This window comes from Bradyrhizobium sp. 192 (genome assembly GCF_023100965.1).
Lineage (GTDB): Bacteria > Pseudomonadota > Alphaproteobacteria > Rhizobiales > Xanthobacteraceae > Bradyrhizobium > Bradyrhizobium symbiodeficiens.
Genome location: NZ_CP064690.1, coordinates 7,052,536 through 7,110,206 on the forward strand (window position 1 = coordinate 7,052,536; position 57,671 = coordinate 7,110,206).

The window sequence follows — 57,671 nt, forward strand, 5'->3', positions numbered from 1 at the left end:
GGGATGCCGATGGGCTGATCGAGCTCTGCGATGCGCTGCTGTCGGGCCGCGGCGAGGCATCGGGCATTGCCATCGCGCGTGATGTGCTCGACATTTACCAGGGACTGGATGCGGCAGGGCGCCGCGCCTTTTTCGAAGGCCTCGTGCGCGATTTCGGGCCGGACCGGGAACGCCTGTCAAAGGCGATCGAGAAGTGGCGCGACAAGCCGAGCGACGAGGACGCAAGCTCGCTGCATTTCGCCTCGGAGCCGCGGCGGCAGGAACTGATCCGCCGGCTCAACCGCGCGCCCGGCGGCACCGGCGATCTCGTCGCCATGCGCGCCGACCTGCTCGGCATGATGAAAGGCCACACCGATTTCGCCGCGCTCGATCGGGACGTCTCGCATCTGCTGTCTTCGTGGTTCAACAGGGGGTTTCTCGTGCTGCGCCGGATTGACTGGTCGACCCCGGCCAACATCCTCGAAAAGATCATCCGCTACGAAGCGGTTCATGAGATCAGCGACTGGGACGATTTGCGCCGCCGCCTCGATCCGGTCGATCGCCGCTGCTATGCCTTCTTCCATCCCGCCATGGTCGACGAGCCCCTGATCTTCGTCGAGGTGGCGCTGACCGAGACGATCCCCGGCGCGATTCAACCGCTGCTCGCGGTCGATCGCCAGCACCTGCCGATCGAGCGCGCCCGCACCGCGGTGTTCTATTCGATCTCCAACACCCAGCGCGGGCTCGGCGGCATCTCGTTCGGCAGCTTCCTGATCAAGCAGGTGGTCGAGGAGTTGCGCCGTGAACTGGCGAAGCTTGACACCTTCGTGACGCTGTCGCCGGTGCCGGGCTTCATGCAGTGGGTGAAGCAGGACAAAGACCTGCCGCTGACGGACGAGGATCGCGAGGTTCTGAAGCGCCTCGACGATCCCAAATGGTTCGAGAACCCCGAGACGACCACGTTGCTGCGCGCTGTGATCGAGCCGCTTGCGGCGCATTACTTCCTGAAGGCGCGCACGCCGAAGGGCAAACTGATCGATTCCGTCGCCCGCTTCCATCTCGGCAACGGCGCCCGGCTTGAACGCATCAACTGGCTCGGTGACCTCTCGCCGAAGGGCGTGCGCGAGTCGGCCGGCGTCATGGTCAACTATCTCTACCGCCTCGACGACATCGAGAAGAACCACGAGGCCTACGCCAACGACGGCGAGGTCGTGGCGTCGAGCGCAGTAAAAAAGCTGCTAAAGAGCGAAGGGCGACGGTTGCTGGATATGCGGTTGTCGTAAGCCTCATACTCAGTCGTCGTCCCGGATCGGCGCGCGCTTAAGGCGCGCTTGTCCGCGACAACAGCGAGTGCGGAGCGGCCGTCCGCCCCTTACTCCGCCAGCGCCTTCATTTCCTTGTAGAGATCGGACTTGCCTTCGAAGCCGATGCCGGGGAGATCAGGCATGATGATGTGGCCGCTCTCGACGCGCACGCCGTCGGGGAAGCCGCCGTAGGGCTGGAACAAATCGGGATAGCTCTCGTTGCCGCCGAGCCCCAGGCCGGCGGCGATGTTGAGCGACATCTGGTGGCCGCCGTGGGGGATGCAGCGGCTGGGAGACCAGCCGTGGGTCTTCAGCACTTCCAGCGTGCGCTGGTATTCGCACAGGCCATAGGACAGCGCGCAGTCGAATTGCAGCCAGTCGCGGTCGGGGCGCATGCCGCCGTAGCGGATCAGATTGCGGGTATCCTGGTGGCTGAACAGGTTTTCGCCTGTGGCCATCGGGCCCGGATAGAATTCGGCGAGCGCGGCCTGCAGCGCGTAGTCGAGGGGATCGCCGACCTCCTCGTACCAGAACAAAGGATAGTCGCGCAGCATCTTGGCGTAGGCGATGCCGGTCTCGAGATTGAAGCGGCCGTTGGCGTCGACCGCGAGCTGCGCGTCGTTGCCGATCTCCTTCAGCACCGCCTCGATGCGGGCGCGATCGTCTTCGATCGACGCGCCGCCGATCTTCATCTTGACGACGTTGTAGCCGCGATCGAGATAGCCGCGCATCTCGGCGCGCAGCATCGAGAGATCCTTGCCGGGATAGTAATAGCCGCCGGCGGCGTAGACGAACACGCGCGGATTGGCTTTGACGCCGTGACGTTCGGCGAGCAAACGAAACAGCGGCTTGCCCGCGATCTTCGCCACGGCGTCCCACACCGCCATGTCGATGGTGCCGACCGCAACCGAGCGCTCGCCGTGGCCGCCCGGCTTCTCGTTGGTCATCATCGCGCCCCAGACCTTGTCGGGGTCGAGATTGTCGCCGGCGGCATTCAAGAGCGACTTCGGATTGGCGTCCGTGATGCGCGAAGCAAAGCGCTCGCGGATCAGGCCGCCCTGCCCGTAGCGGCCGTTGGAATTGAAGCCGTAGCCGACGACGCGCTTGCCGTCGCGCACGACGTCGGTGACGACCGCAACCAGGCTCGTCGTCATCTTGGTGAAGTCGATATAGGCGTTGCGGATCGGCGATGAGATCGGCTTGGTGATCTCGCGGACGTCGACGATGCGGACGGACATGTTCTCTCTTCCTGGCTAGCTCTCTCCGCTCGTCATGGCCGGGCTTGACGACTGACTACCGAGCGACGGGCAGGCTTACTTCTTGTCCCTGAAATACGGCTCCACGGGACCATGCACCTTGATGGTCAGCGGGTTGCCGTGGCGGTCCTTGGCGGTTCCTGCGGTGACGCGGACCCAGCCTTCGCTGATGCAGTACTCTTCGACATTGGTCTTCTCGACGCCCTTGAAGCGGATGCCGACGTCGCGCGCCAGAATGTCCGCGTTGTAAAAGGGGCTGTTCGGATCGACCGACAGGCGGTCCGGAAATTCGTCGCTCATGATTGTCTCGCTCATAACAGGGTCTCGATTTGATGGCGCAATCCTTCGGGCCGTGCGGTCGGTGCGTAGCGCGCGATCACCTTTCCGGCACGGTCCACCAGGAATTTGGTGAAATTCCATTTGATGGAGGCGCCCAGCAGGCCAGATTGCTGGCGTTTCAGGTACTCATACAGAGGGTGCGCATGGGCGCCGTTGACGTCGATCTTCTCGAACAGGGGAAAGGTGACGTCGTAATTGGTCGAGCAGAACGCCTGGATCTCGCTTGCCGGCCCAGGCTCCTGCGCGCCGAACTGGTTGCAGGGAAAACCGAGCACGGAGAAGCCCCGCGGCGAGAGATCGCGATGCAGATCCTCCAGACCACGATATTGCGGCGTGAAGCCGCATTTGCTCGCGGTGTTGACGATCAGCAGCACCTGCCCCTCGAAACGTTTCAGGGCGACCTCCTCGCCGGCCAGCGAGTTGGCCTTGAAGTCGTAGATGGCGGACATCGCTAGCCCACGGGATCGATCGGCGACGGCGGCACGCCGCCGGCCTCGATCGCTTCGCCCGCGAGCAGGCAGAGATCCTCGCGATAGCGGCCGGAGACGATATGCACCCCGACCGGCGCCTTGCCGACCAGACCGGTGGAGACCACGAGGCCCGGCAGACCCATGAAGGGAATCGCGATCTGCGGCAGCTGCGCTTCCCAGACCCGCTTGAAGGACTCGTCGTCCTTGCGGTCGAGATGATCGGGGAACGGCAGCTCGCCGGACACCGGCGTCAGCACGACGGCGTATTTTTCAAAGAACAGCATCCAGTCGCGGGTCAGCGTGGCTCTACGGGTCAGCGCCTTGGCGTAATTGGCCTGATCCATCGGCGTGACCCTGGCGCGGTTGCCGCGCAGGCACGCCAGCGCACCGGGATCGCCCTCGCGCTCGGCCATCTCCAGCTGGGCCTCATAGCCGTCGCCGAGCCAGAGCTTGATCTGCCACTCGACGGCTTCGCGCATCGACGGCGTGTTTTCGATCGTCTCGACCGTCCAGCCGGCACGCTCGAGCCGCTTGCCGGCATCGATCACCGCCGCCTTCACTTCGGGCGTGGTGGCAAGGCCGTCCGGATTGAGGCAGAGCGCGGCGCGCTTGTCCCGCGCGGGGCCTTCGAGCGGCACCGGTACGAACCAGGGGTCGCGGATGTCGCGGGCCGACATCGCGGCCAGCGAAATCCTGATGTCGTTGACGGTGCGCGCCAGCGGGCCCGAGACGGCCATGATCTGCGGTCCGATCGGACGCTCCGGCAGCGCCGGATTGAAGGCGGGGATGCGGCCGAGCGTCGGGCGAAGGCCGTGCACACCGCAGGCATAGGCGGGGTAGCGGATCGAGCCGGCAATGTCGGTGCCATGGGCGATATGGCCGATGCCGGCCGCGACCGCCGAACCGGCGCCGCCGGAGGAGCCACCCGGGGTCAGCGAAGCATCGCGCGGGTTCTTGGTGTCGCCATGGACCAGATTGGTCGTGAACCAGCGATAGGAGAAGGCGGGGCAATTGGTGCGCCCAAGGAGAATCGCACCAGCCTTGCGGAAATTGGCGACCACCGGATTGTCCTCGCGCGCGATCAGGTCGCGCTGGAGCTTCAGGCCGTTGGTGGTGGCAAAACCCTCCTGGTCGACATTGGCCTTGATGGTGACGGGCACGCCGGCGAGCACGCCGGGGTCCTCACCTCGCGCAATGGCGGCATCGACGGCGTCGGCCTGCTTGAGCACGTCCTCCGGCCGGTGGTCGATCACCGCGTTGAGCTTGGGATTGACGGCATCGAGCCGGGCGAGCCCGGCCTTGGCCGCCTCCATGGCGGACACTTTTTTGGACTTGACGAGGGTGGCGAGGTCGGCCGCCGACAGGCGCCAGAGATCTTGCATGGCTTGCTCCGTGTAACCGGCGTCTTTTAGCGCCGGGAACGCGGCAAAGCCATGCGGATTTCGCGGGGGCGAAGGAAGGGGTGGGCTCGAAATTGATTGCTGGATCGAGCAGCAAGCTCGGTAACCTCTCCCGCTTGCGGGAGAGGTCGCGCCGAAGGCGCGGGTGAGGGTTTTCTTCTCTTGGGGGTTCTCGCGTGCGGAGACACCCTCTCCCCAGCCCTCCCCCGCAAGCGGGGGAGGGAGCGCATCTCGCGCGCCTCTAATGCCGCGTCGCGGACTTGTCGGGGATGTCCAGCAGGGCCTCGGTGAAGGGGAACTCCAGCACGATCTCGCCTTCGCCGTCAGTCACCTCGATCACGGCGTCCAACAGGGCGCGCTGGGTGCCCTCGGACTTCACCACCTCCAGGATCATCTGGCGCGCGACCTCCCAGGCATGGTCGGGGTTGCGCAGTTCCTCGCCTTCGGGATCCACGATCAATTCGTCGTCGATACGGGTGTTGAAGAAATATCTGGGCATCATCGAGATCCAGTTGGGTCGCCTGTACCGGAATGAAAGCTGCACTGCACTCACAAGTGCTTTATCAGGACAGGGTTCGGGACCGAATGCGCCGGGCGCAAGGCAGTGCCTCAGAAGTGGTGTTCCCAAGGTCATATTTCGCAGCGCAACATGGTCTTCTCGGGAAAATTTCACTGGCGAACTTCTCAGCGCGCACTAACTTAACGGGTGGGCGGATACGTCCGAATTCGCGAAAATGGAGTGCCAAAAATGGCCTGGAAAGCCCCGAAGATCGTCGAAGTGCCCTGCGGCATGGAAATCAACATGTATGTGAGCGCCACCCGCAAGTAAGCGGTTGGTGAGTTTGCGTTCTGCGCAGGTGGATCTTTCGGCCCGAGTTCTTTCGTTAGGATTCTTTCGGTCACGATAGGTTTCCGGAAGACAAGGACTGTGTCGGCCTGAGATCCACCTGGCGACGTTGCTTCCAGGAGACGGGTCATGCTTCGCGTCGTCGTCCTGGGCGCCGCAGCCGGCGGCGGAGTGCCGCAATGGAATTGCGGCTGCGAGGGCTGCCGGGCGGCCCGTGCGAACGGTCACGAACTCCAGAGAACCCAGGCCTCGGTCGCCTTCAGCGGCGACGGCGAGCACTGGTTCCTGATCAACGCCTCCCCGGATCTGCGCCAGCAATTGAATGCCACGCCGCAATTGCACCCCAAGGCCGGGGCGCTGCGCCATACGCCCGTCGCGGGCGTGATCCTGACCAACAGCGAAGTGGATGCGGTGGCCGGCCTATTGTCGATGCGCGAGAGCTCGCCGTTCACGATCTACGCGCACGACAAGGTGCTGGCGATCCTTGCCAGCAACAGCATCTTCAACGTGCTGAACGAGAAGCACGTGCGGCGCCAGCCGATCGGCATCAATGAGCCGTTCGAGCCGCGCCTCTCCGACGGTGCGCGCTCCGGACTGGAAGTCCTGCCCTTCGCCGTCTCGGGCAAGTCGGCCTGGTATCTGGAAGGCAAGGCGCATCCCGGCGGCGAGACCGGCGACGGCGACACGCTGGGCCTGAAGATCACCGACAAGGCGACCGGCAAATGTTTCTACTTCATCGCCGCCTGCGCCGAGGTGACTGACGCGCTCAAGGCCGAGATCGACGGCGCTTCGCTAGTGTTCTTCGATGGCACGGTTTGGCAGGACGACGAGATGATCAAGGCCGGGTTAGGCCACAAGACCGGCAGGAGCATGGGACACGTCGCCATGTCCGGGCAGGACGGCGCCATCGCACGGCTGGCCGACCTTAGTATCGACAGGAAGGTATTTCTGCATATCAATAACTCGAACCCGGCGCTGCTGCCTGCCTCGTCCGAGCGCAAGGCCGCCGAGGCGGCGGGCTGGCAGATACCGGCGGATGGAACGGAGATCGTGCTGTGAATGCGGCCTCAATGACTGGAATGACTGCGCTCTCGATCGGCAAGGATATCAAGCTCAACTCGGCCGAGGAGCTCGAGGCGGCGCTGCGCCATATCGGCGCGACGCGCTATCACAGCCTGCACCCCTTCCATAAGCTGCTGCATGGCGGCAAGCTCAACAAGGGCCAGGTGCAGGCCTGGGCGCTGAACCGCTATTATTATCAGAGCACGATCCCGATCAAGGACGCGGTGGTGATCTCGCGCTTCCGCGACCGCGCCACGCGCCTCGAATGGCGCCACCGCATCGAGGACCATGACGGCGATGTCGGCAGCGAGGGCGGCATCGAGCGCTGGATCAAGCTGACCGACGGCCTCGGCCTCGACACGGCTTACGTGGAATCCACCGAAGGCATCCTGCCCGCAACGCGCTTCGCGGTCGAAGCCTATGTCCATTATTGCCGCGAGAAGTCGCCGCTGGAGGCGATCGCCTCGTCGCTGACCGAATTGTTCGCTCCGAACCTGCACGAAGAGCGCATCGCCGGCATGCTGGAGCATTACGACTTCGTCAACCCCGACATCATGAGCTACTTCAAGCGCCGCCTCACCCAGGCGCCACGCGACGCCAATTTCGCGCTCGACTATGTCCGGACACATGCACGGACGCCGGAAGAGCGCGCCTCGGTCTGCAACGCGCTGATCTTCAAGACCAACGTGCTGTGGGTGCAGTTGGATGCGCTCCAGCACGCCTATGTCGAGGGCAATATTCCGCCGGGCGCGTTCGTGCCCAAAGCGAACTAATAAGGCGGGCTGAAGAGGAACTGGAATGGCCGGGCCGCGGAACATCAGCGTCAGCGAGACGAGCCGCCCGGTGCTGCCGCGGCATGCCAAGCTCAAATATGACGAGACGCGGAAAGTCTGGGTGATCCTGGCGCCGGAACGCGTGCTGGCGCCGGACGAGATCGCGGTCGAGGTCTTGCAACTCTGCAACGGCGAGCGCAATGTCGGCGACATTGCCGATGAGCTGGCGGCAAAATACGCCGCGCCGCGCGAGGCGATCCTCGCCGATGTCGTCGTCATGCTGCAGGAACTCGCCGACAAGGGCTTTCTCACGGAAGCCCGGGAGAAGACGTCATGAGCGATGTTCTCGGCAATCCCGTGATCCCCACTGACGCCAGCGACAGCCTCGCGGTGCTGGAGAAGAGCCGCTCCACGGCGGAGACCTTCGGCATTCCGCTGGCCGTGCTGCTCGAGATCACCCACCGCTGCCCGCTGCAATGCCCCTATTGCTCCAATCCGGTCGAGCTCGATCGCTCCGGCAAGGAGCTGACCACCGATGAATGGAAGAAGGTGCTGAGCGAGCTCGCCGAGATCGGCGTGCTGCAGGTGCATTTCTCCGGCGGCGAGCCGACGGCGCGCAAGGACCTCGTCGACCTCGTCAGGCATGCCAGCGACGTCGGGCTCTACACCAACCTCATCACTTCGGCCGTGTTGCTGACGCGCGAGAAGCTGAGCGAACTCGCCGATGCCGGACTCTGCCATGTGCAGATCTCTTTCCAGGGCATCGAGGAAAGCCTCGCCGATCGCGTTGCCGGCTACAAGGGCGGCCACCGCAAGAAGCTCGAGGTCGCAAAATGGACGCGCGAGCTCGATCTGCCGCTCACCGTGAACGCGGTGATGCATCGCCAGAATTTGCATCAGCTGCCTGATATCATCCAGATGTCTGTCGATCTCGACGCCGACCGGCTCGAGGTGGCCAATGTCCAGTACTACGGCTGGGCGCTGAAGAATCGCGCCGCGCTGATGCCGACGGTGGCGCAACTCGACGAGTGCACTGAAATCGTCGAGGCCGCGCGCGAGCGACTGAAGGGCCGGCTGACGATCGACTACGTCGTCCCCGACTATTACGCGCTGCGGCCGAAGAAGTGCATGGGCGGCTGGGGTCGGCAGTTCTTCAACATCTCGCCGGCCGGCAAGGTGCTGCCCTGCCACGCCGCCGAGAGCATCACCGGGCTCGACTTCTTGTCGGTGCGCTCCAATCATTCGATCGCCTGGATCTGGCAGAACTCCGAGGCCTTCAACCGCTATCGCGGCACCGGCTGGATGAAGGAGCCGTGCAAGTCCTGCGAATTCCGCGAGATCGATTTCGGCGGCTGCCGCTGCCAGGCCTTCGCGCTGACGGGCGATGCCGCCAACACCGACCCCGCCTGCGCGCTGTCGCCGCTGCACGAGACCATCTTCAAGCAGGCGGAAGCCGAGGCCGAGGGCGAGACCAACCGCTTCCTCTATCGCAATTTCGCCGGCGGCACCCTGGAATCCGAGAATGGCGCCTGACGCCGACGCAGGCCCAGCGACCAGGCGTGCCGATCCCTTTGCGCCCCTGACCTCCGACATGCTCGACGTCGGCGACGGCCATGAGCTCTATGTCGAGAGCGTCGGCCGCAGCGACGGCCTTCCCGCGGTCTATCTGCATGGCGGGCCCGGCAGCGGCTGTCAGCCCGACCACCGCCGGCTGTTCGAGCCCGAGCGGATGCATGCGGTGCTGTTCGACCAGCGCGGCTGCGGCCGCAGCCGGCCGAAGGGATCGCGCGAGCACAACACCACGGCGCACCTGATCGCGGACATGGAAAAGATCCGCGAAAAGTTCGGCTTCGAACGCTGGATGGTGGTCGGCGGCTCCTGGGGCGCGACGCTGGCGCTGGCGTATGCGCAGGCGCATCCCGAGCGCGTCTCCGGCATTGCGCTCCGCGCGACCTTTCTGGGCACGCGGGCGGAGGTCGATACGGCCTTCACGGAGCGGCTGCCGCAATTCTATCCCGCGCTCTCCGAGGATTTTCTGAGCGTGCTGCCGCCCGAGGAACGCGCGCATCCAGTGGAAGCCTATTATCGCCGCATCCTCGATGCCGATCCGGCCGTTCACGGAGCGGCGGCCCGCGCCTGGCACGACATCGAGCGTGCCTTGTCGGAGCACAAGCCGGCGAAGACGCGGCTGGACCTGGCGTCGCTGAACGTCTGGCGCACGCTGCCGGCGACGCCGTTCATGGAGGCGCATTACTTCATCAACGACAGCTTCATGAGCGAAGGCCAGCTGCTGCGGAACGCGGACCGGCTCGCCGGCATTCCCGGCATTATCGTGCAGGGCCGCTACGACCTGTTGTGCCCTCCCGAGACGTCGCACGCGCTCGCTAAAGCGTGGCCGGGTTCCGAGATTCGGATCGTGGAAGAAGCCGGACATTCGCTCTATGATGCCGGCGTGCGAGACGCGGTGATGAAGTCGATCGCAGATCTCGCGTCGAAGGCCGCGCGTTAATGCGCGAAAGAAGGACAACAAGAAAATGCCGCTCGCCGGGAAAGGCATGCTGCTCACGTCGATGAACATCGACGCAGCCGATGAGGCCGATTTCAACCGCTGGTACGATCGCGAGCATCTGGAAGAGCGCGTCGCGATCGACGGCTTTCTCGAAGCGCGGCGCTATGTCGCGCATGCCGCCAACCCAAAATATCTCTCGCTGTACTCCACCGCGACGCTCGACGTGCTCGACAGTCCCGCTTACCGGGCGCGGCTCGCCAATCAGACCGAATGGTCGCGCCGGAGCATGGCGCATTTCAAGGACATGCTGCGCGTGGTCGCGCGCATCACCATCAGCAATGGCACCGGTCGCGGCGGTGCGCTCGGCGTGGTGCGCCTGCGCCCGACGCCCGACGATGCAGGCGCATGGCGTGATGCACTGCAAGAAAAGCTGGCGCCGGAGCAGGGCGACGGCATCATCTCCATGCATCTGCTGGAGAGCGAGCCCGAATTGTCCGGCGCGACCGCGGACATTCCAGCGGTGCGCAACGAAGGCGCGCGCGACTGGTTCGTGCTGATCGACGGCACACATGTCGGCGCGGTCTCGGCCGTGATCGCCGAACGCTTCACCGGCCCTGCTGCATCACCCTTCCCGCTGCCCGTCTCGGTCGGCACTTACAGCCTGATGTGGGACCTCGCGAAGAGCGACATCGCGCGCGGCTGACGCGCTCGCACGCATCGCAGCATATTGCACCGCACCCGCATCGCGCGCAGCCGTTAATGCTGTGCGCGCTTGGCTCCCATGAAAGCGGGAAGGCGCGAAACTTTGCCTTTGTACTTCGGAAAGGTTCTAATAAGCTAACCCAATGACGTCATTCACGAACCAGATCGAAGCGCGTTAAGCGCTCGCCTAGCTCAACAAAAGAGGCCGCCGGGTCCTTGAGCCTGCGCGGACAGGGTAGGAATGAAACCGACCGATATCGCGGCCCCCGACTACTTTCACAAAGTGGTCGATTGCCAATGGGCCTGTCCAGCGCACACTCCCGTTCCCGAATACATCCGACTGATCGCACAGGGCCGCTATAGCGATGCCTATATGATCAATTGGAAATCGAACGTGTTTCCCGGAATTCTGGGACGCACATGCGATCGTCCTTGCGAGCCGGCGTGCCGCCGCGGACGCGTGGAGGAAACGCCGGTCGCGATCTGCCGGCTCAAGCGCGTTGCCGCCGATTTCAAGGACGACATCACGCAGCGCCTGCCGCGCCCATCGGCGAAGAACGGCAAGCGCGTCGCCTTCGTTGGCGGCGGTCCCGCCTCGCTGACGGTGGCGCGCGATCTCGCCCCACTCGGCTATCACTGCACCGTGTTCGATGCCGATCCCCGGGCCGGCGGCATGATGCGCTCGCAGATCCCGAAATTCCGCCTGCCCGATTCGGTGATCGACGAGGAGACCGGCTACATCCTGGGTCTCGGCGTCGAGTTCAAAGGCGGGCACCGTATCGAGAGCATGAAGGGGCTGCTCGCGGAGAAATACGACGCGATCTTCGTCGGCACCGGCGCGCCGCGTGGCCGCGAGCTCGACATTCCCGGCCGGAAGGAGGCCGCTGCCAACATCCACATCGGCATCGACTGGCTGTCATCGGTCTCGTTCGGCCACACCGACAAGATCGGCAAGCGCGTCATCGTGCTCGGCGGCGGCAACACCGCGATGGATTGCTGCCGCACCGCCCGCCGGCTCGGCGGTGAAGATGTCAAGGTGATCGTGCGGTCCGGCTTCGAGGAGATGAAGGCCTCGCCTTGGGAGAAGGAAGACGCACTCCACGAGGACATTCCGATCCTCAACTTCCTCGTTCCCGTTGCCTTCGTTCACGACAATGGCAAGCTCACCGGCATCACCTTCCAGAAGGTGAAGGCCGAATACGACGCCAAGGGCCGCCGCAACCTCGTGCCATCCGGCGAGCCGGACCAGACCATCGCATGCGACGACGTGCTGGTCGCGGTCGGCCAGGAGAATGCCTTCCCCTGGATCGAGCAGGATTGCGGCATCGAGTTCGACAAATGGCATATGCCCAAGGTCGATCCGAAGACCTTCGTCTCGACCAACCCAAAAGTGTTCTTCGGCGGCGACGCCGCGTTCGGGCCGAAGAACATCATCTGGGCGGTCGCGCAGGGCCATGATGCCGCGCTGTCGATCCACAAGATGCTCTCTGGCGAGGACATCACCGAGCGACCGCTGCCGGAGGTGCATGTCTCGTCGCAGAAGATGGGCATCCACGAATGGAGCTATGACAACGACATCTCCAACGACAAGCGCTTCAAGGTGCCGCATCGCGACAAGGTGATCGCGCTGAAGGACATCCGCACCGAAGTCGAGCTCGGCTACGACGTCAAGCTCGCGCTCGGCGAAGCCGAGCGCTGCCTGAACTGCGACGTCCAGACCGTGTTCTCGACCTCGCTTTGCATCGAGTGCGACGCCTGCGTCGACATCTGCCCGATGGACTGCATCACCTTCACGGGCAACGGCGAGGAAGCCGATCTGCGCCAGCGGCTGAAGGCGCCCTCGCTGCATCCTGACCAGGACCTTTACGTCTCCAGCGACCTCAAGACCGGGCGCGTGATGGTGAAGGACGAGGATGTCTGCCTGCATTGCGGGCTGTGCGCCGAACGCTGTCCCACCGGAGCCTGGGACATGCAGAAATATCTCATCGAAATGACTCAAGCGGGATCATCATGTCCGACAAAAAGCCGCTCAGCAGCGTAAACGACTTCGTCGTTCGTTTCGCCAACGTCAACGGCTCGGGCTCGGCCAGCGCCAACGAGATGTTCGCGCGCGCGATCCTGCGCCATGGCGTGCCGGTCTCCCCCCGAAACATCTTCCCCTCCAACATCCAGGGCCTGCCGACCTGGTACGAGGTGCGCGTGACCGAAGACGGCCATCTCGGCGCCCGCGGCGGCGTCGACATGATGGTGGCGATGAATCCGCAGACCTGGGACAAGGACGTCGCCGGCATCGAGCCCGGCGGCTATCTGTTCTACGATTCCACCAAGCCGATGCCGTCGACCAAATTTCGCGACGACATCACCGTGATCGGCGTTCCGCTGACCGCGATCACCAACTCGACCTACACCGATCCGCGCCAGCGCCAGCTGTTCAAGAACATCATCTATCTCGGCGCGCTCTCCGCGCTGCTGGACATGGACCCGAAGCTGATCGAGCAGCTGATTGGCGAGCAGTACAAGGGCAAGGAGAAGCTGCTCTCCTCCAACGTCCACGCGCTGCATCTCGGCCGTGACTGGGCGCTGCAGAATCTAAAGTGCCCGATCGGCCTGCGCGTGAAGAAGTCCGACAAGGTCGGCGACCGCATCTTCATCGAAGGCAACAGCGCCGCCGCGCTTGGCGCCGTCTATGGCGGCGCGACCGTATGCGCCTGGTATCCGATCACACCATCCTCGTCGGTGGCGGAGGCTTTCACCGCGCATTGCAAGAAATTCCGGCACGATCCTGAGACCGGCAAGGCGAAATACGCGATCGTACAGGGCGAGGACGAGCTCGCTTCCATCGGTATCGTCATTGGCGCCTCCTGGAACGGCGCCCGCGCCTTCACCGCGACATCGGGCCCCGGCATCTCCCTGATGACCGAGTTCATCGGCCTCTCATATTTCGCCGAGATCCCGGCCGTGATCATGAACATCCAGCGCGCCGGCCCTTCCACGGGCATGCCGACCCGCACCCAGCAATGCGACATCATCGCCTGCGCCTATGCCTCGCACGGCGACACCAAGCATGTGCTGCTGTTCCCTGAAGATCCCGCTGAGGCCTTCGAGTTCGCAGCCGCCGCGTTCGATCTTGCCGAACGGCTGCAGACCACGATCTTCCTGATGCTCGACCTCGACATCGGCATGAACCACCGGCTCAGCCGCCCGCTGAAATGGGACGATGCCAAGCAGTATGACCGCGGCAAGGTGATGACCGCGGAGATGCTGGACGAGGGCCGGGACTTCGGCCGCTATCTCGACGTCGACGGCGACGGCATTCCCTACCGCACCTATCCCGGCACGCATCCGACCAAGGGCTCGTACTTCACGCGTGGCACCTCACGCGACCGCTATGCGCGCTACTCCGAGGAAGGCTCGGTCTACGCCGACAACATGCAGCGCCTGATGCGCAAGTTCGAGACCGCGCAGGACCTAGTGCCGCGGCCGCTGCAGGCCAATGCGGAACGGCCGACCAAATATGGCGTGATCTATTTCGGCTCGACCTCGCCTGCGATGGACGAGGCGGTCGCCCTTCTGGAAGCGCGCGGGCATCAGCTCGACCGCCTGCGCATCCGCGCCTTCCCGTTCCATTCGAGCGTCGCAAGCTTCCTCGCCGAGCACGATTTTGTCTACGTCGTCGAGCAGAACCGCGACAGCCAGCTCCGCCAGCTGATCGTCAACGAGAACGGCATCGATCCTGTCCGCCTCGTTCCGATCGTGCATTACGACGGCTCGCCGATCACCGCCCGCTTCATCGCAAAAGCCATTGGCGACCACCAGGATCACCTCAAGGTGACCCCGCTCCGCAAGGCCGTGTCATGATTTACACGTTGCTCTCTCCGTCGTCATGCCCGGACTTGATCCGGGCATCCACGCCTTTCTTTTTCTTGGCCAAGACCTGGATGGCCGGGTCAAGCCCGGCCATGACGGCCTTGGAATCGCAGGTGCTCTCATGACCTACATAGCAAAGCCGAAATTCCATCATCCCGGGCTGAAGAAGAACGATCTCGGCTACACTCACCGCGACTACGAGGGCAAGATCTCGACGCTGTGCGCGGGGTGCGGCCACGATTCAATCACGGCCTCGATCATCGAGGCCTGCTACGAACTCTCGATCGAGCCGCATCGGGTGGCGAAGATCTCCGGCATCGGCTGCTCGTCGAAGACGCCGGACTATTTCCTCGGCAATTCGCACGGGTTCAACTCCGTGCACGGCCGCATGCCCAGCGTGCTGACCGGCGCCAATCTCGCCAACCGCGATTTGATCTATCTCGGCGTCTCCGGCGATGGCGACAGCGCCTCGATCGGCTTCGGCCAGTTCGCGCATTCGATCCGGCGCGGTGTCAACATGACCTATATCGTCGAGAACAACGGGGTCTATGGCCTGACCAAGGGCCAGTTCTCGGCCACCGCCGACCGCGGCTCGAAATCCAAGAAGGGCGTCACCAACACCGACAACGCCATCGATCTCGTCGCCATCGCGTTGCAGCTGGGGGCCACCTTCGTGGCGCGCTCGTTCTCGGGCGACAAGACCCAGCTGGTACCGCTGATCGCGGCTGCGATCCGCCATAAGGGCGCGTCCTTCATCGACGTCATCAGCCCCTGCATCGCCTTCAACAACCACGCCGGCTCGACCAAGAGCTTCGACTATGTCCGCGAGCACAACGACGCCGTCAACCGGCTCGACGTGCTGGTGGGCCGCGATCCCATTGCGGTGGACTATGCGCCGGGCACGGTGCAAATGGTCGAGCAGCACGACGGCAGCAAGATCGCGCTGCGGAAGATCGACGCGGACTACGATCCGCATGACCGGTTAGGGGCCCAGACTTTCCTCGCGAAGCATGCCGCCAAGGGGCAGATCGTCACCGGCCTGCTCTATGTCGACCCCGATGCGGAAGATCTGCACGAGCATCTCAACACCGTCGAGACCCCGCTCAACACGCTGGAAGCTGACACGCTGTGTCCGGGTTCGGCGGCGCTGGACAAGTTCAACGCCAGCCTGCGGTGATCATTTGCCGCGCTGAAGCGGCGGCCTGACACGGATGGTGATCTTGTTCGACACGACAGGCGGCTCGAACGGATAATGCTTCGCGTCGCCCAGCACCAGTTGAAGGGTATGGGTCCCGGGCGGAAGCTCGAGAAATGTCTCGGTCTGCCCTGCCCCGAAATGCAGATGCGACTTGTCCTGCGGGATCGGCTCCTTCGGATCGATGGGATCGCTGACGTCGACCAACAAATGATGATGGCCGGCGTTCTGGTAGTCGTCGCCGGCATGCGTCACGCCCATGTTGCGCAAGCCGAACCGAACCAGAAATCCGCCGCGCAGTTTTTGCCCGTCATACGGGGTGATGAAGTAAAGTTTGGCATCCTTCGGAGCCGTCTTGCCCTGCGGATAGGCAATCCCCGGAAGCAGGACCAGAACCGCAGACAACGCGACAAAGCGAAAGATGTGCATCAAACTTACTCCTGCACTCAAGGACTGAGCGCGACACGGAACCCATGCGTGGGGTAACGAACGTTGGTATCGTAACCGTCGCGGTTGGATGGCCGCACGTATCTCGAATCGTTCTTCCAGGAGCCCGAGCGCAGGACGTGCGAACTGCAGTCCCCACCGCTCCATGCTGAACCGTCGACCGGCGCACCCTGGTAATTCTTGTGCCAGCAGTCCTCGACCCACTGGTCGACGCCGCCGCCCATGTCGTGGAGCCCGAATGGATTCGGCTTGAAGCTGCCGACCTTCGCCGGCTGCTCGGCCGCGAGCTCGCCGCAATCCTTGCATCCGGCCATGCCGGGCTGAAGCTTGTCGCCCCACCAATACTTCGTTTGCGTTCCGCCGCGAGCCGCGTATTCCCATTCGGCCTCGCTCGGCAGCCGGTATTGCTTCTTCGTCGTCTGCGACAGAAAGGCGGCATATTGCTGCGCGTCAGTCCAGCTCACGTTGCTGACCGGCGCATCGTCCTTGCCTGTCGCCATGAAACCACATGCGTTGGCCGCCGCGCATTCGTTCCACTCCCGCACCGTCACCGGATATTTTCCGATCGAGAACGGCTTGATCGTGACCTGGTGGACGGGACGCTCGGTCGGATCATCATTGCTTCCCATCGCGAAACTGCCGCCGCGAATGGCGATCATTTCGGGCTCGCGCACCGGCGTCGAGGACGGGCTTGGCGCCGGTGCGGGCGACGAAGGCGCCGAAGCCAATGAGGGAGAGGGCTGCGGCGCCTGCGTCGCGAGTTCGCGCGGCGGAGCTTGCGGGGCCGGGGATGGGGCCGGAGACGCGGCGGGCGTTGCGATCTGTTCGCCCACCCTGCCCTGATACTGTGCGAGCAAATACCAAAGCGCGCCGGCAGCAATGACGAGCAGCGTGATGGCCAAGAGAAAGATCAGCGCGTTCTCGCGCCGGCTTCTCGTCTTGCCGACGGCGTCTGCATCCGGCAGCACGCGATAGACGCGCACGGGATCGGTGATGTTCTTGACCTTCCGGTCTCCGAGCGATTCATAACCGCACACGACCTTGTGCTTGATCTGCTCGTAGATCGCGCCGGAGATGTAGACTTGGCCCGGTTCCGCGATGCCCTCGATACGCGTGGCGATGTTGACGCCGTCGCCATAGATGTCGTCCGGCTCCACGATGACATCACCGAGATTGACGCCAATCCGATATTCGAGCCGGGAATGCTTGGGAAGCGAGGCGTTGCGGCCGATGAGATTTTGCTGGATCACGATGCTGCATCGAACCGCCTCCACGGGACTGTCGAAGATGGCGATGAAGCCGTCGCCCGTCGTCTTCACCAGGTTTCCATGGTGTTCGATGATGCTGGGCTGGATGAGATCTCGCTCGATCCGCTTGACGCGAACATGCGTGCCTTCCTCGTCGGCCTGCATCAAGCGGCTGTAGGAAGCGATGTCACCGACAATGATTGCTGCCAGACGACGCGGCATCGCGCCGTGCGGAGGTGGCTCGTCCTGATTCCCGGATCTGAAGTTGCGAATTTCGCCCATTGCGCGGGGACTCCACAAACTTGCAAAGGCAGGCCCCAGCCTACGACTTCGAGAAGCAGTCGTCTGTGAAGGCTATCACATTGACAAACTGGAACAACGTCGAAGGAATAGTGATATCGAGTTCCTGTCAGCGAAGGCTTTGAACCCTTCTGGCCCGACCGGCGACTAAAGCACCGCTCGCGACCTCCATTCCATGTCGATCCTGTGATGACGATGTCGAAGAGGAGCGAACGTGAACGTGCCACGCTTGGCCCGCGACTAACGGCCAATCGGCCCTGATCGTCCCGTCGCGGGCCGTCAACGGCTCACGCGTTCGGTGCGACCATGAAGCTTGCCCTCATCCTGCCGCTCGTCCTTGCCGCATTCACCGGCGCCGCCTACGCCGATGAGGCCGACAAGGTCCGGGAGACCACCAAGGCCGAAGCTGAGGCCTTCACGGCGCGGGTCTATGCGGGGGCGCCGGGCGACAAGGCCTATGCCTGCTTCGTCCGCCGCTACGATTCCGAACATCTGGCGCGGCATCCCAAGCAGAAGGTCGCGTCGATGAAGCTGCTGATCTCGGCGGAGACCGACAATGAAGACAAGCTGCTGCACAATTCCTTCCGCCTTGGCTTCCGCTATCGCCATCGCAGCGGCGATTTCGACTCCAGCGGCTCGTGCGGCAGCCACGCGGTGCTGCTCAGCCAGGGCGACGAAGTCCGCATGGGCTGCGGCGTCGACTGCGAGGGTGGCGGCATCGAGGTGGCGCTGTCCAAGGACAACAAGTCCGCCATCATCAGGCTCGAACAGGTCCGGGTCTGGCAGAACAGCAAGCCGGATGACGAGGCCGAGCATGCGCTGGTCGCCGGCGCCGATGACAAGATCTTCCGGCTCGATCGCACCGATAACAGCGAGTGCGCCTCGCTCGTGACCGACCGCAAGGAACTCGCCGCGCTGCGCCACAAGTGATATGTCTCCGACGAAGTCAGTCGAGGGAGATCGCCATGAACCGCCGGAACATGTTGTGGAGCGCCGCCTCGGCTTTGGGCGCAGCGCTTGGCACCTGGAGCGCAAAGGCGGCAACCGAGGCCGCGCCGTCGGACAAGCTCAAGGTCGTCTACCATCTCAGCGATGCCGAGAAGGTCAACTTCGTGCTCGGCAACATCCAGAACCACATCGACGGCGTCGGCGGTCCCGACCACGTCACGATCGCGCTGGTGATTCATGGGCCGGCGCTTAAGGCGTTCCACGCGGCGCAGGCAAACCCCGATATCAGCAAGCGCGTCGGCGAATTCTCCAAGGACGGCGTCGAGCTCGCCGCCTGCGGCAACACCATGAAGGCGCAAAACGTGACGCTGAAGGAGTTGCTGCCGGGCTTCGTCAGCGCGGAAAAAGGCGGCGTGGTCCGGCTGGCAGAGCTGCAATCGCGGGGATATTTTTACTTGCGGCCGTAGGTCTTGAGGTCCCGCCACATCCTCCGTGCTTGACAGACCCATAACTCCACGGTTATGAGTTAATCCATAACTTTCCGGTTATGGATCCTCCATGTCCCCAGCCCCCGATCTCTTGTTCAAGACGCTCGCCGACCCGACGCGGCGGGCGATCTTCGAGCGGCTGTGCCGCGAGGGCGAGCAGACGGTCGGGGCGCTCACCCTGCGCTCCGGTGTGTCCCAGCCAGCGGTCTCGAAACATCTCGGCGCGTTGAAGCAGGCGGGCCTCGTGCGCGACCGCCATAAGGGACGGCAGACTCATTACAGCGCACAGCCCGGCGCGCTCAATCCGCTGATCGACTGGACCAGCCAGATGGCCGGGTTCTGGCAGAACCGGCTCGATGCGCTCGACGATCTCCTGAAGAGGATGGACCAATGACCGAGGCTTCGCGCGAAATGCGCTCCGTCGTGATAGAGCGCGAATTTGCCTTTCCGGCGGAGCGGCTCTGGCGTGCGCTGACGCAGCCGCATCTGATCGAGGAATGGCTGATGAAGAACGACTTCAAGCCTGATGTCGGTCATCGCTTCAATCTTCGCGGTGAATGGGGCGGCGTGCTGGATTGCGAGGTGCTCACCATCGAGCCGCAGAAGACCCTCGCCTACACCTGGAATTTCTCGCATGAAGACGCCGCCTTCGACCTCAAGAGCGTCGTCACTTTCACGCTGACGCCGACCGGCGCGGGCACGCATCTGCGCGTCGAGCAGGCGGGCTTCAGCCCGACGCAGAAGCAGGCTTACGGCGGCGCGCATGCCGGCTGGAAGCAGTTTTTGGCCAAGCTGGACGATCTGCTGGCGCGGCCTGAGTAAGCGCATCCATTCAACCATCGCAAGGAGGTCCGTTGAACATGTGGATTCGACAAACTCATCGCTGGCTATCCATCGCCTTTACCCTCGCGGTGATCGCCAACATCGTCGCCATGATAATGCAGCTCGATGCCGCCTGGATCGGTTTCCTGGCGCTTGTGCCGCTGATCCCGCTGCTCGCGACCGGGCTGTATCTGTTCGCGCTCCCGTATCTCGGCCGTCGTGGTACGCATGGTGAGGCGAGGTCATGAAGAAAGCGGAGGCGAAGAAGAACGCCGCGAAGGTGACGGACGGACCCTCACCCTCCAAGCTGATCGACGGCAGGATCAAGGAGCTCGGCGACTGGCGCGGCGAAATGCTGGCGCGCGTCCGCGGCCTGATCAAGCAGGCCGATCCTGAAGTCGTCGAAGAGTGGAAATGGCGCGGCGTCCCTGTATGGGAACACGACGGCATCATCTGCACCGGCGAGACCTACAAGGAAGTGGTGAAGATGACCTTTGCCAAGGGCGCGGCGCTGGATGATCCCGCCGGCCTGTTCAATTCCAGCCTCGACGGCAATGTCCGGCGCGCGATCGACATTCGCGAAGGCGAGACGATCAACGAGAAAGCGTTGAAGGCGCTGATCCGCACGGCTGTGGAGTTGAATGCGTCCAAGAAGAAGCCAGCCAGGAAGCGATCGAGTTAGAGTAGCGAAGCCGATGCACATTCACGGCGAACGTCAGTGCAAGCGCTCGTCCTTCGAGACGACCGCTTTGCGGTCTCCTCAGGATGAGGCTCGGCAGCATCTCCGCGTGCCAAATTGCGGCCCCATACGCCGTCCTCATCCTGAGGGCCAGCCAGAGGCGGGCGTCTCGAAGGATGGGCCCCGGGCGAAATCTCGCAGCGTCACGCGCCAACAGCCCGCCTCACGCCGCCGCGGTGATCGGGCGCGGGCTCACGACATATTCGCGCAGGACCTTGTCGTTGGCGTCGACCTCGATCAGCGACACGTCGTAGGTCCAGAGATCGGCGAGATGCTGCAGCACCCGCTTGGTATCGGTCTCGTTGAGCTGCGCACCCTTGATGACGTGGTGGTGCAGGATCAGCCGGCGGTCGCCGGAGAGATCGACGTCGACGACCTCGATATTGGCGTCGATGTAGCCGACATCGTGCTGCCGCGCCAACTCGCGCCGCACGCGGCGAAAGCCGCGCTCGTCGTGGATGGCATCGACCCTGATCCCGGCGCGCTCCTCGGGATCGTCGTGCAGATGGAACATGCGGAGCTGCCGCATCAACTTCGGGCTCAGGAACTGCGCGATGAAACTTTCGTCGCGGTAGTTGGCCCAGACGTCGCGCAGCACGCCCATCACGTCGTTCTTGCCGGCGATATCGGGGAACCATTCGCGGTCCTCGTCCGAGGGGCTGGTGACGATCCGTTCGATGTCCTGCATCATCGCGAAGCCCAGCGCATAGGGATTGAAGCCGGAGAAGCGCGGATCGTCGAACTCGGGCTGGAACACCACGTTGGTGTGTGATCCGAGGAATTCGAGGAAGTTGCCGTCGCTGATGCGGCCCTGCTGGTGCAGCTGCGTCATGATGCGATAGTGGACGTAGGTCGCCGTCCCCTCGTTCATCACCTTGGTCTGGCTCTGCGGATAGAAATATTGCGCGATGTGGCGGACGATGCGCAGCAACTCGCGTTGCCAGGGCGCCAGCCGCGGCGCGCTCTTCTCCAGGAAGTAGAGCAGGTTTTCCTGCGGCAGGCCGAGCAGCTTGCGGCGCCGTTCGAGCGAGATCGCGGACCGGGTCTTCGAGGCGCCCTTGGGCACGGTGCGCCAGAGGTCGTTGAAGACTTCCTCCTCGTGCTGACGGCGGCGCCCTGCCCGCTTCTCCTCCTCGCGCAGATCGAGTTTTTTCTTGCCAGGATAGCGATCGATGCCGTGCGACATCAGCGCATGCGCGGCATCCAGCGTGCGCTCGACCTCGATGCGGCCGTAACGCTCCTCGCATTGCATGACGTAGTTCTTGGCGAAATCCAGATAGTCCAGAATGCCGTCGGCATCGGTCCACTGCTTGAACAGATAGTTGTTCTTGAAGAAGTGGTTGTGGCCGAAGGCAGCATGCGCAATCACCAGCGTCTGCATCGTCGCCGTGTTCTCCTCCATCAGGTAGGAGATGCAGGGCGAGGAGTTGATTACGATCTCATAGGCGAGGCCCATCAGGCCCTTGCGGTAGGACGCTTCATGGTACGCGAACTGCTTGCCAAAGGACCAGTGCTTGTAGAACAGCGGCATGCCGACGGAGGAGTAGGCATCCAGCATCTGCTCGGCGGTGATGACCTCGATCTGGTTCGGATAGACGTCGAGCCCGAGATCCTTCATCGCCACCGTCTCGCAGGCGTCGGTGATGCGCTGCAAGGTGTGGAAATCCCAATCCGCGCCTTCGAACAATCGTTCCGTCATGGAGCGGCTTTCTCCTGGGCAGTGTCGCGGCGCTGGAACAGATCGTGGAACACCGGAAAAATCTCGCTGCGCTCGCTGACCTTGCGCATCGAGAGCGGTGCGCCGCTGTTGCGCAGGCGCTCATAGAGGGTCCAGAGCGAGGAGTCGGAGAGATCGAAGGCGCTGCCGCCTGATTCCCCGACCTCGAGATAGGCAAAGAACTGGCAGACCGGCAGGATCTTGTCGGTCAGCAGGAGCCCCGTGAGCTCGCCGTCGGAATAGGAATTGTCGCCGTCGGAGGCCTGCGCGGCATAGATGTTCCAGTCGGACGGATTGAAGCGCTCGCGCACGATCTCGTGCATCGCCTGCAGCGCACTGGAGACCAGCGTGCCGCCAGAAGCCGGGCCATAGAAGAACGTCTGCTCATCGACTTCCTCGGCGCGGTCGGTGTGGCGGATGAAGACGATGTCGACGTGCTTGTAGCGGCGCTTCAGGAACACGTAGAGCAGCATGTAGAAGCGTTTGGCGAGATCCTTCATGTGCTCGGACATCGAGCCTGAGACGTCCATCAGGCAGAACATCACGGCCTGCGCCACCGGCTTCGGCACCGTCTCGAAGCGGCGATAGCGGATGTCGAGCGGATCGATGAAGGGAATGCGCTTGGTCTTCGCCTTCAGCTTTTCGAGCTGGGCGAGAAGCACCACACGTTCGTCGTCGTCCGTGCAGGCGGCGATGGCGGCTTCCAGCTCTTCGATCTCCTCCTTGCTGGGACGCTTGAGCGCGATACGGCGCGCCAGCGCGCGCCGAACAGTCCGGCTCACCGAGATATTGGCGGGCGAACCCGACGTGGTGTATCCGGCACGCTGGATGCCCTCGCTCTCGGTCTGCGCAACCTTGCGCTTGGCAAGATCGGGCAGCTCGAGATCGTCGAGAAAGAGGTCGACAAATTCGTCGCGGGACAGGACAAAGCGGAAGGCGTCCTCGCCGTCGCCTTCGCCGGGGCCGGAATTCTTGGCGCTGCCCTGGCCGGAGCGCTGCAGATAGTCGCCCTCGATGAACTTCTTGTTGCCGGGCAACACCATGTCGCGCGTTCCGCCTTCGCGGCGGAAGCGCGGCTCGTGCATGCCGTCGAGGGGGATCGTGACTTCCCCTCCCTCCAGGACGTCCTTGATGTCGCGTTCCTGCGAGGTCTTCTTGACGGCGCCCTGCACCAGGGATTTGGCCCGACGCAAGAACCGCTGGCGGTTCTCAAGACTCTTGCCGCCCGGATTCAGGCGCCTGTCAATAATGTGAATGGGCACTTTACCATCCGCCTCCCATCCGCCTCAACCGGCCTGCTTCACGCGCATGTACCATTCGACGAGCCGGCGAACCTGACGCTCGGTGTAGCCGCGCTCCACCATGCGTGCGACGAACTCGCCGTGCTTCTTCTCCGTCTCGCCGTCCTTCTTCGACCCGAAGGAGATGACCGGAAGCAGGTCCTCGACTTGGGAGAATATCCTCTTTTCGATCACCTCGCGAATCTTCTCGTAGGAGATCCAGGTCGGATTCTTGCCGCCGTTCTGGGCCCGGGACCGTAACGAGAATTTGACCACCTCGTTGCGGAAGTCCTTGGGGTTGGCGATGCCGGCCGGCTTCTCGATTTTGGTGAGTTCCTGGTTCAAGAGTTCGCGATCGAGCAGCTGGCCGGTATCGGAATCCTTGAAGTCCTGGTCCTCGATCCAGGCATCGGCATAGTCGACGTAACGATCGAACAGGTTCTGGCCGTAATCCGAGTAGGATTCGAGATAGGCCTTCTGGATCTCGTTCCCGACGAACTCGGCGTAGCGCGGCGCCAGGTCCGCCTTGATGAATTCGAGGTAACGCTTCTCGACTTCCTCTGGCAGCTGCTCGCGCTTGATCGACTGCTCCAGCGCGTACATCAGATGCACGGCATCGGCGGCGACCTCCTGCGGATCGTGGTTGAAGGTCGCGGCCAGGATCTTGAAGGCAAAGCGGGTGGAGACGCCGTCCATGCCCTCGTCGACGCCGGCGGCATCGCGATATTCCTGGACGCTGCGCGCCTTGGGATCGGATTCCTTCAGGCTCTCGCCGTCGTAGACCCGCATCTTGGCGTACGTCGTGGAGTTCTCGTGCTTGCGCAGACGCGACATCACCGAGAACCGCGCCAGCGTCTCCAGCGTCGAGGGCGCGCACGGCGCGGCCGCGAGCTCGGAGCCCTGGATCAGCTTCTCGTAGATCTTCTGCTCTTCCGTGATCCGCAGGCAGTAGGGCACCTTGATCACGCAGATGCGGTCGATGAAAGCCTCGTTGTTCTTGTTGGCCTTGAAGCTCGACCACTCGGCTTCGTTGGAGTGCGCGAGGATCACGCCGGTGAAGGGGATGGCGCCGATATTCTCGGTGCCGATGTAGTTGCCTTCCTGCGTCGCGGTCAGCAGCGGGTGCAGCATCTTGATCGGCGCCTTGAACATCTCGACGAACTCGAGCACGCCCTGGTTGGCGCGGTTGAGGCCGCCGGAATAGCTGTAGGCGTCGGGATCGTTCTGCGCGTAGGTCTCGAGCTTGCGGATGTCGACCTTGCCGACCAGCGAAGAGATGTCCTGGTTGTTCTCGTCACCGGGCTCGGTCTTGGCGATGCCGATCTGGCGCAGCCGCGACGGCTGGATCTTGGCGACACGGAATTGCGAGATGTCGCCGCCGAAGGCCTCAAGGCGCTTGTAGCACCAGGGGCTCATCAGGCCGGTCAGACGACGGCGCGGAATGCCGTATTTCTCTTCCAGCATCGGACCCAACTGATCGGGATCGAACAGGCTGAGCGGGCTTTCGAACACCGGCGAGAGTTCGTCACCGGCCTTGAGCACGTAGATCGGATGCACTTCCATCAGCGACTTCAGCCGCTCGGCGAGCGATGACTTGCCGCCGCCGACCGGGCCAAGCAGATAGAGGATCTGCTTGCGCTCTTCGAGGCCCTGCGCCGCATGACGGAAGAAACCGACAATGCGCTCGATGGTCTCTTCCATGCCGTAGAAGCCGGCGAAGGCCGGATAGGTGCGGATCGTGCGGTTCAAAAAAATACGGCCAAGGCGTGGGTCCTTGGCCGTGTCAATCGTTTGGGGTTCACCGATCGCCGCTAGCAATCGCTCCGCCGCATTGGCGTATTTCATGGGATCGCTTCGACACGATTCCAGATATTCCGCCATCGACATGTCGTGCTGGCTTCTCGCCTCGAACGACCGAGCGAAAGCGTTGAATAGAGAATCGTTGTACATGATCCCTCTCCGCGTGAGTTCCGCTACACAACTGAACTAAAGCAGCGACTGGACCGTTCCGTAGCGCCACTCTCGAATCAGCGTGAGCACATGACGATCATTGGACACCCGGGTGCCGACTTGACGCAACGCACAACGTAGGCACTCGTTGAGTTACGAACAGGCACCTGCCTGTTATTTGTGCGAATCTATATCCATCATCGCTCATTTCCAGAAAATGTCACTCGCTCGCAACATCCGGGCATTACCGGGGGAAGAGTCCATCCGGCACTGCCGCAGTCAGCGATCCGCGAGCGGCGATCTTATGACGCTTGTACGGCGAAGCCTTGAGCGCCACCTCGCGGGCCCCGTTCATCTTCCTCCTGCTGCAGTGCGGCGCGGAGACCGCTCGCAGCATGACAATCGCGGCAAGTGCGCAGCAGTGTCTCGAAATCGGTCGCCAGGCCCTCCGACGGGATGACGATGCGATCGTTTTGCGCGCAACGGGCCAAATCGGGGATGCAGCGGAGCTGCCGCCGCAAGGCCGGCGTCGGCGTCAGCACGATCATGCGGTGGCCGCGGCTCTCCTCAGCCGAAATCTCCGCAATCGAATCCCACAGCAGAAATTCATTGCCGATGCGGAGATCGCGGATGCCGTAGGGGGTGACGACCACCACCGCTCCTCGTTCGGCGGGGAGCATCCAGATCAACCGGATCGTCATCAGCGCGAACACCACCACGCCGGCAAATCCGATTATCGTGTCGTAATCGCCAAGACCGTCCCACCAGTCGAAGGCGAGGGCCGCGCTGAGCAGGGTCATGGCAAAGCCAGCCGCCACCAGCAGTCGCAGCGACGTCGTGCACGGGCTGATTTCGAGATCGCGAGAGGCGTCGATTGTGATCGCCGAAGCAGCCGATTGCTGGCTGTCGGCGACGGCCAGACCTTCAGGATGTGCGTGCATGCTTTTCCCCAGCATGGCCATTCGCGACCGAGCCATGATGTACCAGACGGACCGGAATCCGCTGGTGGCACTCCACGCAGCCACTGGCTGACGACGAAGCGGCCGACGTTACGCAACCAGACCCGGCCAAACCTTCGGCCAGCGACTTTTTACGCAACAACCGCTACTGCCGCCTGGATCGCCACGATCGCGACGGAGTTACACTGGAGGGTATGACGCCTGTACCCTTGATTGGTTCCCTCAGGTGCGCATGTAAGCTAGAGGATAGCGCCTCAGGACCGGCGCGGAAACCCCTCGCCCGCAGGCTTGGAGATAAATAAGCATCATGAATCCCGTCAAAGAACTGGAAAAGCACGGACAAGCCGTCTGGCTGGACTTCCTGGCCCGTGGCTTCATCGCCAAGGGCGACCTGAAACGACTGATCGAGACCGACGGCGTCAAGGGCGTCACCTCCAACCCCTCGATCTTCGAGAAGGCGATCGGCAGCTCGGACGAATATGACGCCCCGATCGGCAAGGCGCTGAAGCGCGGCGACCGGACCGTGGCCGATTTGTTCGAGGCCGTCGCGGTCGAGGACATCCAGAACGCGGCCGACGTGCTGCGCCCGGTCTATGACCGCCTCAAGGGCGGCGACGGCTATGTCAGCCTGGAAGTCTCGCCCTATCTGGCGCTCGACACGTCCGGCACCGTCACCGAGGCGCGGCGGCTCTGGAAGAGCGTCGGTCGCAAGAACCTGATGGTGAAGGTTCCGGCGACGCCCGAGGGCCTGCCGGCGATCGAAGAGTTGATCGGCGACGGCATCAGCATCAACATCACGTTGCTGTTCTCCAGGGCGGTCTACCTCCAGGTGGCGGAAGCCTACATCGCCGGGCTCGAAAAATACGTCGCCGGCGGCGGCGATCCCTCGCATGTGGCGAGCGTGGCCAGCTTCTTCGTCAGCCGCATCGACTCCGTGGTCGACAAGCAGCTCGACGACAAGATCGCCCGCGCCAACGATCCGTCCGAGAAGGAGCGGCTGGCCGCGCTCAAGGGCAAGGTCGCGATCGCCAACGCCAAGGTCGCCTACCAGGATTACAAGCGCCTGTTCTCGGGTGCCCGCTGGGACAAGCTCGCCGCCAAGGGCGCCAAGCCGCAGCGGATGCTGTGGGCCTCGACCGGCACCAAGAACAAGGATTACAGCGACGTCCTCTATGTCGAAGAATTGATCGGCCCCGACACCATCAACACCGTGCCGCCGGCAACGCTGGATGCGTTCCGCGACCACGGCAAGCCGCGCGACAGCCTGGAAGAGAACGTCGAGGACGCCCACCGCGTGCTGGAAGAGCTGGAGCGTTCCGGTGTCTCGCTCGATGCCATCACCGAGGAGCTGGTCAAGGACGGCGTCAAGCAATTCGCCGACGCCGCCGACAAGCTCTACGGCGCGGTCGCGCATAAGCGGGCGACCGTGCTCGGCGCCGCGATCGACCGCCAGCAGCTTTCGCTCGGCGACGGGCTCGGCAAGGCGGTCGCCAAGAGCACCGAGGAATGGCGTGCCTCCGCCAAAATCCGCAGGCTGTGGCAGCGCGACAAATCGGTCTGGACCGGCGCGGACGAGGACAAATGGCTCGGCTGGCTCGACAGCGCCGCCAAGGCCGACGTCGCCGACTATGAAGATTACGCAAGCCGGGTGAAGGGCCAAAAATTCTCCGACGCCGTCGTGCTCGGCATGGGCGGATCGAGCCTCGGGCCGGAGGTGCTCGCCGAGACATTTGGGAAGAAGCCCGGCTTCCCGAAGCTGCATGTGCTTGACTCCACCGACCCGGACCAGGTGCGGGCGATGGAGGCGAAGATCGACATCGCCAACACCGTGTTCATCGTCTCCAGCAAGTCCGGCGGCACCACCGAGCCGAACGCGATGAAGGACTATTTCCATGAGCGCGTTGCGCAAGCGCTCGGCCCGAAGGCAAAGACCGGCTTCCGCTTCATCGCGGTGACGGATCCCGGCTCATCGCTGGAAAAGGCCGCCAGGAAACTGAACTATGCCCGCATCTTCCATGGCGAGCCCTCGATCGGCGGACGCTATTCCGTGCTGTCGCCGTTCGGCCTCGTGCCGGCGGCGACCGCCGGCATCGACGTCAAGACCTTCGTCAAGCATGCACTCTCGATGGCGCGTTCCTGCGGACCGGACGTGCCGCCGAGTGAGAACCCGGGCGTGCAGCTCGGCCTCGCCATCGGCCTTGCCGGCCTGGAAGGCCGCGACAAGGTGACGATCCTGTCGTCGAAAAAGATCGCCGATTTCGGCGCCTGGGCCGAACAGCTCATCGCGGAATCGACCGGCAAGGAAGGCAAGGGCCTGATCCCGATCGAGGGTGAGCCTCTGGGCGATCCCTCTGTTTACGGCACGGACCGGTTCTTCATCGACATCCGCGTCGAAGGCGAAGCCGACGCCGCCCATGATTCCAAGCTCGCCGCGGTCGAGGCGGCCGGCCACCCCGTGGTGCGCATCGTGATGAAGTCGATCGACCATCTCGGCCAGGAGTTCTTCCGTTTCGAGATGGCCACGGCGGTGGCAGGCTCGATCCTGGGCATCAACCCGTTCGACCAGCCGGATGTGGAAGCTGCCAAGATCAAGACCCGCGAGCTCACCGCCTCGTTCGAGAAGACCGGCACCTTGCCTGAAGAGCAGCCGGTGGTCAGCACCGATGAGGCCGATCTCTACACCGACGAGGCCAACGCGACTGCGCTGCGTGCCGCCGGCGCCAATGGCGACCTCACCTCGTGGCTGAAGGCGCATCTGTCGCGCTCCAACCACGGCGACTATGTCGCCCTGCTCGGCTATATCGCGCGGGACAAGGCGACTATCGACGCGCTTCAAGCCATGCGGCTGGAGGTGCGCGAGAAGCGGCAGGTCGCGACCTGTGCCGAGTTCGGCCCGCGCTTCCTGCATTCAACCGGGCAGGCCTACAAGGGCGGGCCCGACAGCGGCGTGTTCCTTCAGATCACCGCCGACGATGCCAGGGATCTCGCCGTGCCCGGCCAGAAGGCCAGTTTCGGCGTGATCAAGGCGGCGCAGGCCCGCGGCGATTTCGACGTGCTCACCGAGCGCGGCCGGCGCGCGCTGCGCGTGCACCTCAAGGGCGGACTCAAGAAGGGTCTTGCCGCACTCAATGCAGCGCTCAACGACGCGCTGAACTAAGGGAATATTGCAGATGCAACTCGGCATGATCGGCCTCGGCCGAATGGGCGGCAACATCGTTCGCCGCCTGATGCGCCACGGGCATTCGACCGTGGTCTATGACAAGGACGCCAAGGCCGTAGCAGGCCTCGCCGCAGACGGCGCGGTCGGCTCGGCGACGCTGGAAGACTTCATCGCGAAGCTCGAGCGGCCGCGCACGGCCTGGGTGATGCTGCCTGCGGGGCACATCACCGAGACCACGATCAATACGATCGCTGGCGTGATGCAGGACGGCGACGTCATCATCGACGGCGGCAACACCTTCTGGCAGGACGACGTCCGCCGCGGCAAGGCGCTGAGAGAGCGCGGCATCCACTATGTCGACGTCGGCACGTCCGGGGGCGTCTGGGGTCTCGACCGCGGCTATTGCATGATGATCGGCGGCGAGAAGCAGGTGGTCGACCGGCTCGATCCGATCTTCGCCGCGCTCGCGCCCGGCGCCGGCGACATTCCGCGCACGGAAGGACGTGATGGACGCGATCCCCGTATCGAGCAGGGCTACATCCATGCCGGCCCGGTCGGGGCCGGCCATTTCGTCAAGATGATCCATAACGGCATCGAATACGGCCTGATGCAGGCTTATGCCGAAGGGTTCGACATCCTCAAGAACGCCAACATCGAGGCCTTGCCGGCGGATCACCGCTACGATTTCGATCTCGCCGACGTCGCCGAGGTGTGGCGGCGCGGCAGCGTGATCCCGTCCTGGCTGCTCGACCTCACCTCGACGGCGCTCGCCGACAGCCCGCAGCTTACGGAATATTCCGGCTTCGTGGAAGATTCCGGCGAGGGCCGCTGGACCGTCAACGCTGCGATCGACGAGGCCGTGCCGGCCGAAGTCCTCACCGCGGCCCTCTACACACGTTTCCGTTCCCGTCGGGAACACACCTTCGCCGAAAAAATTCTCTCCGCGATGCGCGCGGGGTTTGGCGGCCACAGGGAGCCGAAGCAGCCGGGCGCCGCGAAGCCCAAACAATAAGCGTACCCAAGCGAAGGCCGACAATTCGTGACAAAAGACCCGCAAGCCAAGCGCAAGCCCGAAAATTGCGCCTTCGTCATCTTTGGCGTGACCGGCGACCTCACCCATCGCCTGGTGATGCCGTCGCTCTACAATCTCGCTGCCGAGAACCTGTTGCCGGAAAAATTCTGCGTCGTCGGCGTGGCCCGCAAAGGCCAATCGGATGACGAGCTGCGCGACAGCCTGATGAAAGGCCTGCGGCAGTTCGCGACAAGGCCGGTCGACGACGACATCGCCAAACAGCTGCTGCAATGCGTCACCTTCGTCGAGGCCGATCCGAAGGACCCGCCCTCGTTCGACCGCTTGCGCGAGCATCTGGACTCGCTGGAGTGTTCGCAAGGCACCGGCGGCAATCGCCTGTTCTATCTCGCCACGCCGCCCGCTGCCTTCGCGCCGACCGCGCGCGAACTCGGCCGCACCGGCATGATGAAGGAGAACGGCGCCTGGCGGCGGCTGGTGATCGAAAAGCCGTTCGGCACCGACCTCGCCTCGGCCCGCGCGCTGAACGCAGAGCTGCTGAAGATCATGGACGAGCACCAGATCTACCGGATCGATCATTATCTCGGCAAGGAGACGGTGCAGAACATCCTGGTGCTGCGCTTTGCCAACGGCATGTTCGAGCCGATCTGGAATCGCAACCACATCGACCACATCCAGATCACGGTGGAGGAGAAGCTCGGCGTCGGCCATCGCGGCGGCTTCTACGATTCCACCGGCGCGATGCGTGACATGGTGCCGAACCATCTATTCCAGCTGATGTCGCTGGTCGCGATGGAGCCGCCGGCACGGTTCGACGCGCATTCGGTGCGCTCCGAGAAGGCCGACGTGCTCAACTCGATCCAGCAGCCGAGCCGGGAGGAGGCGCTGAAGAACTCGGTGCGCGCGCAATATCTCGCAGGCCGCATCGGTGACGACGAGATCACGGACTATCGCAAGACCGAGGACGTCAAGCCCGGCAGCACCACCGAGACCTTCGTTGCGCTGAAGCTGATGATCGACAATTGGCGCTGGGCCGGCGTTCCCTTCTATTTGCGTACCGGCAAGGCGCTCGGCCACAAGCGCACCGAGGTCGCAATCAAGTTCAAGCAGGCGCCGCTGTCGATGTTCTCGGGCACGGACATCGATCGCCTGTCGCAGAATTTCCTCACCATCGGCATCGCGCCGACCGAGACCATCGAGCTGCAATTCAACGCCAAGATCCCGGGGCCGAGCATCACCATCGACGGCGTCGAGATGAAGTTCCGCTACGGCGACTATTTCCGGGCGGATCCCTCGACCGGCTACGAGACGCTGATCTACGACTGCATGATCGGCGACAACATCCTGTTCCAGCGCGCCGACGGCATCGAGGCCGGATGGCAGGCGGTGCAGCCGTTCCTGGACGCCTGGAAAAGCGCGGGCAGCAACGGCATCGAGACCTATGAAGCCGGCAGCGACGGCCCGAAATGCGCCGACGAGCTGCTGCGGCGGGACGGGCGAAGCTGGCGGAAGTTTTCGTGATGGCAACGGCCGAACAGCCGAAGCTGATCGTCGAAGCTGATGCCGAGGCGCTGGCGCAGACGGCGGCCGAACGGGTGATGGCGCGGATCGCGGCCAACCCCGCGCGCATCGCGATCTGCCTTACCGGCGGCTCCAGCCCGAAGAAGCTCTATCAATTGCTCGGCGGCGCCCCCTGGCGCGGCAAGATCCCGTGGGACCGCGTGCACTGGTTCATCGGCGACGAGCGATTCGTGTCCGAGAGCGATCCCCTCAACAACATGGCGGTCGCGCGCGCGACGTTTCTCGATGGCAATGCGCCCGCCGGCCATATCCACCCGATCCCGACCATTGCTGACAATCCGGACCGAAGCGCCGAGGCCTATGCGCGCGAGCTGCGAGCCTTCTACGGTTCTGAAAGTCTCGATCCGGCGCGACCGCTGTTCGACCTGGTGCTGATGGGCGCCGGCCCGGATGGCCACACCGCCTCGCTCTTTCCGGGCTTCCCCGCAATCGAGGAGACCGAACGCTGGGTCGTCGGGGTGCCCAAGGCCAATGTCGCACCTTTCGTGCCGCGCATTTCGCTTACCCTGCCCGTTCTGGCGTCCTGCCGCGAAATGCTGTTCCAGATTGCCGGGCACGACAAGCAGCCGATCTTGACGCGCCTCCTCAATGGCGAGACTCTGCCCGCATTACGCGCGCGCTCGAATGGTGAGACCGTCTGGCTGGTCGACCAGGCCGCGCTTCCGGAGGGAATTCGTGGGCCGCGTTGAAGCACCTTGTGCATTGATCGTGATGGGCGTGTCGGGTTCGGGCAAGAGCACGGTTGCGGAAGCACTCGGCGAGCGGCTCGGCTGGCGTTTCGAGGACGGCGACAGCTTCCATCCCCCCAGCAATGTCGAGAAGATGCGGGCCGGTCACCCTCTCACCGACGAGGACCGCTGGCCCTGGCTCAACGCCATCGCCGACGAGATCGCGCGGGTCTGCGACAAGGGCGGGCATGTCATCATCGCCTGCTCGGCGTTGAAGCACACCTATCGCGACGTGTTGCTGCGGGGGCGCGACGACGTCCGCTTCGTGTTCCTGAAGGGCACCAGAGAGCTGATCGCCGAGCGGCTCGCGCACCGCAAGGGCCATTTCATGCCGCCCGGGCTACTGACCAGCCAGTTCGACACGCTGGAGCCGCCGGAAGCGGGCGAGCACGTGATCACCGTCTCGATCGACGAAACCGTCGAAGCGATCGTGGACGGCGTGGTGCGGCAGTTGAAGCTTGGCGGGACGAAGCGCTGAGACCTGGAAACCTGAAGGTTCTGTCATGACGCAAATCTCCCTCGTGGTCTCCGACGTCGACGGCACGCTGCTGACCAAGGACAAGACGCTGACGGATCGCGCGAGGTCTGCGGTGCAGCGGCTGCACAAAGCCGGCGTCGGCTTCACCATCACCTCCAGCCGTCCCGCCATCGGTATGCGCTTTCTGATCGAGCCATTGGCGCTGTGGCTCCCGGTCGGCCCGTTCAACGGTTCCTCGATCGTCGATCCCGAGATGAACCCGGTCGAACAGCACCTGATCCCCGCAAGCGCCGCCGAGCGGTCCTTGCAAATCCTGCGCGAGTTCGGCGCCGACATCTGGCTGTTCACCTATGACAAATGGCTGATCGACAACCCCAGCGGCAAATACGTCGCGCATGAGCAGCACACGATCCGCTCCGATCCCACCATCGTGACGGACTTTTCTCCTTACCTGTCGAGCGCCTGCAAGATCGTCGGCGCCAGCGCCGACGCCGCCGGCTTAGAGGCTTGCGAGAAGGCGATGCAGCAGGCGCTCGGCAGCGAGGCCACCGCGGTGCGCTCGCAGACCTATTATCTCGACATCACCCCGCCCGGCTTCAACAAGGGCACCTTCGTCGAGGCGATGGCCAAGCGTTTGGGCATTGCGACCGGCGCCATCGCTACCATCGGCGACATGCAGAACGACCTCGCGATGTTCGCCGTCAGCGGCGTCTCGATCGCCATGGGCAATGCCACCGACAGCGTGAAGGACCAGGCGACGCACGTCACGGCCAGCAACGAGCAGGACGGTTTTGCCGAGGCGATGGAGATGATCTTGAAGCGGAATGGGGCGGGTAGCTAAAGTCAACTGACCTTGAGTCCGTTAATCGAGCCACGGGCTCGCTGTACCTCTCCCGCTTGCGGGAGCGGTCGCCGCGTAGCGGCGGGTGGAGGCAATCCAGCCCACGCCTGTCACGCGCTCGTCCAAGTCGCTACTTCGACCGCTGCATCGCCGGCTTCTCGCTCTTCTGCCTCGCCGTCGACAAATTCTGCGCCGTGTTGATCAGGGCAATGTGGGTCAGCGCCTGCGGGAAATTGCCGGTCTGGCGCCGTGCGACTGAATCGTATTCCTCCGCCAATAGCCCGACATCGTTCGCGATGCCGGCCACGCGATCGAGCAAGGCCTGCGCCCGGTCGAGATCGCCAGCCAGCACGTGGGCATCGGCCAGCCACAGGCTACAGGCCAGGAACGCGCCTTCGAGCGGCGGCTGCCCCGCCGGCAGCTCGCGCGGATCGTGCCTGAGCACGAAGCCGTCGCGCATCAAGCGTGTCTCGACCGCGGCGATGGTGCCGCGGATGCGCGGGTCGTCGGGTGGCAGGAAGCCGACGGCCGGCAGCAGCAGCACGCTGGCGTCCAGCATTTTCGAGCCGTAGGATTCCACGAAGGCATTTTCCTCCGCGTCAAATCCCTTGTTGCAGACGTCGCGATGAATGGCCTCGCGCAGGGTGCGCCAGTGCAGCAGCGGCGCTTTGAAACCGAAAGTCTCGGCGCTCTTGATGCCGCGGTCGAAGGCGACCCAGGTCATCACCTTGGAAAACACGTAGTGCTTCGGCTCGCCGCGCCGCTCCCAGATGCCGTGGTCGGGCCGGTCCCAGACCTCGGCCAAATGCTGCAGCACTGCGCGTTCCAGCGTCCAGGTCTCTTCGTCGAGCTTCAGCTTGGCCATGCGCGACTGGTGGAAGGCGTCGATCAACTCGCCGTAGACGTCGAGCTGAAGCTGCGCATGTGCGGCATTGCCGACGCGCACCGGCTTGGCCTCTTCATAGCCGTCGAGCCAGCCCGCCTCCCATTCCAGGAGCCGCCGCTGGCCCCAGATGCCGTACATGATCTGCATGTTCGCGGGCGCGCCGGCGGCGGCGCGCAGCAGCCAATTGTGCCAGGCCGACGCTTCCTCGGTGTAGCCCGAGTTCATCAGCGCCAGCAGCGTAAAGGTGGCGTCGCGCAGCCAACAGAAGCGGTAATCCCAGTTCCTGGCGCCACCGAGCTTTTCCGGCAAGGAGGTGGTTGGTGCGGCGACGATGCCGCCGGTCGGGGCGAAGGTCAGCGCCTTCAGCGTGATCAGCGAGCGCATGATGAGATCGCGATACTCACCGTCATGTGTGGAGCGGCCGCTCCATTCCTGCCAGAATTTCTCGGTCTCCTGGAGCGCGATGTCCGGGTCGATCGCTTCAGGCGGATCGAGATGCGAGGGGCCGTAGGTCAGCACGAACGGCACGGTCTCGCCCGCCTTCACCTCGAAGTCGGCGACGGTGGTCAAATCCTCGCCGCGGGTTTTGACCGGCGTGCGCAGCACGATCATGTCCTGGCCGGCGATCGCCATCAGGGAATGGTCGATCCGCCGCACCCAGGGAATGTCCACGCCGAAGCCGAAGCGGATCACGAGTTCCATCCGCATCTTCACCGCGCCGTTGACCCCGCGTACCAGCCGCACGATGTCTGATGCCTTGCCGCGCGGCGGCATGAAGTCGATCAGAGCGACGGTCCCGCTCTTCGTTTCAAAACGCGTTTCGAGGATGAGGGTATCGCCCAGATATCGGCGCGAAATCTTGGTGAAGTCCTCGCCAGGCGCGATCAACCAGCGCCCGTTCTTGTGGGTGCCGAGGATCGCGGCAAAGCAGGCGTCGGAATCGAAGGCGGGCCAGCACAACCAATCGATCGAGCCGTCGCGCCCGACCAGCGCCGCGGTCTCACAATCACCGATCAGCGCATAGTCTTCGATTTTCTGGGTCAATGTCTTTCGCGCCTGGAAATCCCCGCCCGATCAACTCCCGCCATTCCGCGAACGTTCCCGCGTCGCCGCTCGCAAGGCCGTGAGGTCGACCTTCGAGGCGATCTTGTCGAGCGCGACGGGAAGACGTTGGCGCCAGTTCGGATGCTCGTCGATCGTGCCGGGAATATTGGGCTGGTCGAGCACGCCGAGCAGATCCTCCATTGACACCGCCAATAGCCGCGACGGCGTGCGCGACAGGAATGCAAGCACCGAATAGAGGTCGTTGGCGGTAATGCCGTTCTGGCGCAGGATCTCGTCGAGCATGCCGAGCGCATCCCAGCGGTCCTGCTCGTTCTCGCCGGGATCGAGCCCGAGCGAGCGCTTTACCTTGAGATCGCTGAAGGAGCGCCAGCCCGCATAAGTGCACAGATCGTGCGTGTTCAGCGTCACCAGCGCGTTCGGCCTGTAAAAGTCGGTACTGCGGAAATGTCCGGCATCGTCACGCTCGAACATCATGACGAGATAGGACCAGATGCCGAAATCCTGCATGGTTTCGCGGAAACCTTCCGGCACGGTGCCGAGATCTTCACCGATCACGATGCACTTATGCGCCGCGCTCTCGCGCGCGATGGCGCCGAGCAGCGCCTCGAACGGCATCTGCACATAGGCGCCGTTGTCGGGCTTGAAGCCGCGCGGCACCAGATAGAGCCGCTTCAGCCCGAGGACATGATCAATCCGGATGGCGCCGGCATGGCGCATCGAGGCCGCCAGCATATCGGCAAAGGGCACGAAGGACTGCGCTTCCAGGCCACCGGCATTGAAGCCGGCGAGACCCCAGTCCTGACCGGCGGTGTTGAGCACATCGGGCGGCGCGCCGACCGCGAGATGACGCGAGATCGCAATCTGCTCGTTCCAGGCATCAAAGCCGTTGGACTGCACGCCGACGGCGACGTCGAGATACAATCCGACCCGCATACCGAGCTGGCTGGCAAGCTCCTTGGCCGCATGCAATTGGTTGTCGGCCGTCCATTGCACGAATTCGACGAACTCGACCTCACGCTTGTCGGGACCGTTGCGCAGCTCGGCGCATTTGGCGTCGTCCGGCTGCTGCCATTCCACCGGCCATTCCCACCACGGCGACACGAAACGATGGCGCAGCACCTCGAAGCAGGCAAAGCGGGACAACAGCGGCGCGCGGTCGGCGCGGAATGCGTCGAACTGATTGCGACGGACGCCGCTCGCCTTTGTCACGAAAGCGTCAAAGGCGGCGCGCAAGGCCCGCCATTTCAGCGCCGCCATGTCGGCATAGGGGACCCGGTTGCCCTCGCGCAGCCGCGCGGCGGTCGCTGCGGCATCCGGCACGAGGTCCGCGGAGAATTCGGGAATGGCCTCGACGTCGATATAGAGCGGGTTGAGGAACAGCCGGCTGTTCGGGGAATACGGGCTGCAATCGGCCGGATGATCGTCGAACAGGACATGCAGCGGATTGAGCCCGACGCCGTCTGCCCCGAGCTGCTTGGCAAGCCGGACGAGACCGGCCAGATCGGTGAAATCTCCGATGCCCCAATTCCGGTCCGAGCGAATGCTGTAGAGCTGCACGGCGAGCAGCCAGCCACGGTCGAAATCACCGCCGAAGGCCCGCTCGGGCGCCACGATCATCGGGACTTCTTCCGTCGCACCTTCGGCGTCGGTCAATGTCAACCGGTGGTAACCGAGCGGCAGGTCAGCAGGCCATGCGATCACGGGCTCGCGCGTCTCGCCTTGCGCGATCACCTTCGCGTTGCCGGTGATTGTCCATTTGAGGGGTACCCCGCCGGTTGCCGCCAGCTCGGTGCGCGAATGTCTCAAGGCGCGAAGCACCACGGGTCCCTCGACGAAGCGATAGACCCGCTTTTCCGGCAGGGCGTCGAGGATGGATTTGAGCGCCACGGGACCGGTGACCCGCAGCTTTCCGAGGGCATCCACGAATTCGGATTGAACGCCCTTGATCTGGGCTTGAGCTAAAAGATCCATTCGGCACGCAGCTTGCAGGCCATTCTCTGGCCGGTGGCATTGATTTTAACGAGGTCGTGGAAGAGGTTAGTCTGGGGTAACTCGCAAGCCGCGCCTGCCGTTCCTTGGGAACCAATGACACACAAGCGGCTTTCTATAGTGGTATCAAGTGTAGGTTCCCGGCAAGGGAAACGGGCTCCTGCTTTCTTGTCAATGGCATCACCGTGAACAAGACAATTCAAACTGTCGAGAGCGCCGCTGCCGGCAGCGCTTTCCTCATCGAAGACATATATCCCCTGATCGATGGCGGCCGCTTCGCCGTGAAACGGATCGCGGGCGAACGGGTCGAGGTTTGGGCCGACATCTATCGCGACGGCGACGCCGTGGTCGGAGCCGCGCTGATCTGGCGACAGGAGCAGAACCGGGAATGGCGGAGCGAGCCGATGATCCATCACGGCAATGACCGCTGGTCCGCCGCATTCACGCCGGTCGAGCCCGGTCAGTATGTCTATGCGATCGAAGCCTGGACCGACGAGTTCGCCACCTGGTCGCACGGGGTCGCGCGCAAGCAGCGAATGGGTGCTGATGTCAGCCTCGATGCGATCGAGGGGGCCGGGCTCCTGACCAAGGCGCATGGCGCGCGACAGGACGCCGCGACGGTCATCGTCAGGCAGTGCGAGGATTATCTTCAGACCGGCGATGTCACCCCGCTGCTTGCGGCCGAGCTCGGCGATGCCATGGCGGAGAGCCAGTCCCGGCCTGACCTGACCCGCTCGCAGCCCTTCCCGCTGACCGTCGACCGCGACAAGGCGCGCTTCGGCGCCTGGTATCAGATGATGCCGCGCGGCCAGAGCCAGGTCGCAGGTCAGCACGGCACGCTGCGCGACTGCATCGAGCGCGTGCCGGATATCGCCGCGATGGGGTTTGACGTGGTCTATTTCACGCCGATCCACCCGATCGGCCGCACGCGTCGCAAAGGCCGCAACAATGCGCCGGTGGCGACCGAAGGCGATCCCGGCTCGCCCTACGCGATCGGAGCCGCCGAGGGCGGCCACGATGTGCTGCATCCCGAGCTCGGCACCATCGAGGATTTCCGCGCGCTGGTCGCAACCTGTCTCGAATATGGCCTCGAACTCGCGCTCGACTTCGCCGTGCAGTGCTCGCCGGACCATCCCTGGCTGACGCAGCATCCGGAATGGTTCAAATGGCGACCGGACCGCTCGGTCCGGGCGGGCGATGGCCTTTATTCCGACATCGTGATCCCCGATTTCGCATCGGTCGATCGGGCTGGACTGTGGAATGCATTTCGCGACGCCATGCTGTTCTGGATCGACCATGGTGTCACCATCTTCGCCATCGACAATCACGACACCGCGCCCTTCCCGTTCTGGGACTGGCTGATCCGCGACATCCGCCGCCGGCATCCCGAGGTGATCCTGTTCTCGAAGACGTTTGCCCGGCCGAAACTGATGAAAGGCCTCGCCAAGCTCGGCTTTGCGCAGTCCTTCACCTATTTCCCGTGGCGCACGACAAAATGGGAGCTGGAGCAGCATCTCGGCGAGCTGACGCGCTATCCCGAGCGCGACTTCTATCGCCCGAACCTGTTCGTCAACACGCCCGACCTGCTGCCCTATCATCTCCAGAGCGGCGAAGCCTGGGCGTTCAAGTCGCGCGTTGCACTGGCAGCGACTTTGTCGGGCAGTTACGGCCTCTACAGCGGGTTCGAGCTGCTGGAACACGAGGCGATCCCCGGCCGCGAGGAATATCTGGATTCCGAGAAATACCAGATCCGGCAACGCGACTGGGACCGGCCCGGCAACATCAAGTCCTACATCGCCGCGCTCAACCGCGTCCGCAACGACAATGCCGCGCTCCAGCAAACAGCGAACCTACGTTTTGTCGGAATCGAAGACGGCGAGACGATTGCCTTCGTCAAGGAGGCGGCCGATCCTGCCAACACCGTCGTGATCGTGATTGCTCTGTCCCGCCATGTGCGTGAATTCTGGCTGCCGCTCGGCGACCTCACTGTTGACGCGAGCGGTCAGCGGCACCATGTCACGACACTCGAAAACCTTCTCACCGGCGAACAGTCCCACCTCGAATGGGGCGGGATCAGGTTGCGTATCGATCCCGACCGCGATCCCGCGCTCCTGTTCCGCTGCCTGGCGTAAGGGTTCACGCCATGAATGTTCTGTCTTCCGTCGACACCAAAAAATCCGAGGCTGCCGAGATCGTGGACGAGCTCTGGTACAAGGACGCCATCATCTACCAGCTCCACGTCAAGGCGTTTGCCGACAGCAACAATGATGGCATCGGCGATTTCGCCGGCCTGACCGAGAAGCTGCCCTATCTGCAGGAGCTCGGCGTCACCGCGCTGTGGCTGTTGCCGTTCTACCCCTCGCCCGGCCGCGACGACGGCTACGACATCGGCGACTATGGCTCGGTCAATCCCGATTTCGGGACTATGAAGGACTTCAAGCGCTTCATCCAGGAAGCGCAGAAGCGTGGACTGCGCGTCATTACCGAGCTCGTCGTCAACCACACCTCGGACCAGCACAATTGGTTCAAGCGCGCGCGCCGCAGCCCCGCAGGCTCGAGCGCCCGCAACTGGTATGTCTGGAGCGACACCGACCAGAAATACCAGGGCACGCGGATCATCTTCACCGACACCGAAAAGTCGAACTGGACCTGGGACCACGAGGCCGGCGCGTTCTACTGGCACCGCTTCTTCTCGCACCAACCGGACCTCAATTTCGACAATCCCCGCGTGGTCAGCGCGCTGATCCAGGTGATGAAGCGCTGGCTGGACGCCGGCGTCGACGGCTTCCGGCTCGACGCCATTCCCTATCTGTGCGAGCGCGAGGGCACCTCGAACGAGAACCTTCCCGAGACGCATGCGATCATCAAGCGCTTGCGTCAGGAGCTGGATTCCTACTCCAAGGGCAAGCTGCTGCTGGCCGAGGCCAATCAATGGCCGGAGGACGTGCAGGAATATTTCGGCCGTGGCGACGAATGCCACATGGCCTACCACTTCCCGCTGATGCCGCGGATCTACATGGCGATCGCGCAGGAGGACCGCTTCCCCATCACCGACATTCTGCGCCAGACGCCCGACATTCCCGCGAGCTGCCAATGGGCGCTGTTCCTGCGCAACCATGACGAGCTGACGCTGGAAATGGTCACCGATGTCGAGCGCGACTATCTCTGGACCACCTACGCGAACGACCCCCGCGCCCGCATCAATGTCGGCATCCGCCGGCGCCTCGCGCCACTGATGGACAACGACCGGCGCAAGATCGAGCTGATGAACTCGCTGCTGCTGTCCTTTCCCGGCACGCCGATCATCTATTACGGCGACGAGATCGGGATGGGCGACAACATCTATCTCGGCGACCGCAACGGCGTGCGCACGCCGATGCAATGGAGCCCGGACCGCAACGGCGGTTTCTCGCGCTGCGACCCGGCGCGACTCTACGCGCCGCTGATCATGGACCCCGTCTACGGCTACGAATCGGTGAACGTCGAGGCGCAGTCGCGCAGCCTGTCCTCGCTGCTCAGCGCCACCAAACGACTGATCTCGGTTCGCAAATCGACGCTCGCCTTCGGCCGCGGCACCATGACCTTCATCCGTCCGGCCAACCGGTCCGTGCTCGCCTATGTCCGGCAGTATCGCGGCGAGGTCATCCTCTGCGTCGCCAATTTGTCGCGCGCCGCGCAAGCAACCGAACTCGACCTGTCGCCATGGAAGGACCGCATCCCGCAGGAAATGCTCGGCCGCAGCCGCTTCCCCGCGATCGGCGAACTGCCCTACATGATCACGCTGGGGCCCTACGGCTTCTACTGGTTCCAGCTTCAGGAGCGCGACAAGTCCGAGCCGGTGACGCCACGCGCGGTGCCGGAGTTCGAGACGCTGGTGGTGCCTCTGAATTCCAACTGGGTGTCGCTCGCCCGCGAGCGCGGCGTGTTCGAGCGCGAGGTACTGCCGGGCTTCTTGTCGCGGACGCGATGGTATCCCGAGCACAATCCCAAGCACATCAAGACCAGGCTGACCTCTGCGGTGCCGTTCTGCGACATCGGCGACAACAGGCCTTGGATCGCATTCTTCGAGACGACAGAGCAGGACGCCGCGTCGCGCTACGTGCTGCCGATGCAGATCGAGTGGGTACGCTTCGATCGCGAGCGCTTCAACCCGAGGGCGCTCGCCGCCGTGCGCCAGGGCGCGCGCGAGGGCACGCTGCTCGACGTTGCTACGGACCAGATCTTTATCGGCCTTTTCCTGCGCAACCTGTCGCAGAATCTGGTGGTGGAAGAGAACAATCTGCGGCTCGAATTCAGGGCGACCAGCCGCTTCGGCGATTACACCATCAAGGAGCCCGAACGCATCCGCACGATCGAGCAGGCGAACAGCACCGCACTGGTCGACAACCAGTACGTCGCCAAGATCTACCGCCAGCTCGAGAGCGGCATCAACCCCGAGATCGAGATCGGCCAATATCTCACCGAGGTCGCGCGATTTGCCAATACGCCGGCGCTGCTCGGCAGCGTCGAGCTGGTCGAGGGCGACCAGCGCAGCGCGCTCGGCGTGTTGCATGCCTATGTCGAGAACCAGGGTGACGGCTGGATCGTGACCACGGGTTATCTCGATCGCTATATCGACGAGCAGCGCGTGCTATCGGCAGGCGAAGCGCCCCGCGAGACCCAGGAGCAAGCGCCTTATCTGCACTTCATCGCGCAGATCGGCCGGCGGCTCGGCGAGCTGCATGTTGCCCTGGCGGCGGCAAAGTCGGACGAACTCGCCCCGGAACCGATCGGCTCCACGCACGTCAAGCGACTTGTGTCCGACCTCAAGGCGCGGGCCGAGCGGGTTTTCGAACGGCTGACGGACAGCCGCGACGACCTGCGGGAGGCGCACCGGCCGCTTATCGACCGGCTCGCCGCCATGCGGGCATCCCTGCCCGACCACCTGGATGCGCTATTGCCATCCGGGATCGGCGGTCTGAACATCCGTCATCATGGCGACTTCCGCCTCGGGCAGACTCTGATCGTGAAGGACGATATCTTCATCATCGACTTCGACGGCGATCCGCGCCTGCCGCTGGCCGACAAGCGGCGCAAGCTGCCTGCCGCGCGCGACGTCGCCGGATTGATCCGCTCGATCGACCTTTCGGTCAACGCGGCGCTGAGCCGGGCGCTCACGGGTGCCTCCGACGAGCAGGGCCGGATCACCGCCGCGCTCGACGAATGGCGCGAGCGGGCCGCCGCGACCTTCCTGTCCGCCTATCGCGAAGCCATGACCGATCGACGGCTGTGGCCGGAGGATCGGAAATCCGCGGAAAGCCTGTTAAGGTTTTTCCTGCTTGATCAAGCGTTCAATGAAGTAGAGTACGAGCTGTCCAACCGGCCTGAGGGGCTCCATGCGCCGCTGACCGGACTGCTTCGCATTCTGTCAAGCACCGGGAGCGAAGCCCATGCCTAAACTGCCTGCCGAGGCCTATGCGATCATCGAAGGCCGCCACTCCGACCCCTTCCACTATCTCGGGCTGCATCCCGAGGGCGACAAAAGCGTGGTGCGTGCCTTTCTTCCCGAGGCCTCGAATGTCGAGGCGGTCGGCGAGCATGGCGAAGTCGCTCCGCTCGACCGCGTGCATGATGCCGGGCTTTTCATCGGGGCCCTGCCCAATGGCTCGAAGCACTATCAGTTACGCGCGAAATTCGCGGGCAATGTCGTCGAGTTCGAGGACGCCTACCGGTTTCCGCCGATCCTGACCGATTTCGACCTGTATCTGCTCGGCGAAGGCACCGATCAGCGCCTCTACGACAAGCTCGGGGCGCATCCGATGCGTCTCGAAGGCGTCGACGGCATCGGCTTCGTGGTGCTGGCGCCGAACGCACGGCGCGTGTCCGTGGTCGGCGATTTCAATTTCTGGGACGGGCGGCGCCATGCGATGCGGGTGCGCGGCGCCGGCTATTGGGAATTGTTCGTTCCGCATGCCAAGGCCGGCGACCACTACAAGTTCGAGATCATCGGGCCGCACGGTCATCTGCTGCCGCTGAAATCCGATCCGATGGCATTTGCGAGCGAGGTCCGTCCGAAGACCGCCTCCATCGTGTTCGACGAAGCGCATTTGCCGCGGCCGCGTCCGGCGCCGGACGGCATCAACGCGCTGTCTGCGCCGATGTCGATCTACGAGGTGCATCTCGGCTCGTGGCGTCGCAAGAACGGCGATGAATGGCTGACCTATCGCGAGCTGGCCGAACAGCTGCCGGCCTATGCCCGCGACATGGGCTTCACCCATCTCGAATTCCTGCCCGTGAGCGAGCATCCCTTCGACGGATCCTGGGGCTATCAGCCGACCGGCCTTTACGCCCCGACCAGCCGCTTCGGAACTCCGGAGGATTTCGCCGCCCTCGTCGATGCCTGCCACCGCGAGGGTGTCGGCGTGCTGCTCGACTGGGTGCCCGGTCACTTCCCCGACGATCCGCACGGGCTCGGCAGCTTCGACGGCACCGCCGTCTACGAGCACGCCAACCCGCTGCAGGGCCGCCATCTCGACTGGGGCACCTTGATCTACAATTACGGCCGCACCGAAGTGACGAACTTCCTGGTGTCGAACGCGCTGTTCTGGATGGAGCGCTATGCGATCGACGGCCTGCGCGTCGATGCCGTCGCATCCATGCTCTATCTCGACTACAGCCGGCCACCCGGCGCCTGGATTCCGAACCAATATGGCGGTCGCGAAAACATCGAGGCGATCAATTTCCTGCGCCGCGTCAACACCGAGGTCTTCGCGCGCTTCCCGCAGGCGACCACGGCCGCCGAGGAATCCACCGCCTGGCCGCAAGTCTCGCGCCCGGTCGAATTCGGCGGGCTCGGCTTCGGCTACAAGTGGAACATGGGCTGGATGCACGACACGCTGAACTACATCAGCAAGGACCCGATCCATCGCAAGCACCACCACGGCGACATCCTGTTCGGCCTGCACTACGCCTTCTCGGAAAACTTCATCCTGCCGCTCTCGCACGACGAGGTCGTGCACGGCAAGCGCTCGATCCTCGGCCGCATGCCCGGCGACGAGTGGCAGCGCTTTGCGAATTTGCGCGCCTATTACAGCTTCATGTTCGGCCATCCCGGCAAGAAGCTGCTGTTCATGGGCGCGGAAATCGCCCAGAGCCGCGAATGGAATCACGACCAGTCGCTCGACTGGCACCTGCTCGAATACAAGTCCCATTACGGCATCCAGTCGCTGATCCGCGACCTCAACCGGGTCTATCGCGCGGTGCCGGCGCTGCACCAGATGGACTGCGATCAGGCCGGCTTCGAATGGGTCATCACGGACGACGCCAACCGCAACGTGTTCGCCTGGCTGCGCAAGGGCTTTGACGACCATTCCCGTTGTCTGGTGATCGTCAACTTCTCACCCAACGTCTATCGCGACTATCGCGTGCGCGTGCCCATTGCCGGCAAGTGGAAAGAAGTGTTCAATTCGGACTCCGCCCATTACGGCGGCACCAATGTCGGCAATATCGGCGAGGTCCAGGCCGCTGACGGCGAGCTTCGTCTCACCATTCCGCCGCTCGCCGCGATCTTCCTCGTTCCGGAAAGCTGAGACATGCGCCTGACTGCCGGATCGCCCGCACGCCTCGGCGCAAGCTGGGACGGACGCGGCACCAACTTCGCGCTGTTCTCGGCCAACGCGCAGAAGGTCGAGCTATGCCTGTTCGACAGCCAGGGCCGCCGCGAGCTCGAGCGCATCGAACTTCCGGAGCGCACCGAGGACGTCTGGCACGGCTATCTCAACGACGTCTCGCCCGGCCAGCTCTACGGCTACCGCGTGCACGGCCCCTACGAGCCCGAGCACGGCCACCGCTTCAACGCCAACAAGCTGCTGCTCGACCCCTATGCCAAGCGGCTCGCCGGGCGGCTGGTCTGGAGCGACGCGCATTTTGCCTACCGCACCGGGAGCCCGCGCGAGGATCTGTCGTTCGACCGCCGCGACAATGCCCGCGGCATGCCCAAGGGCGTCGTGGTCGACGAGACCTTCAACTGGGGCCGCCGCGAGATCCGTCCCAACATCCCATGGGAAGACACCGTCATCTACGAGGCTCACGTCAAGGGTTTGACGCAGAAGCGCGACGACGTGCCGCCGAACCTGCGCGGTACCTATGGCGGGCTGTCCTCGCCGGCGATGATCGAGCACCTGAAGAAGCTCGGCGTCACCACGGTCGAGCTGCTGCCGGTGCACAGCTTCGTCGACGACCGCATCCTGGTGGAGAAGAAGCTCGCCAATTACTGGGGCTACAACACGCTGTCCTTCTTCGCGCCGGAGCTGCGCTACGCCCAGGACAATGCGCTCGACTCCTTCCGAACCACGGTGGCGCGGCTGCACGATGCCGGCATCGAGGTGATGCTCGACGTCGTCTACAACCACACCGCCGAAGGCAACCATCTTGGCCCGACGCTGTGCTACCGCGGCATCGACAACGCCTCCTATTACTGGCTCAATCGCGAGAACCCGCGCTATTACGACGACTTCACCGGCTGCGGCTCGTCGGTGAACCTCACCCATCCGCGCGTGCTGCAGATGGTGATGGATTCCTTGCGCTACTGGGTCGAGGTCTGCCACGTCGACGGGTTCCGCTTCGACCTCGCCACAACGCTCGCGCGCGGACCGAACGGTTATGACCGCGGCAGCTCGTTCCTGACCGCGATCCGGCAGGATCCGGTGCTGGCGACGGTCAAGCTGGTTGCCGAACCGTGGGACCTCGGCCTCGGCGGCTACCAGGTCGGCGCATTCCCCTCGCAATGGTCGGAATGGAACGATCGCTATCGCAGCGCCATGCGCCGCTACTGGAGCGGTGAAGGCAGCCTGATCGGCGACATCTCCAGCCGGATGACGGCGTCCTCCGACCTGTTCAACCACGATGGCCGGCGGCCGCGCGCCAGCATCAACCACATCACCGTCCACGACGGCTTCACGCTCGCCGACCTCTTCAGCTACAACGAGAAGCACAACGCGGCCAACGGCGAGGACAACCGCGACGGCTCCAATGACAACCACAGCAACAATTGCGGTGTCGAAGGCCCGACCGACGATCCGAAGATCCTCAGCCTGCGCCGCCAGCTTCGCAAGAACGTGCTGGCCTGTCTGATGCTGGCGCAGGGCGTTCCGCTGATCCTCGCCGGCGACGAGGTCGGCAATTCGCAGTCCGGCAACAACAACGCCTATTGCCAGGACAACGAGATCGGCTGGGTCGGCTGGGACAATCTCGGCAAGGAGGGCGACGACATGATCGATTTCGTCAGCCATCTCGCCGACATCCGCCGCCGGTTCTCGCAACTTCGCAGCCATCGCTGGCTGGACGGCCGCCCGGCCGACGGCGTGTCCTACGGCGCATTGTGGCTCACGCCTGCCGGCGACGAAATGACGGAGAACGACTGGAAATTCCCGGAAGGGAGATTCCTTTCCTACGTGATGGGGCCGGTGGAACCGGGCGGGGCTGCAATCTTTATCGTACTGAACGCCGCCCCCGAAGAGATCGAATTCAAATTGCCAAAAATGACCGAATACAAAGGCTGGCAGCAGATCCTGAACACGACGGATGCCAAGCTGAATACGATCGACTTCCTGCCCGGCAGCGACAGCAAGGCGCCGCCGCGCTCCGTGCTCGCCTTCGCGGGGGCGCTATGAGGCCGTCCTTCGGGGCGAAGCCTATGAAGGACGGCGTGTCGTTCCGCCTCTGGGCGCCTGCCGCGCGCCGCGTCGACCTTCTGCTCGAACGAAGACACGCGATGCAGCGCCGGCAGGATGGCTGGTACGTGGCAGAGATTTCCGGCCTCGCCGCCGGAAGCGCCTACAAGTTCAGGATCGACGACGAAATCGACGTGCCAGATCCCGCTTCGGCTTTCCAGCCCGAAGATGTGTTCGGCCCGAGCGAAGTGATTGATCACGACGCCTTTGCATGGCGTGCGCGCGATTGGCGCGGACGTCCCTGGGAAGAGACGGTCCTGATCGAGGCCCATGTCGGCACGTTCACGCGGGAAGGTACTTACCGCGCCATGATCGACAAGCTCGATCATCTCGTCGCAACCGGCATCACCGCGCTGGAATTGATGCCGCTGGCCGATTTCGCAGGCCGCCGCGGCTGGGGCTATGACGGTGTGCTGTGGTATGCGCCCGACAGCGCCTATGGCCGGCCCGAAGACCTGAAGACGCTGATCGACGAGGCGCATCTGCGCGGGCTGATGGTCTTCCTCGACGTCGTCTACAATCATTTCGGCCCTGAGGGGAATTATCTCGGCCGCTACGCGCCGGCCTTCTTCACCGATGCGCACACGCCCTGGGGCAGCGCAATCGACTACCGCGTGCCGCAGGTGCGCGCCTTCGCGGTGGAGAACGCGCTGTCCTGGCTCACCGACTATCGCTTCGATGGCCTCCGGCTGGATGCCGCCAACCACATCGTGGCGATCCCCGGCGAGGTATCGATGCTGCAGGATCTCAGCGCTGCCACTGGCGAGCTTTCGAAGGCGACGGGCCGGCACATCCATCTCGTGCTGGAAAACGGCGACAATCGCGCCAGCCTGCTCGACGCGGCGCAGGAGCCCCCGAACGGGAAATATCGGGCGCAGTGGAACGACGATTATCATCACGCCTGGCACGTGATGCTGACCAGCGAACTCGCCGGTTACTACGCGGATTATCAAACGCCGCGACTCGATCTCGCCCGCGCGCTGGCCTCCGGCTTCGTCTACCAGGGCGAGATTTCGGAGTTCTGGGGCAAGAAACCACGCGGCGAGCCGAGCGGCGAGCTGCCGCCGGCGACCTTCGTCAACTTCCTGCAGAACCACGACCAGATCGGCAACCGCCCACTCGGCGACCGGCTCGAAAGCCTGGCATCGCCGCAGCAGATCGAAGCGGCGCTCGCCGTGACCCTGCTCGCACCGATGGTGCCGATGCTGTTTCAGGGCGAAGAATGGGGCTCGACGGTGCCGTTCCCGTTCTTTTGCGATTTCCAGGGCGGCCTTGCCGACGCCGTCCGCAAGGGGCGCAGGCAGGAATATGCCTGGGCCTACGAGAAATACGGCGACGAGGTGCCCGACCCGCTCGATCCCGCCACGCTGCAATCGGCGGTGCTCGATTGGACCGGCCGCACGCAGCAGCACGACGCAAGGCTCGCGCTAGTCCGGGAGCTGCTCGCGCTTCGCCGCAATAAGATCATGCCGCGACTGAAGGGCGCGAGCTTCGGCGCGGCCGAGGCGGCCGACAACGGCCTGCTCACCGCGCATTGGCGCATGGGTGACGGCACAGAGCTGCGCCTAACCGCTAATCTCTCGGACCACGAGATCACATCCAGTGTCGGCGCAGGCACGACGATCTGGGGCGAAGAGACCGGCGGCCGGCTTCCGCCGTGGTCGGTCATCTGGCGCTTCGGAGGTTAGCATGCCCCCGGCTATTCCGCTCGCGACATACCGGCTTCAACTCACCGCGGAGTTCGACTTCGACAAGGCCGCTGCGGTCGTGCCTTACCTGAAGACGCTCGGGATCACGCATCTCTACGCCTCGCCGGTGATGAAGGCGCGCAAGGGCTCGACCCACGGCTACGACACCGTCGATCACGGCCAGTTCAATCCGGAGCTCGGCGGCGAAGCCGGTTTCGCCCGGCTGAGCGAAGCGCTGACCAGGCACGACATCGGCCTCATCATCGACTTCGTGCCCAATCATGTCGGCGTGCATTTCGCCGACAATCCCTGGTGGCTCGACGTGCTGGAATGGGGCCAGGCTTCGCCTCACGCCGTGTCCTTCGACATCGATTGGGATCTGCTGCCCTACCGCGCCCGCGGCGGCGTGCTGCTGCCGATCCTCGGCGCGTCCTATGGCGAGGCGCTCGAGCGCGGTGACATCGAGCTGCGCTACGATCCTGACGAGGGAGGCTTTTCCGCCTGGTATTTCGAGCATCGCCTACCCGTCGCGCCGGAGCGCTATGGCGAGCTGCTGCGCATAATCGTGAAGGAGGCCGACGCCGGCGAGACCGACGCGGGCAAATGCCTGCTCTCGCTTGCGGCGCGCTATACGGGATTGCGTCGTCCCAACCGCAAGGATGCCCCCGCGTTCAAGGCCGAACTCAGGGAGATCCCGGGTGCCGCCGAAATCATCGCCCGCGGCCTTGGCGCCTATCGTGCCGCCCCGGATCGTCCAGCGCAGACGCTGACGCTGCATCATCTGCTCGAGCGTCAACATTACAAGCTCGGCCACTGGCGGCTCGCCTCCAGCGATATCAATTACCGCCGCTTCTTCGACGTCAACGGGCTCGCCGGCCTGCGCGTCGAGGACGCGAGCACCTTCGCCGCCACGCACCGGCTGGTGAAGCAGCTTGTCGCCAACGGCAAGCTGCAGGGCATTCGTCTCGACCACATCGACGGCCTGCGCGACCCCGCGCAATATTGCCAGCGGCTGCGCCGGCTGGTGCGTGACGCGCAGGGCAACACCAAGCCGTTCTACACCGTGATCGAGAAAATCCTGTGCGAGCACGAACGCCTGCCGCACTTCGCCGGCGTTCAGGGCACCACCGGCTATGAATGGATGAACGTCATCACCCAGGTGCTGGTCGATGCCGGGGGACTGGGGGCGCTGGACGAGACCTGGCGGCAGATCAGCAACCGGCCGCCGCGGCTTGCGCCTTACGTCAAGGACGCCAAGCGGCGCGTGCTGGAGACCCTGCTCACCAGCGAATTCACCGTGCTGACCCGCCTGCTCGCGCGCATCGCCAACGGGCATTACTCGACCCGCGATTTCTCCGCCGACAGTCTGCGGCAGGCGCTCGAGCTCTATGTGCTGCACTTCCCGGTGTATCGCACCTACCTGACCAACAGCGGCCCGACGGCGCCCGATCGCAAGCTGATCGACGACACCATCGCGCGCGCCCGTGCGGAATGGTTCGCGGCGGACGAAGGCATCTTCGACTTCCTGCGCGATGCCCTGACCATGGACCTGCTCAAGCCCGGCCGCCCCCCGCACGGCGCCCCGCGCGTGCGCCGCTTCGCGCTGAAGGTGCAGCAATTCACCGGGCCGATGATGGCGAAGTCGCTGGAGGACACCGCGTTCTATCAATTCCACCGGCTGCTCGCGCTGAACGAAGTCGGCGGCGATCCCGCCAGCTCCGGTCTCACGATTTCCGCCTTCCACGAGACCATGCAGGCCCGCGCCAGGGAATGGCCGTTGGGGATGACGGCGACCGCCACGCATGACACCAAGCGCGGCGAGGACGCCCGCGCCCGTATCGCCGCGCTCAGCGAGATTCCCGGCGATTGGACCAGCGCGGTTTCGCGCTGGAAGGTGCTGAACGCGCCACACCTCACGCTCCACGGCAATTACCGCGCCCCGTCGGCGACGTTCGAATACATGCTCTACCAGACCCTGCTCGGGGCCTGGCCGCTGCAGGGGCCGGTCGATGCCGGCTTCGTCGATCGCATCCAGGCCTATGCGCTGAAGGCCGCGCGCGAGGGCAAGGAAGAGACCAGCTGGCTCAACCCGCATGAAGCCTACGAGAACGGCGTCAACAGCTTCATCGAGAAGATCCTCGATCCCGCACTATCCAGTGAGTTCCTGGAGTCCCTGCAAACGATGGCGCGGCGCGTGGCGCTGCTGGGCGCGCTGAACGGTTTGAGCCAGCTCACCCTCAAGGCGACGCTGCCCGGCGTGCCCGACTTCTATCAGGGCACCGAGTTCTGGGACCTGTCGCTGGTCGACCCCGACAACCGCCGCCCGGTCGACTTTGGCGTGCGGCACGCGGCGCTGGCCTCATTGGACAATCCCGATTGGCGCGGCCTGACCAGGAGTTGGCCCGACGGCCTGATCAAGCTGGCCTGGACACGGCGTCTTCTGAAGCTGCGCAATGAACTCGCCGACGTCTTCGCGGAAGGCGACTATCAGCCGCTGGCGGTACGCGGCCCACATGCCGACCATGTCATTGCTTTCGCCCGCCGCCATGGCCGCGCTGCGGCGATCGTCGTGGTCGGGCGCCACTTCGCGCCGTTCACCCAAGCCGGCCGGGAATGGCCCGCGCTGGATGGCTTTGACGCGACCGTCGATATCACAGGTTATGTCGTAAAGGGCCATGAGAGCCACGAACTGCCGGTCACGCAGGCCTTCCGTGATTTTCCCGCTGCCGTCATCGAGGCTCGCACGGCAACGGCCATTAGGCCCTCGCGGCCGCGCACGCGCGGCTGAAGCTACTTTCCCCCGTCCTTGGTCAGCAGCAACTGCCCGCGCTTCTTGATCGTGGCCTGCGCCATCTCGGCAAAGCGCTGCAGCAGCCAAGGCAGCACCACCTCGACCCGGACTTGATCATCGCCGACGTCGACCTGACCACTCGCGATCTGCCCGAGCGCGCGGATGCGGAAATTCATGCTGTCGCCGGTCCAGCGCTCCTCCTCGACCTGCATCACGGGAATGCTGGTGGCGGCGCGACCAAGCCCGGTCTTGAGCCGGCGTACCGCCTCCTCCCGGCCAAGACGGTGCGGAATTGAAACAACAAGCGGTGCTGACATGGCCCTGCCCTATGGTGACGGATACTCACATAGTCATGCCGGCGGCGTGCCCAATGGTTCCATGCAAGTTGATGCGCCGGCCTTGTTTCAAAGATGGAACTTTAAAACCTGCGGCAAGTTGCCCTCGCACAACGAGACAGGTTGGCAACGACCCTTTTGAGGAAGGGCTGGAGGAGTTTCGCATGTCTATCGGTACAATCATTCTGATCATTCTCGTCATCGCCTTGCTTGGCGGCTTCAGCGGCATCGGCGGCGGACCGTTCTACGGCACCGGCTATTACGGCGGCGGCGGCCTCGGGCTCGTCATCGTCATCCTGCTGATCCTGCTGCTGATGGGACGGATCTAGCAAGCACGACCGCTTCGACTTGTAGGTGGGCCAGCGCGCTTTGGCGCCGTGCCCACCTATTCGTCGTGACGAAAAGATCGTGGGCAGGCTTCCGCCTCGCTTGGGGGCACCGCTGCGGGCGCGGTGTCGGGAGCCCGCCCTACTTCATTTCTCCCGCAAGCTTTTTGATCGCCGCCTTGATCGGGGCGGCCGCATCGTCATAGCCATCCCACGCCTTCGAGCGCGGCAGCAGGCCGGGCACGGTTCGCACCGTATATCGCTTCGGATCGAGATCGCTCTTCACCTGCGCCCACGTGACGGGCATCGAGACCGTGGCCCCCGCGCGCGCCCGCGGCGACAGGGGCGCCACCGCCGTCGACATCCGGTCGTTGCGGAGATAATCGAGGAAGATCTTACCCTCGCGCAGCTTCTTCGACATGTTGAGCAGATAGCGCTCCGGATCGTCGTTGGCCATCCACTGGCAGACGCCCTGGGCGAAGGCCTTGGCTTCCTTCCAGCTCACCTTGTCGCGCGCGCCGTGAAGCAGCGGCACCACCACATGCAAGCCCTTGCCGCCCGTGGTCTTGCAGAAGCTCTCCATGCCGAGGTCGACGAGCCGCTGGCGCATGTCCTTGGCGGCCTCGACCACATCGGCGAACCCGACATCCGGCGCTGGATCGAGATCGAACACCAGCCGGCCCGGCGTATCGTAGGCATCAGGCGCACAATTCCAGGGATGCAGCTCGACGCCGCCGATCTGTGCCACCGCGGCAAGTCCTTCGACGCGATCGATCTGCAGATACGGCTTGCGATCGCCGGAGACCTTGGCCAGCTCAAGCAAATTCGAGGTGCCCTGCATGGCATGACGCTGGAAGAAAGTCTCGCCGCCGATGCCGTCGGGCGCACGCACGATGGAGCACGGACGCCCCTTCAGGTGTTCGATCATCCAGCTCCCGACCGCCTCGAAAAAGCGCGCGAGATCCAGCTTGGTCACGCCCTCGCCGTCACCGCCGTCCGGCCAAAGCTCCTTGTCCGGCTTGGAGATGACGACGCCCATCACCTCGGCCGTGCCGGCGTCTTTCGACCGCTTCGCCGTCTTCGTTGCGCGCTTGCCGGCTTTTGGCTCGGCGAGTTCGGTGTCGACAGGCGTCTCCGCCTCCACCTCCTCGGCCGGCTTGTCCTGCCGCAAGCCCTTGAACGCGGCCTGGCGGATATTGCCGTCGGCGGTGAAGCCGGCGAACTCGATTTCGGCGACGAGCTCCGGCTTCAGCCAGTGCACCTCGCGGCCTTTCTTCGGCGCGTTCTTGCCGCCGAAAGGACTTTCCTTGGCCGCCATCGCCTTCAACGACGGCATGATGCGCTTGACCTTATCGGCGCCGAAGCCGGTGCCGACCATGCCGACGAAGGCGAGATGATCGCCACGCTGCACGCCGGCCATCAGGGAACGGAATTTGCCGTTGGTCGTCTTGTAGCCGCCGATCACGACCTCATGGCCGGCGCGGCACTTTGCCTTGGTCCAGCTTTCTGTGCGGCCGGAGCGATAGGGCGCGTCCAGCTTCTTCGACACCACGCCTTCGAGTTCGAGCTTGCAGGCCGATTGCAGCACCGCATCGCCGCCGCTCTCGAAATGTTCGACATAGCGGATCTGGGCCGATTTGCGCTTGCGCTTCTCCAGCAGCTTCTTGAGCTGTGCCTTGCGCTCGGCAAGCGGCAGCCGCCGGTAATCCTGCCCCTCGGCGAACAGAAGGTCGAACGCAAAGAAGATCAGGTCGTCAGTCTTGCCATCGGACAACGCAGCCTGAAGCGAGGAGAAGTTCGGCGCGCCATTGTGGTCGAGTGCGACGATCTCGCCATCGATCACCACGTCCGGCAGCGCGGCTGCCTCCTCCGCGATGGAGCCGAACTTCCCGGTCCAGTCGAGACCCTTGCGCGTCTTCAGCGTCGCCTTGCCATCCTCGACCCGGAGCTGCACACGATAGCCGTCGAACTTGATTTCGTGGCACCAGCCCTCGCCGGCCGGCGGCCGTTCGACCAGCGTACAGAGCTGCGGCGCGACGAAGTCCGGCATCTCCGAGACTTTTTTGGCATTCGTCGCCGTCGAGGCCTTCTTCTTCGCCGCCTTGGCCTTGACGATCTTGCTGCCCTTCAATGCCTTGCGCGGCGCCGGCTTGACCGTTTGCCCCTTCGCTTCCTCGGACCGGTTGGATTGCCAGACCGCATCGGCCCTGGTCTTGGCGCCCTTGGCCAGCATGAACGGCTTTGGCGCGCGCCCCTTGCCCTCGGCGATCTGTTGCATCGCCCGGCCGGAGGCGACGGATTTGTCCTCATCGAGAATGTCGTTCTTGGTACCTTCGCGGACAAATTCGTCGCGGTGCTTGATCAGGAGCCAATTGGTACGCTTGCCGCCGCTACGGTCGTTGCGCATGCGGACCAGAACCCAGCTTCCGTGCAGCTTGTCGCCATGCAGGGTGAACTTCAAATCGCCCTTCTTGAAGCCGCGTTCGGGATCTTCCGACTCCCAGGTGCCGCGATCCCACAGCATCACCGTGCCGCCGCCGTACTGCCCTTCCGGAATCGTGCCTTCGAAATCGCCATAGTCGAGCGGATGGTCTTCCACCTCGACCGCCAGCCGCTTGTCGTGCGGATCGAGCGAGGGCCCCTTGGTCACCGCCCAGGACTTGAACACGCCGTCGAATTCGAGCCTGAGATCGTAATGCAGCCGGCTCGCATCGTGCTTCTGGATCACGAAGCGTCGCTGCTTCGACGGCATCACCGCCGTCTTGCCCGACGGCTCCGGCGTCTTCTCGAAGTCACGCTTTTTTCGATAGGTTGAGAGCTTCTGCAGCACGGCCTGTCCCGCTTTTCATTCGGGGATTCAAGCCTATCACGGCCCAAGTCCCATCCGGAACCAAAACCCCACGGGGCGGTTGGGGTTCCAAATCGCCTTGAACACCGGAGAATGGAATGGCACCGCGCGCCTACTGGAAGGGAACGTTGAGGCTGTCGCTGGTCAGCTGCCCGGTCGTGCTTTATCCGGCGACCACGGCGGCCGAGAAGACGCGGTTTCACATGATCAACCGCGAGACCGGCAACCGGCTGAAGCAGCAGATGATCGATTCCGAGACCGGCGACGTCGTCGAGAGCGACCAGAAAGGCCGCGGCTACGAATTGCGCAAGGGCAAATATGTCGAGATCGAGCCGGAGGAGCTCGAGGCGGTGCAGATCGAGAGCAACCACACCATCGACATCGAGAGCTTCGTGCCGAGCGAGGAGATCGACGAGCGCTATCTCAACCACCCCTATTACATCGCGCCCGACGGCAAGGCCGCGGTCGATGCGTTCGCGGTGATCCGCGACGCCATGAAGGACCAGGATCGTGTGGCGCTTGCCAAGATCGTGCTCACCAACCGCGAGCACATCATCGCGATCAAACCGCTCGGCAAGGGCCTGCTGGGCACCACGCTGCGCTTTCCTTACGAGCTGCGCGACGAGGACGAGTTCTTCGACGACATCAAGAGCCCGAAGATCACCAAGGACATGGTCGAGCTCGCCGGCCACATCCTCCACACCAAGGCGGCACATTTCGACCCCGGCAAGTTCAAGGACGAATATGAGACCGCGCTGAAGGCGCTGGTGAAGCGCAAGGCCAGCGGCAAGACAATCGAGCTGCCGGAGCCCGAGGAGCGCCCCAGCAACGTCGTCAACCTGATGGATGCGCTGAAGCAGAGCTTGAAGGGACGCGGCGGCAAGAAGACGGCGGCGAAGCCGCACGCGCGCCGTGGGACGGGGCGGCGGCAGGCCGCCAAGAAGGCGCATCGGTCCACGGCGCGGCACCGCAAGGCGGGCTAACTGCTCGCCCAGCACGGGATATCGTAGGGTGGGCAAAGCGAAGCGTGCCCACCACCTTATCGGAACGAGAAAATGGTGGGCACGGCGCTTTGCGCCTTTGCCCACCCTACGGGTCTCAATCCCCCGCCTTCAACCGATAGCCGATCCCCGTCTCGGTCAGCACAAATTGCGGCCGCTCAGGATCGGCTTCGATCTTCTGGCGCAGCTGGCGGACATAGACGCGCAAATATTGCGCGTCGGTCAATTCGTCCCACAGCTCCTTCAGCAGGAAGCGGTGGGTGAGCACTTTACCCGCGTGCTGCACCAGCACGCGCAAAAGATCATATTCCTTCGGCGACAGTTTGACGTCACGCTCGCCGACCTTGACGATGCGGCGGACGAGATCGACCGAGAGATCGCCGGTGCGGAACACCGGCCGCTCGCCCTGGATCTGGAGCTGGTGCCGCAGCGCGGCGCGCAGGCGCGCCAGGAGCTCTTCCATGCCGAACGGCTTGGTCAGATAATCATCGGCGCCGAGATCGAGCGCCTGCACCTTGCCGGCTTCGTCGCCGCGGCTCGACAGCACCACGATCGGCACGGCTTCGTTGCGGGCACGAATGGTGCGCAGCAGCTCGTGTCCCTGCACGTCGGGC

Annotated in this window: 47 protein-coding genes (2 of these 47 only partly in view); 31 read left to right on the top strand and 16 right to left on the bottom strand. The window is 63.9% G+C overall.

All coding sequences use genetic code 11. The features are described from left to right. A protein-coding gene (locus IVB24_RS33055; RefSeq protein ID WP_247770527.1) for a malonyl-CoA decarboxylase crosses the window boundary here: on the top strand, positions 1–1,262 show its 3' portion. The gene continues 91 nt to the left of window position 1, outside the view; 1,262 of the gene's 1,353 nt are visible here — the last part of the coding sequence; its start codon lies beyond the left edge, outside the window; its stop codon occupies positions 1,260–1,262. 89 nt (positions 1,263–1,351) lie between these two features. On the opposite strand, the gene tarD is transcribed toward IVB24_RS33055, so the two are convergent. The 5 genes from tarD to IVB24_RS33080 form a co-directional block, all read right to left on the bottom strand. Beyond that, the gene (tarD, locus tag IVB24_RS33060; RefSeq protein WP_247770528.1) at positions 1,352–2,521 is read right to left on the bottom strand and encodes a D(-)-tartrate dehydratase; all 1,170 of its coding nucleotides are present in this window, start codon (positions 2,519–2,521) and stop codon (positions 1,352–1,354) included. Positions 2,522–2,596: 75 nt separating this feature from the next. Then, a complete protein-coding gene (locus IVB24_RS33065) occupies positions 2,597–2,854 on the bottom strand; it encodes a DUF3297 family protein (RefSeq protein ID WP_094977232.1) in 258 nt (85 codons plus the stop codon). Continuing rightward, a complete protein-coding gene (locus IVB24_RS33070) occupies positions 2,851–3,327 on the bottom strand; it encodes a glutathione peroxidase (protein WP_247770529.1) in 477 nt (158 codons plus the stop codon). The genes IVB24_RS33065 and IVB24_RS33070 overlap by 4 nt, the downstream gene beginning before the upstream one ends. 2 nt (positions 3,328–3,329) lie before the next feature. Next, the gene (locus IVB24_RS33075; RefSeq protein ID WP_247770530.1) at positions 3,330–4,730 is read right to left on the bottom strand and encodes an amidase family protein; all 1,401 of its coding nucleotides are present in this window, start codon (positions 4,728–4,730) and stop codon (positions 3,330–3,332) included. Between the two features lie 259 nt (positions 4,731–4,989). Beyond that, a complete protein-coding gene (locus tag IVB24_RS33080) occupies positions 4,990–5,247 on the bottom strand; it encodes a hypothetical protein (protein ID WP_162406756.1) in 258 nt (85 codons plus the stop codon). A gap of 249 nt (positions 5,248–5,496) precedes the next feature. On the opposite strand from IVB24_RS33080, the gene pqqA reads away from it, so the two are divergent. The 10 genes from pqqA to IVB24_RS33130 all read left to right on the top strand — a co-directional run bounded on the left by pqqA (position 5,497) and on the right by IVB24_RS33130 (position 15,685). Then, a complete protein-coding gene (gene pqqA, locus IVB24_RS33085) occupies positions 5,497–5,577 on the top strand; it encodes a pyrroloquinoline quinone precursor peptide PqqA (RefSeq protein ID WP_007595659.1) in 81 nt (26 codons plus the stop codon). A gap of 147 nt (positions 5,578–5,724) precedes the next feature. Beyond that, the gene (gene pqqB, locus IVB24_RS33090; RefSeq protein ID WP_094977228.1) at positions 5,725–6,654 is read left to right on the top strand and encodes a pyrroloquinoline quinone biosynthesis protein PqqB; all 930 of its coding nucleotides are present in this window, start codon (positions 5,725–5,727) and stop codon (positions 6,652–6,654) included. Then, positions 6,651–7,430, top strand: coding sequence for a pyrroloquinoline-quinone synthase PqqC (gene pqqC, locus IVB24_RS33095; protein ID WP_247770531.1), 780 nt, complete (start codon positions 6,651–6,653; stop codon positions 7,428–7,430). Before pqqB ends, pqqC begins: the two co-directional genes overlap by 4 nt. A gap of 25 nt (positions 7,431–7,455) precedes the next feature. Next, positions 7,456–7,767, top strand: coding sequence for a pyrroloquinoline quinone biosynthesis peptide chaperone PqqD (gene pqqD / locus IVB24_RS33100; RefSeq protein ID WP_247770532.1), 312 nt, complete (start codon positions 7,456–7,458; stop codon positions 7,765–7,767). After that, entirely contained in the window at positions 7,764–8,963 is a 1,200-nt protein-coding gene (pqqE, locus tag IVB24_RS33105; protein WP_247770533.1) for a pyrroloquinoline quinone biosynthesis protein PqqE, read from the top strand. The genes pqqD and pqqE overlap by 4 nt, the downstream gene beginning before the upstream one ends. Continuing rightward, entirely contained in the window at positions 8,953–9,939 is a 987-nt protein-coding gene (gene pip / locus IVB24_RS33110) for a prolyl aminopeptidase (protein ID WP_247770534.1), read from the top strand. The genes pqqE and pip overlap by 11 nt, the downstream gene beginning before the upstream one ends. A gap of 25 nt (positions 9,940–9,964) precedes the next feature. Continuing rightward, a complete protein-coding gene (locus IVB24_RS33115; RefSeq protein ID WP_247770535.1) occupies positions 9,965–10,642 on the top strand; it encodes a DUF4286 family protein in 678 nt (225 codons plus the stop codon). A gap of 240 nt (positions 10,643–10,882) precedes the next feature. Further along, entirely contained in the window at positions 10,883–12,682 is a 1,800-nt protein-coding gene (locus IVB24_RS33120) for an FAD-dependent oxidoreductase (RefSeq protein WP_247770536.1), read from the top strand. Continuing rightward, on the top strand, positions 12,652–14,499 hold the full coding sequence (locus IVB24_RS33125; RefSeq protein WP_162308711.1) for a 2-oxoacid:acceptor oxidoreductase subunit alpha: 1,848 nt from the start codon (positions 12,652–12,654) through the stop codon (positions 14,497–14,499). Before IVB24_RS33120 ends, IVB24_RS33125 begins: the two co-directional genes overlap by 31 nt. A gap of 130 nt (positions 14,500–14,629) precedes the next feature. Continuing rightward, the gene (locus IVB24_RS33130; RefSeq protein ID WP_094977220.1) at positions 14,630–15,685 is read left to right on the top strand and encodes a 2-oxoacid:ferredoxin oxidoreductase subunit beta; all 1,056 of its coding nucleotides are present in this window, start codon (positions 14,630–14,632) and stop codon (positions 15,683–15,685) included. Here the strand turns inward: IVB24_RS33130 and IVB24_RS33135 are convergent, their stop codons facing one another. Then, positions 15,686–16,132 carry a DUF4399 domain-containing protein gene (locus tag IVB24_RS33135; protein WP_166475993.1) on the bottom strand — a complete coding sequence of 149 codons (447 nt, stop codon included), beginning with the start codon at positions 16,130–16,132 and terminating at the stop codon, positions 15,686–15,688. A 17-nt stretch (positions 16,133–16,149) separates the two neighbouring features. After that, on the bottom strand, positions 16,150–17,679 hold the full coding sequence (locus tag IVB24_RS33140) for an SUMF1/EgtB/PvdO family nonheme iron enzyme (RefSeq protein ID WP_247770537.1): 1,530 nt from the start codon (positions 17,677–17,679) through the stop codon (positions 16,150–16,152). Positions 17,680–18,003: 324 nt separating this feature from the next. Here IVB24_RS33140 and IVB24_RS33145 point away from each other — a divergent pair, with 324 nt between their 5' ends. The 6 genes from IVB24_RS33145 to IVB24_RS33170 all read left to right on the top strand — a co-directional run bounded on the left by IVB24_RS33145 (position 18,004) and on the right by IVB24_RS33170 (position 20,637). Beyond that, positions 18,004–18,627 carry a hypothetical protein gene (locus IVB24_RS33145; RefSeq protein ID WP_247770538.1) on the top strand — a complete coding sequence of 208 codons (624 nt, stop codon included), beginning with the start codon at positions 18,004–18,006 and terminating at the stop codon, positions 18,625–18,627. 35 nt (positions 18,628–18,662) lie between these two features. Continuing rightward, positions 18,663–19,112: a DsrE family protein gene (locus IVB24_RS33150; protein ID WP_247770539.1), complete on the top strand. Its 450-nt coding sequence runs from the start codon at positions 18,663–18,665 to the stop codon at positions 19,110–19,112. A 91-nt stretch (positions 19,113–19,203) separates the two neighbouring features. Beyond that, positions 19,204–19,527: a metalloregulator ArsR/SmtB family transcription factor gene (locus IVB24_RS33155; RefSeq protein WP_247770540.1), complete on the top strand. Its 324-nt coding sequence runs from the start codon at positions 19,204–19,206 to the stop codon at positions 19,525–19,527. Further along, complete coding sequence (locus IVB24_RS33160; RefSeq protein WP_094977214.1) at positions 19,524–19,955, top strand: SRPBCC domain-containing protein; 432 nt, start codon at positions 19,524–19,526, stop codon at positions 19,953–19,955. The genes IVB24_RS33155 and IVB24_RS33160 overlap by 4 nt, the downstream gene beginning before the upstream one ends. Positions 19,956–19,993: 38 nt before the next feature. Continuing rightward, the gene (locus IVB24_RS33165) at positions 19,994–20,203 is read left to right on the top strand and encodes a hypothetical protein (RefSeq protein ID WP_094977213.1); all 210 of its coding nucleotides are present in this window, start codon (positions 19,994–19,996) and stop codon (positions 20,201–20,203) included. Further along, positions 20,200–20,637: a DUF1801 domain-containing protein gene (locus IVB24_RS33170; protein ID WP_247770541.1), complete on the top strand. Its 438-nt coding sequence runs from the start codon at positions 20,200–20,202 to the stop codon at positions 20,635–20,637. The genes IVB24_RS33165 and IVB24_RS33170 overlap by 4 nt, the downstream gene beginning before the upstream one ends. Before the next feature lie 220 nt (positions 20,638–20,857). Here the strand turns inward: IVB24_RS33170 and IVB24_RS33175 are convergent, their stop codons facing one another. From IVB24_RS33175 to IVB24_RS33190, 4 genes are all read right to left on the bottom strand, one after another. Continuing rightward, entirely contained in the window at positions 20,858–22,393 is a 1,536-nt protein-coding gene (locus IVB24_RS33175; RefSeq protein WP_094977211.1) for a SpoVR family protein, read from the bottom strand. After that, positions 22,390–23,667 carry a YeaH/YhbH family protein gene (locus IVB24_RS33180; RefSeq protein ID WP_181956213.1) on the bottom strand — a complete coding sequence of 426 codons (1,278 nt, stop codon included), beginning with the start codon at positions 23,665–23,667 and terminating at the stop codon, positions 22,390–22,392. The genes IVB24_RS33175 and IVB24_RS33180 overlap by 4 nt, the downstream gene beginning before the upstream one ends. 30 nt (positions 23,668–23,697) lie before the next feature. After that, positions 23,698–25,641: a PrkA family serine protein kinase gene (locus tag IVB24_RS33185; protein WP_094977209.1), complete on the bottom strand. Its 1,944-nt coding sequence runs from the start codon at positions 25,639–25,641 to the stop codon at positions 23,698–23,700. A 302-nt stretch (positions 25,642–25,943) separates the two neighbouring features. Next, entirely contained in the window at positions 25,944–26,603 is a 660-nt protein-coding gene (locus IVB24_RS33190) for an STM3941 family protein (protein WP_247770542.1), read from the bottom strand. A 304-nt stretch (positions 26,604–26,907) separates the two neighbouring features. Between IVB24_RS33190 and IVB24_RS33195 the strand changes: the two genes are divergently transcribed. Genes IVB24_RS33195 through IVB24_RS33220 form a run of 6 tightly spaced genes read left to right on the top strand, consistent with a single transcriptional unit; the run spans position 26,908 to position 34,418 of the window. Further along, entirely contained in the window at positions 26,908–29,757 is a 2,850-nt protein-coding gene (locus IVB24_RS33195) for a bifunctional transaldolase/phosoglucose isomerase (RefSeq protein ID WP_247770543.1), read from the top strand. Between the two features lie 13 nt (positions 29,758–29,770). Continuing rightward, positions 29,771–30,772, top strand: coding sequence for a phosphogluconate dehydrogenase (NAD(+)-dependent, decarboxylating) (gene gnd, locus IVB24_RS33200; protein WP_094977206.1), 1,002 nt, complete (start codon positions 29,771–29,773; stop codon positions 30,770–30,772). 27 nt (positions 30,773–30,799) lie between these two features. After that, positions 30,800–32,311 (top strand): glucose-6-phosphate dehydrogenase, encoded by a 1,512-nt coding sequence (gene zwf, locus IVB24_RS33205; protein ID WP_247770544.1) that lies wholly within the window; start codon positions 30,800–30,802, stop codon positions 32,309–32,311. Continuing rightward, positions 32,311–33,060, top strand: coding sequence for a 6-phosphogluconolactonase (gene pgl / locus IVB24_RS33210; protein ID WP_166468287.1), 750 nt, complete (start codon positions 32,311–32,313; stop codon positions 33,058–33,060). The genes zwf and pgl overlap by 1 nt, the downstream gene beginning before the upstream one ends. After that, a complete protein-coding gene (locus IVB24_RS33215; RefSeq protein ID WP_094977203.1) occupies positions 33,047–33,577 on the top strand; it encodes a gluconokinase in 531 nt (176 codons plus the stop codon). Before pgl ends, IVB24_RS33215 begins: the two co-directional genes overlap by 14 nt. A 25-nt stretch (positions 33,578–33,602) precedes the next feature. After that, a complete protein-coding gene (locus tag IVB24_RS33220) occupies positions 33,603–34,418 on the top strand; it encodes an HAD family hydrolase (protein WP_247770545.1) in 816 nt (271 codons plus the stop codon). Between the two features lie 130 nt (positions 34,419–34,548). Here the strand turns inward: IVB24_RS33220 and IVB24_RS33225 are convergent, their stop codons facing one another. Both IVB24_RS33225 and malQ read right to left on the bottom strand, forming a co-directional pair. Continuing rightward, positions 34,549–36,348, bottom strand: a complete 1,800-nt coding sequence (locus IVB24_RS33225; RefSeq protein ID WP_247770546.1) for a glycoside hydrolase family 15 protein — start codon at positions 36,346–36,348, stop codon at positions 34,549–34,551. Between the two features lie 30 nt (positions 36,349–36,378). After that, complete coding sequence (gene malQ / locus IVB24_RS33230; protein ID WP_247770548.1) at positions 36,379–38,340, bottom strand: 4-alpha-glucanotransferase; 1,962 nt, start codon at positions 38,338–38,340, stop codon at positions 36,379–36,381. 203 nt (positions 38,341–38,543) lie between these two features. Here malQ and IVB24_RS33235 point away from each other — a divergent pair, with 203 nt between their 5' ends. The 6 genes from IVB24_RS33235 to treY are packed head-to-tail and all read left to right on the top strand — an operon-like array spanning position 38,544 to position 52,544. Then, positions 38,544–40,490: a maltotransferase domain-containing protein gene (locus IVB24_RS33235; protein ID WP_247770550.1), complete on the top strand. Its 1,947-nt coding sequence runs from the start codon at positions 38,544–38,546 to the stop codon at positions 40,488–40,490. Positions 40,491–40,501: 11 nt separating this feature from the next. Continuing rightward, positions 40,502–43,795 (top strand): maltose alpha-D-glucosyltransferase, encoded by a 3,294-nt coding sequence (gene treS, locus IVB24_RS33240; protein WP_247770559.1) that lies wholly within the window; start codon positions 40,502–40,504, stop codon positions 43,793–43,795. Continuing rightward, positions 43,788–45,926, top strand: coding sequence for a 1,4-alpha-glucan branching protein GlgB (gene glgB / locus IVB24_RS33245; protein ID WP_140480984.1), 2,139 nt, complete (start codon positions 43,788–43,790; stop codon positions 45,924–45,926). Before treS ends, glgB begins: the two co-directional genes overlap by 8 nt. 3 nt (positions 45,927–45,929) lie before the next feature. Further along, positions 45,930–48,008: a glycogen debranching protein GlgX gene (glgX, locus tag IVB24_RS33250; protein WP_166468280.1), complete on the top strand. Its 2,079-nt coding sequence runs from the start codon at positions 45,930–45,932 to the stop codon at positions 48,006–48,008. Further along, the gene (gene treZ / locus IVB24_RS33255) at positions 48,005–49,756 is read left to right on the top strand and encodes a malto-oligosyltrehalose trehalohydrolase (RefSeq protein ID WP_247770576.1); all 1,752 of its coding nucleotides are present in this window, start codon (positions 48,005–48,007) and stop codon (positions 49,754–49,756) included. Before glgX ends, treZ begins: the two co-directional genes overlap by 4 nt. Before the next feature lies 1 nt (position 49,757). Beyond that, positions 49,758–52,544, top strand: coding sequence for a malto-oligosyltrehalose synthase (gene treY, locus IVB24_RS33260; RefSeq protein WP_247770583.1), 2,787 nt, complete (start codon positions 49,758–49,760; stop codon positions 52,542–52,544). A 2-nt stretch (positions 52,545–52,546) separates the two neighbouring features. Here the strand turns inward: treY and IVB24_RS33265 are convergent, their stop codons facing one another. After that, positions 52,547–52,864: a polyhydroxyalkanoic acid system family protein gene (locus IVB24_RS33265; protein WP_140480988.1), complete on the bottom strand. Its 318-nt coding sequence runs from the start codon at positions 52,862–52,864 to the stop codon at positions 52,547–52,549. Positions 52,865–53,046: 182 nt separating this feature from the next. On the opposite strand from IVB24_RS33265, the gene IVB24_RS33270 reads away from it, so the two are divergent. Beyond that, on the top strand, positions 53,047–53,211 hold the full coding sequence (locus IVB24_RS33270) for a DUF3309 family protein (RefSeq protein ID WP_018318514.1): 165 nt from the start codon (positions 53,047–53,049) through the stop codon (positions 53,209–53,211). Between the two features lie 139 nt (positions 53,212–53,350). Here the strand turns inward: IVB24_RS33270 and ligD are convergent, their stop codons facing one another. Then, positions 53,351–56,038: a DNA ligase D gene (ligD, locus tag IVB24_RS33275; RefSeq protein WP_247770585.1), complete on the bottom strand. Its 2,688-nt coding sequence runs from the start codon at positions 56,036–56,038 to the stop codon at positions 53,351–53,353. A gap of 116 nt (positions 56,039–56,154) precedes the next feature. On the opposite strand from ligD, the gene IVB24_RS33280 reads away from it, so the two are divergent. Continuing rightward, entirely contained in the window at positions 56,155–57,039 is an 885-nt protein-coding gene (locus tag IVB24_RS33280; RefSeq protein WP_094977191.1) for a Ku protein, read from the top strand. Between the two features lie 115 nt (positions 57,040–57,154). On the opposite strand, the gene IVB24_RS33285 is transcribed toward IVB24_RS33280, so the two are convergent. Then, a protein-coding gene (locus tag IVB24_RS33285) for a response regulator transcription factor (RefSeq protein WP_106948521.1) crosses the window boundary here: on the bottom strand, positions 57,155–57,671 show its 3' portion. 173 nt of this gene lie beyond the right edge of the window; only the last 517 of its 690 coding nucleotides appear in the window; the start codon falls outside the window, past its right edge; it ends in the stop codon at positions 57,155–57,157.

What these genes read in the sequence shown, in the direction of transcription:
- tarD (WP_247770528.1), bottom strand. Translation starts at nt 2,521, where the DNA reads ATGTCCGTCCGCATCGTCGACGTCCGCGAGATCACCAAGCCGATCTCA.
- IVB24_RS33065 (WP_094977232.1), bottom strand. Translation starts at nt 2,854, where the DNA reads ATGAGCGAGACAATCATGAGCGACGAATTTCCGGACCGCCTGTCGGTC.
- IVB24_RS33070 (WP_247770529.1), bottom strand. Translation starts at nt 3,327, where the DNA reads ATGTCCGCCATCTACGACTTCAAGGCCAACTCGCTGGCCGGCGAGGAG.
- IVB24_RS33075 (WP_247770530.1), bottom strand. Translation starts at nt 4,730, where the DNA reads ATGCAAGATCTCTGGCGCCTGTCGGCGGCCGACCTCGCCACCCTCGTC.
- IVB24_RS33080 (WP_162406756.1), bottom strand. Translation starts at nt 5,247, where the DNA reads ATGCCCAGATATTTCTTCAACACCCGTATCGACGACGAATTGATCGTG.
- pqqA (WP_007595659.1), top strand. Translation starts at nt 5,497, where the DNA reads ATGGCCTGGAAAGCCCCGAAGATCGTCGAAGTGCCCTGCGGCATGGAA.
- pqqB (WP_094977228.1), top strand. Translation starts at nt 5,725, where the DNA reads ATGCTTCGCGTCGTCGTCCTGGGCGCCGCAGCCGGCGGCGGAGTGCCG.
- pqqD (WP_247770532.1), top strand. Translation starts at nt 7,456, where the DNA reads ATGGCCGGGCCGCGGAACATCAGCGTCAGCGAGACGAGCCGCCCGGTG.
- pqqE (WP_247770533.1), top strand. Translation starts at nt 7,764, where the DNA reads ATGAGCGATGTTCTCGGCAATCCCGTGATCCCCACTGACGCCAGCGAC.
- pip (WP_247770534.1), top strand. Translation starts at nt 8,953, where the DNA reads ATGGCGCCTGACGCCGACGCAGGCCCAGCGACCAGGCGTGCCGATCCC.
- IVB24_RS33115 (WP_247770535.1), top strand. Translation starts at nt 9,965, where the DNA reads ATGCCGCTCGCCGGGAAAGGCATGCTGCTCACGTCGATGAACATCGAC.
- IVB24_RS33120 (WP_247770536.1), top strand. Translation starts at nt 10,883, where the DNA reads ATGAAACCGACCGATATCGCGGCCCCCGACTACTTTCACAAAGTGGTC.
- IVB24_RS33125 (WP_162308711.1), top strand. Translation starts at nt 12,652, where the DNA reads ATGTCCGACAAAAAGCCGCTCAGCAGCGTAAACGACTTCGTCGTTCGT.
- IVB24_RS33130 (WP_094977220.1), top strand. Translation starts at nt 14,630, where the DNA reads ATGACCTACATAGCAAAGCCGAAATTCCATCATCCCGGGCTGAAGAAG.
- IVB24_RS33135 (WP_166475993.1), bottom strand. Translation starts at nt 16,132, where the DNA reads ATGCACATCTTTCGCTTTGTCGCGTTGTCTGCGGTTCTGGTCCTGCTT.
- IVB24_RS33140 (WP_247770537.1), bottom strand. Translation starts at nt 17,679, where the DNA reads ATGGGCGAAATTCGCAACTTCAGATCCGGGAATCAGGACGAGCCACCT.
- IVB24_RS33145 (WP_247770538.1), top strand. Translation starts at nt 18,004, where the DNA reads ATGAAGCTTGCCCTCATCCTGCCGCTCGTCCTTGCCGCATTCACCGGC.
- IVB24_RS33150 (WP_247770539.1), top strand. Translation starts at nt 18,663, where the DNA reads ATGAACCGCCGGAACATGTTGTGGAGCGCCGCCTCGGCTTTGGGCGCA.
- IVB24_RS33155 (WP_247770540.1), top strand. Translation starts at nt 19,204, where the DNA reads ATGTCCCCAGCCCCCGATCTCTTGTTCAAGACGCTCGCCGACCCGACG.
- IVB24_RS33160 (WP_094977214.1), top strand. Translation starts at nt 19,524, where the DNA reads ATGACCGAGGCTTCGCGCGAAATGCGCTCCGTCGTGATAGAGCGCGAA.
- IVB24_RS33165 (WP_094977213.1), top strand. Translation starts at nt 19,994, where the DNA reads ATGTGGATTCGACAAACTCATCGCTGGCTATCCATCGCCTTTACCCTC.
- IVB24_RS33170 (WP_247770541.1), top strand. Translation starts at nt 20,200, where the DNA reads ATGAAGAAAGCGGAGGCGAAGAAGAACGCCGCGAAGGTGACGGACGGA.
- IVB24_RS33175 (WP_094977211.1), bottom strand. Translation starts at nt 22,393, where the DNA reads ATGACGGAACGATTGTTCGAAGGCGCGGATTGGGATTTCCACACCTTG.
- IVB24_RS33185 (WP_094977209.1), bottom strand. Translation starts at nt 25,641, where the DNA reads ATGTACAACGATTCTCTATTCAACGCTTTCGCTCGGTCGTTCGAGGCG.
- IVB24_RS33190 (WP_247770542.1), bottom strand. Translation starts at nt 26,603, where the DNA reads ATGGCCATGCTGGGGAAAAGCATGCACGCACATCCTGAAGGTCTGGCC.
- IVB24_RS33195 (WP_247770543.1), top strand. Translation starts at nt 26,908, where the DNA reads ATGAATCCCGTCAAAGAACTGGAAAAGCACGGACAAGCCGTCTGGCTG.
- gnd (WP_094977206.1), top strand. Translation starts at nt 29,771, where the DNA reads ATGCAACTCGGCATGATCGGCCTCGGCCGAATGGGCGGCAACATCGTT.
- pgl (WP_166468287.1), top strand. Translation starts at nt 32,311, where the DNA reads ATGGCAACGGCCGAACAGCCGAAGCTGATCGTCGAAGCTGATGCCGAG.
- IVB24_RS33220 (WP_247770545.1), top strand. Translation starts at nt 33,603, where the DNA reads ATGACGCAAATCTCCCTCGTGGTCTCCGACGTCGACGGCACGCTGCTG.
- malQ (WP_247770548.1), bottom strand. Translation starts at nt 38,340, where the DNA reads ATGGATCTTTTAGCTCAAGCCCAGATCAAGGGCGTTCAATCCGAATTC.
- treS (WP_247770559.1), top strand. Translation starts at nt 40,502, where the DNA reads ATGAATGTTCTGTCTTCCGTCGACACCAAAAAATCCGAGGCTGCCGAG.
- glgB (WP_140480984.1), top strand. Translation starts at nt 43,788, where the DNA reads ATGCCTAAACTGCCTGCCGAGGCCTATGCGATCATCGAAGGCCGCCAC.
- glgX (WP_166468280.1), top strand. Translation starts at nt 45,930, where the DNA reads ATGCGCCTGACTGCCGGATCGCCCGCACGCCTCGGCGCAAGCTGGGAC.
- treZ (WP_247770576.1), top strand. Translation starts at nt 48,005, where the DNA reads ATGAGGCCGTCCTTCGGGGCGAAGCCTATGAAGGACGGCGTGTCGTTC.
- treY (WP_247770583.1), top strand. Translation starts at nt 49,758, where the DNA reads ATGCCCCCGGCTATTCCGCTCGCGACATACCGGCTTCAACTCACCGCG.
- IVB24_RS33265 (WP_140480988.1), bottom strand. Translation starts at nt 52,864, where the DNA reads ATGTCAGCACCGCTTGTTGTTTCAATTCCGCACCGTCTTGGCCGGGAG.
- IVB24_RS33270 (WP_018318514.1), top strand. Translation starts at nt 53,047, where the DNA reads ATGTCTATCGGTACAATCATTCTGATCATTCTCGTCATCGCCTTGCTT.
- IVB24_RS33280 (WP_094977191.1), top strand. Translation starts at nt 56,155, where the DNA reads ATGGCACCGCGCGCCTACTGGAAGGGAACGTTGAGGCTGTCGCTGGTC.